54 protein-coding genes and 1 pseudogene are annotated in these 51927 nt (G+C 45.9%); 24 read left to right on the top strand and 31 right to left on the bottom strand.

Features of this window, described 5'->3' with window-relative positions; all coding sequences use genetic code 11:
• A pseudogene (locus A596_RS20060) lies at nucleotides 1–675 on the top strand (pectate lyase); the annotation flags it as partial.
• Between the two features lie 95 nt (nucleotides 676–770).
• Here the strand turns inward: A596_RS20060 and A596_RS20055 are convergent.
• A complete protein-coding gene (locus A596_RS20055) occupies nucleotides 771–2873 on the bottom strand; it encodes a TonB-dependent receptor (protein WP_039918165.1) in 2103 nt (700 codons plus the stop codon).
• 266 nt (nucleotides 2874–3139) lie between these two features.
• Between A596_RS20055 and A596_RS20050 the strand changes: the two genes are divergently transcribed.
• Entirely contained in the window at nucleotides 3140–3643 is a 504-nt protein-coding gene (locus tag A596_RS20050) for a methylated-DNA--[protein]-cysteine S-methyltransferase (RefSeq protein WP_039918163.1), read from the top strand.
• A 54-nt stretch (nucleotides 3644–3697) separates the two neighbouring features.
• On the opposite strand, the gene A596_RS20045 is transcribed toward A596_RS20050, so the two are convergent.
• Nucleotides 3698–4549: a Cof-type HAD-IIB family hydrolase gene (locus tag A596_RS20045; RefSeq protein WP_039918160.1), complete on the bottom strand. Its 852-nt coding sequence runs from the start codon at nucleotides 4547–4549 to the stop codon at nucleotides 3698–3700.
• A 162-nt stretch (nucleotides 4550–4711) separates the two neighbouring features.
• On the opposite strand from A596_RS20045, the gene A596_RS20040 reads away from it, so the two are divergent.
• From A596_RS20040 to A596_RS20030, 3 genes are all read left to right on the top strand, one after another.
• Nucleotides 4712–5587 carry a LysR family transcriptional regulator gene (locus A596_RS20040; protein ID WP_052417733.1) on the top strand — a complete coding sequence of 292 codons (876 nt, stop codon included), beginning with the start codon at nucleotides 4712–4714 and terminating at the stop codon, nucleotides 5585–5587.
• 254 nt (nucleotides 5588–5841) lie between these two features.
• On the top strand, nucleotides 5842–8490 hold the full coding sequence (locus A596_RS20035) for a TonB-dependent receptor (protein WP_160280187.1): 2649 nt from the start codon (nucleotides 5842–5844) through the stop codon (nucleotides 8488–8490).
• Between the two features lie 250 nt (nucleotides 8491–8740).
• Nucleotides 8741–10057 (top strand): ATP-binding protein, encoded by a 1317-nt coding sequence (locus A596_RS20030; RefSeq protein WP_039918158.1) that lies wholly within the window; start codon nucleotides 8741–8743, stop codon nucleotides 10055–10057.
• A gap of 60 nt (nucleotides 10058–10117) precedes the next feature.
• Here A596_RS20030 and A596_RS20025 read toward each other — a convergent pair whose 3' ends face one another.
• A complete protein-coding gene (locus A596_RS20025) occupies nucleotides 10118–10333 on the bottom strand; it encodes a helix-turn-helix domain-containing protein (protein ID WP_039918156.1) in 216 nt (71 codons plus the stop codon).
• A gap of 137 nt (nucleotides 10334–10470) precedes the next feature.
• Here A596_RS20025 and A596_RS20020 point away from each other — a divergent pair, with 137 nt between their 5' ends.
• A complete protein-coding gene (locus tag A596_RS20020; RefSeq protein ID WP_039918155.1) occupies nucleotides 10471–10701 on the top strand; it encodes a hypothetical protein in 231 nt (76 codons plus the stop codon).
• A 125-nt stretch (nucleotides 10702–10826) separates the two neighbouring features.
• On the opposite strand, the gene A596_RS20015 is transcribed toward A596_RS20020, so the two are convergent.
• Nucleotides 10827–11087 (bottom strand): hypothetical protein, encoded by a 261-nt coding sequence (locus A596_RS20015; RefSeq protein ID WP_039918153.1) that lies wholly within the window; start codon nucleotides 11085–11087, stop codon nucleotides 10827–10829.
• Nucleotides 11088–11271: 184 nt separating this feature from the next.
• Between A596_RS20015 and A596_RS22370 the strand changes: the two genes are divergently transcribed.
• The 3 genes from A596_RS22370 (at nucleotide 11272) to A596_RS20000 (ending at nucleotide 12672) form a co-directional block, all read left to right on the top strand.
• Nucleotides 11272–11670, top strand: coding sequence for a helix-turn-helix domain-containing protein (locus A596_RS22370; RefSeq protein ID WP_052417731.1), 399 nt, complete (start codon nucleotides 11272–11274; stop codon nucleotides 11668–11670).
• A gap of 154 nt (nucleotides 11671–11824) precedes the next feature.
• A complete protein-coding gene (locus A596_RS20005; RefSeq protein ID WP_039918152.1) occupies nucleotides 11825–12328 on the top strand; it encodes a hypothetical protein in 504 nt (167 codons plus the stop codon).
• Between the two features lie 29 nt (nucleotides 12329–12357).
• Nucleotides 12358–12672, top strand: coding sequence for a nucleotidyl transferase AbiEii/AbiGii toxin family protein (locus A596_RS20000; RefSeq protein WP_152600245.1), 315 nt, complete (start codon nucleotides 12358–12360; stop codon nucleotides 12670–12672).
• A gap of 62 nt (nucleotides 12673–12734) precedes the next feature.
• Here the strand turns inward: A596_RS20000 and A596_RS19995 are convergent, their stop codons facing one another.
• From A596_RS19995 to A596_RS23635, 8 genes are all read right to left on the bottom strand, one after another.
• The gene (locus A596_RS19995) at nucleotides 12735–12983 is read right to left on the bottom strand and encodes a hypothetical protein (protein WP_039918151.1); all 249 of its coding nucleotides are present in this window, start codon (nucleotides 12981–12983) and stop codon (nucleotides 12735–12737) included.
• Between the two features lie 290 nt (nucleotides 12984–13273).
• Nucleotides 13274–14218 (bottom strand): hypothetical protein, encoded by a 945-nt coding sequence (locus tag A596_RS19985; RefSeq protein WP_052417729.1) that lies wholly within the window; start codon nucleotides 14216–14218, stop codon nucleotides 13274–13276.
• A gap of 588 nt (nucleotides 14219–14806) precedes the next feature.
• Complete coding sequence (locus tag A596_RS19980; RefSeq protein WP_039918146.1) at nucleotides 14807–15184, bottom strand: hypothetical protein; 378 nt, start codon at nucleotides 15182–15184, stop codon at nucleotides 14807–14809.
• Nucleotides 15185–15427, bottom strand: coding sequence for a hypothetical protein (locus tag A596_RS19975; RefSeq protein ID WP_039918144.1), 243 nt, complete (start codon nucleotides 15425–15427; stop codon nucleotides 15185–15187).
• A gap of 15 nt (nucleotides 15428–15442) precedes the next feature.
• Complete coding sequence (locus A596_RS19970; protein WP_039918142.1) at nucleotides 15443–16327, bottom strand: LAPAL motif-containing putative phage structural protein; 885 nt, start codon at nucleotides 16325–16327, stop codon at nucleotides 15443–15445.
• Nucleotides 16328–16569: 242 nt separating this feature from the next.
• Nucleotides 16570–19185: a UvrD-helicase domain-containing protein gene (locus tag A596_RS19965; RefSeq protein ID WP_039918140.1), complete on the bottom strand. Its 2616-nt coding sequence runs from the start codon at nucleotides 19183–19185 to the stop codon at nucleotides 16570–16572.
• Nucleotides 19186–19487: 302 nt separating this feature from the next.
• The gene (locus A596_RS19960) at nucleotides 19488–20258 is read right to left on the bottom strand and encodes an HNH endonuclease (protein ID WP_039918137.1); all 771 of its coding nucleotides are present in this window, start codon (nucleotides 20256–20258) and stop codon (nucleotides 19488–19490) included.
• Nucleotides 20259–20568: 310 nt separating this feature from the next.
• A complete protein-coding gene (locus A596_RS23635; RefSeq protein ID WP_152600244.1) occupies nucleotides 20569–20835 on the bottom strand; it encodes a hypothetical protein in 267 nt (88 codons plus the stop codon).
• Between the two features lie 155 nt (nucleotides 20836–20990).
• Here A596_RS23635 and A596_RS19955 point away from each other — a divergent pair, with 155 nt between their 5' ends.
• From A596_RS19955 to A596_RS19935, 5 genes are all read left to right on the top strand, one after another.
• Nucleotides 20991–22091, top strand: a complete 1101-nt coding sequence (locus A596_RS19955; RefSeq protein ID WP_052417728.1) for a Fic family protein — start codon at nucleotides 20991–20993, stop codon at nucleotides 22089–22091.
• Between the two features lie 527 nt (nucleotides 22092–22618).
• Nucleotides 22619–23311: a BRO family protein gene (locus A596_RS19950; RefSeq protein WP_052417727.1), complete on the top strand. Its 693-nt coding sequence runs from the start codon at nucleotides 22619–22621 to the stop codon at nucleotides 23309–23311.
• A 245-nt stretch (nucleotides 23312–23556) separates the two neighbouring features.
• The gene (locus A596_RS19945; RefSeq protein ID WP_039918136.1) at nucleotides 23557–24102 is read left to right on the top strand and encodes a DUF2975 domain-containing protein; all 546 of its coding nucleotides are present in this window, start codon (nucleotides 23557–23559) and stop codon (nucleotides 24100–24102) included.
• Nucleotides 24103–24133: 31 nt separating this feature from the next.
• Complete coding sequence (locus tag A596_RS19940; RefSeq protein ID WP_039918134.1) at nucleotides 24134–24373, top strand: helix-turn-helix domain-containing protein; 240 nt, start codon at nucleotides 24134–24136, stop codon at nucleotides 24371–24373.
• Between the two features lie 14 nt (nucleotides 24374–24387).
• Nucleotides 24388–24678, top strand: coding sequence for a hypothetical protein (locus A596_RS19935; RefSeq protein ID WP_039918132.1), 291 nt, complete (start codon nucleotides 24388–24390; stop codon nucleotides 24676–24678).
• Between the two features lie 69 nt (nucleotides 24679–24747).
• Here A596_RS19935 and A596_RS19930 read toward each other — a convergent pair whose 3' ends face one another.
• From A596_RS19930 to A596_RS19890, 9 genes are all read right to left on the bottom strand, one after another.
• Nucleotides 24748–25284 (bottom strand): DUF924 family protein, encoded by a 537-nt coding sequence (locus A596_RS19930; protein WP_039918131.1) that lies wholly within the window; start codon nucleotides 25282–25284, stop codon nucleotides 24748–24750.
• Nucleotides 25285–25358: 74 nt separating this feature from the next.
• Nucleotides 25359–26642: a type II toxin-antitoxin system HipA family toxin gene (locus A596_RS19925; RefSeq protein WP_039918129.1), complete on the bottom strand. Its 1284-nt coding sequence runs from the start codon at nucleotides 26640–26642 to the stop codon at nucleotides 25359–25361.
• The gene (locus A596_RS19920) at nucleotides 26632–26970 is read right to left on the bottom strand and encodes a helix-turn-helix transcriptional regulator (RefSeq protein WP_039918126.1); all 339 of its coding nucleotides are present in this window, start codon (nucleotides 26968–26970) and stop codon (nucleotides 26632–26634) included. The genes A596_RS19925 and A596_RS19920 overlap by 11 nt, the downstream gene beginning before the upstream one ends.
• Nucleotides 26971–27122: 152 nt before the next feature.
• Complete coding sequence (locus A596_RS19915) at nucleotides 27123–28019, bottom strand: NAD(P)/FAD-dependent oxidoreductase (protein ID WP_039918124.1); 897 nt, start codon at nucleotides 28017–28019, stop codon at nucleotides 27123–27125.
• 53 nt (nucleotides 28020–28072) lie between these two features.
• Nucleotides 28073–28564 (bottom strand): Rrf2 family transcriptional regulator, encoded by a 492-nt coding sequence (locus A596_RS19910; protein WP_039918122.1) that lies wholly within the window; start codon nucleotides 28562–28564, stop codon nucleotides 28073–28075.
• A 63-nt stretch (nucleotides 28565–28627) separates the two neighbouring features.
• On the bottom strand, nucleotides 28628–29143 hold the full coding sequence (locus tag A596_RS19905; protein ID WP_039918120.1) for a PEP-CTERM sorting domain-containing protein: 516 nt from the start codon (nucleotides 29141–29143) through the stop codon (nucleotides 28628–28630).
• Nucleotides 29144–29191: 48 nt separating this feature from the next.
• The gene (locus A596_RS19900; RefSeq protein ID WP_039918118.1) at nucleotides 29192–29536 is read right to left on the bottom strand and encodes a hypothetical protein; all 345 of its coding nucleotides are present in this window, start codon (nucleotides 29534–29536) and stop codon (nucleotides 29192–29194) included.
• A gap of 261 nt (nucleotides 29537–29797) precedes the next feature.
• Nucleotides 29798–30334: an SRPBCC family protein gene (locus A596_RS19895; protein WP_039918117.1), complete on the bottom strand. Its 537-nt coding sequence runs from the start codon at nucleotides 30332–30334 to the stop codon at nucleotides 29798–29800.
• 70 nt (nucleotides 30335–30404) lie between these two features.
• On the bottom strand, nucleotides 30405–30908 hold the full coding sequence (locus tag A596_RS19890; RefSeq protein ID WP_235425792.1) for an ArsR/SmtB family transcription factor: 504 nt from the start codon (nucleotides 30906–30908) through the stop codon (nucleotides 30405–30407).
• A 59-nt stretch (nucleotides 30909–30967) separates the two neighbouring features.
• On the opposite strand from A596_RS19890, the gene A596_RS19885 reads away from it, so the two are divergent.
• The 4 genes from A596_RS19885 (at nucleotide 30968) to A596_RS19870 (ending at nucleotide 36227) form a co-directional block, all read left to right on the top strand.
• Nucleotides 30968–31390: a hypothetical protein gene (locus A596_RS19885; RefSeq protein WP_039918115.1), complete on the top strand. Its 423-nt coding sequence runs from the start codon at nucleotides 30968–30970 to the stop codon at nucleotides 31388–31390.
• A 131-nt stretch (nucleotides 31391–31521) separates the two neighbouring features.
• The gene (locus A596_RS19880) at nucleotides 31522–32535 is read left to right on the top strand and encodes an alpha/beta hydrolase (protein WP_039918114.1); all 1014 of its coding nucleotides are present in this window, start codon (nucleotides 31522–31524) and stop codon (nucleotides 32533–32535) included.
• A gap of 201 nt (nucleotides 32536–32736) precedes the next feature.
• Nucleotides 32737–34542 (top strand): DNA helicase RecQ, encoded by a 1806-nt coding sequence (gene recQ / locus A596_RS19875; protein WP_039918112.1) that lies wholly within the window; start codon nucleotides 32737–32739, stop codon nucleotides 34540–34542.
• Nucleotides 34543–34715: 173 nt separating this feature from the next.
• On the top strand, nucleotides 34716–36227 hold the full coding sequence (locus A596_RS19870; RefSeq protein WP_039918110.1) for a tryptophan halogenase family protein: 1512 nt from the start codon (nucleotides 34716–34718) through the stop codon (nucleotides 36225–36227).
• 44 nt (nucleotides 36228–36271) lie between these two features.
• Here the strand turns inward: A596_RS19870 and A596_RS19865 are convergent, their stop codons facing one another.
• Both A596_RS19865 and A596_RS19860 read right to left on the bottom strand, forming a co-directional pair.
• Entirely contained in the window at nucleotides 36272–36994 is a 723-nt protein-coding gene (locus A596_RS19865) for a hypothetical protein (RefSeq protein ID WP_235425791.1), read from the bottom strand.
• A 72-nt stretch (nucleotides 36995–37066) separates the two neighbouring features.
• Complete coding sequence (locus tag A596_RS19860) at nucleotides 37067–37966, bottom strand: LysR family transcriptional regulator (RefSeq protein WP_039918106.1); 900 nt, start codon at nucleotides 37964–37966, stop codon at nucleotides 37067–37069.
• Nucleotides 37967–38124: 158 nt separating this feature from the next.
• Between A596_RS19860 and A596_RS19855 the strand changes: the two genes are divergently transcribed.
• Nucleotides 38125–38880 carry an SDR family NAD(P)-dependent oxidoreductase gene (locus A596_RS19855; protein WP_039918103.1) on the top strand — a complete coding sequence of 252 codons (756 nt, stop codon included), beginning with the start codon at nucleotides 38125–38127 and terminating at the stop codon, nucleotides 38878–38880.
• A gap of 28 nt (nucleotides 38881–38908) precedes the next feature.
• Here A596_RS19855 and A596_RS19850 read toward each other — a convergent pair whose 3' ends face one another.
• The 3 genes from A596_RS19850 to A596_RS19840 form a co-directional block, all read right to left on the bottom strand.
• Nucleotides 38909–39898: a glycosyltransferase family 2 protein gene (locus A596_RS19850; RefSeq protein WP_039918100.1), complete on the bottom strand. Its 990-nt coding sequence runs from the start codon at nucleotides 39896–39898 to the stop codon at nucleotides 38909–38911.
• A gap of 10 nt (nucleotides 39899–39908) precedes the next feature.
• A complete protein-coding gene (locus A596_RS19845) occupies nucleotides 39909–40934 on the bottom strand; it encodes a glycosyltransferase (protein ID WP_039918099.1) in 1026 nt (341 codons plus the stop codon).
• A 202-nt stretch (nucleotides 40935–41136) separates the two neighbouring features.
• Nucleotides 41137–43125 (bottom strand): alpha/beta hydrolase family protein, encoded by a 1989-nt coding sequence (locus A596_RS19840; RefSeq protein ID WP_235425790.1) that lies wholly within the window; start codon nucleotides 43123–43125, stop codon nucleotides 41137–41139.
• Nucleotides 43126–43399: 274 nt separating this feature from the next.
• On the opposite strand from A596_RS19840, the gene A596_RS19835 reads away from it, so the two are divergent.
• Genes A596_RS19835 through A596_RS19820 form a run of 4 tightly spaced genes read left to right on the top strand, consistent with a single transcriptional unit; the run spans nucleotide 43400 to nucleotide 46050 of the window.
• Nucleotides 43400–43708, top strand: a complete 309-nt coding sequence (locus tag A596_RS19835; RefSeq protein WP_039918097.1) for a PepSY domain-containing protein — start codon at nucleotides 43400–43402, stop codon at nucleotides 43706–43708.
• Nucleotides 43709–43737: 29 nt separating this feature from the next.
• Nucleotides 43738–44037, top strand: coding sequence for a PepSY domain-containing protein (locus A596_RS19830; RefSeq protein WP_039918095.1), 300 nt, complete (start codon nucleotides 43738–43740; stop codon nucleotides 44035–44037).
• Nucleotides 44037–44705 (top strand): response regulator transcription factor, encoded by a 669-nt coding sequence (locus A596_RS19825; RefSeq protein ID WP_039918093.1) that lies wholly within the window; start codon nucleotides 44037–44039, stop codon nucleotides 44703–44705. The genes A596_RS19830 and A596_RS19825 overlap by 1 nt, the downstream gene beginning before the upstream one ends.
• Nucleotides 44706–44715: 10 nt before the next feature.
• Nucleotides 44716–46050: an ATP-binding protein gene (locus A596_RS19820; protein WP_326979756.1), complete on the top strand. Its 1335-nt coding sequence runs from the start codon at nucleotides 44716–44718 to the stop codon at nucleotides 46048–46050.
• On the opposite strand, the gene A596_RS19815 is transcribed toward A596_RS19820, so the two are convergent.
• Nucleotides 46047–46907, bottom strand: a complete 861-nt coding sequence (locus tag A596_RS19815) for a PA4780 family RIO1-like protein kinase (protein ID WP_039918090.1) — start codon at nucleotides 46905–46907, stop codon at nucleotides 46047–46049. The genes A596_RS19820 and A596_RS19815 overlap by 4 nt on opposite strands.
• Nucleotides 46908–47024: 117 nt before the next feature.
• Between A596_RS19815 and A596_RS19810 the strand changes: the two genes are divergently transcribed.
• Nucleotides 47025–48854 (top strand): ABCB family ABC transporter ATP-binding protein/permease, encoded by a 1830-nt coding sequence (locus A596_RS19810; RefSeq protein ID WP_039918088.1) that lies wholly within the window; start codon nucleotides 47025–47027, stop codon nucleotides 48852–48854.
• Between the two features lie 91 nt (nucleotides 48855–48945).
• On the opposite strand, the gene A596_RS19805 is transcribed toward A596_RS19810, so the two are convergent.
• From A596_RS19805 to A596_RS19790, 4 genes are all read right to left on the bottom strand, one after another.
• Entirely contained in the window at nucleotides 48946–49278 is a 333-nt protein-coding gene (locus tag A596_RS19805; RefSeq protein WP_052417726.1) for a hypothetical protein, read from the bottom strand.
• A 507-nt stretch (nucleotides 49279–49785) separates the two neighbouring features.
• Complete coding sequence (locus A596_RS19800) at nucleotides 49786–50976, bottom strand: Bcr/CflA family efflux MFS transporter (protein ID WP_039918085.1); 1191 nt, start codon at nucleotides 50974–50976, stop codon at nucleotides 49786–49788.
• 98 nt (nucleotides 50977–51074) lie between these two features.
• Nucleotides 51075–51407, bottom strand: a complete 333-nt coding sequence (locus A596_RS19795; RefSeq protein WP_039918084.1) for a YnfA family protein — start codon at nucleotides 51405–51407, stop codon at nucleotides 51075–51077.
• A 14-nt stretch (nucleotides 51408–51421) separates the two neighbouring features.
• On the bottom strand, nucleotides 51422–51853 hold the full coding sequence (locus tag A596_RS19790) for a hypothetical protein (RefSeq protein ID WP_039918083.1): 432 nt from the start codon (nucleotides 51851–51853) through the stop codon (nucleotides 51422–51424).
• Nucleotides 51854–51927: the final 74 nt, after the last annotated feature.

The following is a 51927-nucleotide window of genomic DNA, read 5'->3' as shown; positions in this document are numbered from 1 at the left end:
AACCCGGTGACTTGCCGTTATGACAGCAGCAACTGCGGCTTCTGGGATTTGCGCAACAACAATGTGAAATCGCCAGCGGATTTTGCAACCTACAACATCACCTGGAGCAGCGGCGGCACCATCGATGCGACTAACTGGACAACCACCGCACCATTTCCAATTAGCATTCCTTACAGCTATTCACCGGTGTCGCCACAATGTGTGAAAGACAAGCTCGCACAATATGCGGGCGTTGGTAAGAACGGTGCGCAACTGACGGCATCGGCGTGTGGTGGTACACCAACTTCATCATCTGCACCAAGTTCTGTTGCTGTAGTTTCATCCAGCAAATCATCAAGCTCTACAGCAGTGGTTTCTTCGAGCAAATCGTCCAGTTCGATTGCTGCAACATCTTCCAGCAAAAGTTCAGCGGCGATTTCTTCCAGCAAGTCATCCAGCTCGGTGGCTTCCGGCCCGGTATTGAGTGGCACTGGCGATTACCCGAGCGGCTTCTCCAAGTGCGCGGATCTCGGCGAAACCTGTTCAGTAACCTCTGGCGATGGTTGGGTGGCATTTGGCCGTAAAGGCAAGTGGGTTACCAAAAAAGTAACTGTCGGCGGTTCAATTGCCTGTACTGTTGCAGCATTCGGTTCTGATCCGGGTGGCAATCCGAACAAGTGCTCTTACAAAAAATAAGTGTTTGTGAAACAACGTTGTGACATAAAAAAAACCCGGCGTCATGCCGGGTTTTTTAGCCTGAGTGATGTGGAACGCAACATGGGATTTTTTGATTAAAATGTGCGTTGGTAACCTACATTAAAGCTGCGGCCGACACCGGTGAAATTGCGGATATCGTTCGGGCTGCTTTGCGAATAGTAAGTGAAATAATATTCGTCAGTCAGGTTCTGGATTGCCAAACTGATTTTGCCATCAAAGGCGTTGATATTCGCACTCAAATCAAAAGTGGTATAACCATTGAAACTGTTTGTCACTACGCCGCTGCTATTTTTCACATCGCGATCAAACAAATAGTTGGCTTGCAAGCGGGTGTCGATGCTGTTGGTCCAGCTGCGATCCCAACTCACATTCACGCGATCCGGTGAAATATTAGTGCCACCCAGATCGGCATCCACACGGCCATCTTTATTGGAGTCGTAGCGGCCCGTTGCTTCCGCGTAACGCAGGCCCAATAAATCCACATCGGTTGCGGCCCATGAAGTACTGAATTCAATTCCATCGATTTCGGTTTTTTCGCGCTGCACGGTGTAAATACCATCGGCGTCGCGCTCCAGGCGCTCGCCGAAATTAGAGCTGGAATCGTAGTAACTCAATTGTGCCGTAATATCGCCGGTTTTAAATTCCACACCGAATTCATTGCTTTCAGTCAGCACCGGTTTTAAATCCAGGAACGTTTCTACACGTTGGTTGGGTTGGTTAATACCGCGCAATACGCGGCCCACATCGGGCATGGAAAACGCTTCCGCATAATTGGCAAACACACGCCAGGCTTGTGTAATTTGATAAGTACCGCCGTAGTTATACAGCGTTTCAGAAAAATCCGGTGAACCGCCTTTTACAAAACGGCTGCCGTAAGAGTGCAGGGTGGTGAAATCATTGATTTTCAATTTGGATTTTTCGTAACGCACGCCGCTGGTGAGCGTAAGTTTATCGATACCAGTAAATTCCGCTTGCAAATACGGCGCGGTATTTTCGTACTCGCTGGGTGGCACCCAGGCGCGACCCGTCTGGATTAATTCCTGCCAGGTTTTATCTTTAAGCACATCCACACCGTACACAACATTTACCGGCAAGCCGGCAACCTGATCTTTCACCAGCGTAATTTTTGCACCGGCTTTTTCCGAATTATTTTGCGATTGGTCAATCAGGTTCGGGCCATACGCCGGGTCCTGGAATGTTGCCAGCGGAACGGCTTCTGCGCCGTAAGTTGCGGCAAAATCCTGGTTGAAACCTTGTATGCGCAATTTCTGGCCGAAGAAATCTTCGTTGGTGTAATTGACACTCACTGCAGTCACTTCGTTGCGCGCGCCTTCACCGATGATCTTGCCTTTCGCTGCGCTGCTGGGGGTTCCGGTGGATACTTTGCCGGGAACAGAAACCCAGTTATTTTTATTTTTGATTTCGTAATGGTTCACCATCAATTCGATGCGTTGGTCATCCCAATCAAAACCACCTTTCACAAAACCATTGACGGATTTGGAATCCATGGTATCGCCCTGGGTATTGTCGGCACCGATAATCTGGCCTTTACCATCGTAGGCAACGCCCATATCGCGCAGGCTGATGCTGGCGATAATATCGGCGCTGTCCGCAAAACGATTGGAAATGCTGTAGCTCATGCCGTAGTCCGCGCTCTCGCCCGCATCCTCGCTTTGGAGGCCGGTACTGAAACGAATGCCTTGTTCCAATTGATCGGACGGTTTGCGGGTGATCAGGTTAATCACACCGCCCGATGCGCCCAAACCGTGGATCGCATTCGCGCCGTGTAATACTTCCACGCGCTCAATCACTACCGGATCAATGGTATTGCCTTCACGGCCGCCATCGCGCAACGGATTGGATTGGGGTACACCGTCGATCATATAGAGCGGTTTGCGCCCGCGCAGGGTTTCACCGGCATTGGTCATCTTCTGGCGGCTGGGTGAGAAGCCGGGAATCAAATTGCCCAAAACGGTGGAAAGGTCATCCTGAATCGATAATTGTTGTTCCAATTCGGCCGGGTTAATTACCGTTACCGTATTGGGAATAGTGCTTAGCGGCTTTTCGGTGCGGCTCGCACTCACAATTACTTCCTGGATATCCGCCGCCGCTGCAACAGCGGGCAGTAAGGCGGCGGAAACCAACAGCAAACGGGCAGGACGGCTAAAACGATACATCAGGGAGTTTCCTATAACGAGGTGCGCAGGTGCGCTAATGGAGAATTGGCGCGGATTTTAACGTTAATGAGAATTGTTATCAACCGAGGATAATTCTACATCGGGTTAAATTGTGTAAGGTGATTGCGTCGTTGGGTCATGGATTATGTTAGGTTGGGCGCAAATCCAATTCAGTGCAGAGTCTTTATGTCATGCCCACGAATATTGATGAGCATTTAATGAGTGGCAAATTAACGGGATCCATGAAGCGGGTATAACCAACGGCTATGTCTAATTATTACAACATCATCCCCTCCCCTGTTGGCCAACTAACCTTGATCGCCAGTGATCATGGCCTTATGGCGGTGCTCTGGGAAAATGAAGATCCAAAACGGGTTGGAATTGATAAAGGCGAACGCAGCGATAATTTTCCGTATCTGCAACAAACAGAAAATCAATTGAAAGATTATTTCGCCGGGCGGCGAAAAAAATTCGAGCTGCCATTGCATTTCATCGGCACGGATTTCCAGCAGCAAGTCTGGCAAGCACTGTTAACAATCCCTTTCGGTGAAACGCGCAGTTATTTACAAATCGCACAACAAATTGGCAACGAAAAATCCGTGCGTGCCGTCGGTGCCGCCAATGGCAAAAATCCGATTTCGATTATTGCACCTTGCCATCGCGTTATCGGCTCCTCCGGAAAACTGACGGGGTTTGCCGGCGGGCTGGAAGCCAAGGCATTTTTATTGCAGCTTGAATCGCCACCACAACAAGCGGATTTGTGGGGCTAAGTTGCTCGACTGTCTGTGAACTAATAGTTGATGCAACCTGGCAAGTGGAACGGATTACAAAATATAATCAAACAAAAACGTCGCCACGCCATCCGGATGATTTTTTGGTGCGCGCTGGGCATCGGGAAATAATTGCTTGAGCGTGGTGCCGGCATTTTCCATCACTACCGGATGCGCAACGGTGCGGAATAACTCCACATCATTCAGCCCATCGCCGAACGCCATGGCTTTATCGACGGAAAGCGACAGTTTTTCCAGCAATATTTTCAACGCATAACCTTTGGAAATATTTTGTTGCATGACTTCCAGGTAACAATCATCGGAAAAGGTCAGGTTTATATCCAATGGATGATCTTTGAGGATTTGCGCCTTTAATTTTTGCAACTCGGCATTTTCACCATAAAACAGAATTTTCAATGCCGGTGTTGCTATCATTTCCTGCAAATCAACCTGGCGATAGAAAAATTGCGTTTGGTCATGGGCCTCCAGCATCGCCGCACAAGGCGCAATAGTTAGCCATTCGCTATCCGTAAACATATTCAGGTTGACATTGAATTGCGCCGCCAATGGCAGCAAGGTTTGGTTGACCAACAACGGCAAACCTTCACGGTAAATTAATTTGCCGTTGCGATCATGGATATTGGCACCGTTGCATGTAATGGTTGCGATATCGCCACCCAATTGTTGCAGGTGGTATTGCATATCCCTGACGTGGCGGCCGGTGGCAATCACCAGATTAAAACCGCGTTCCCGCAAGCCATGTAGCGCACGGAGGTTCTGCGGGGAAATTACGTGCTCATCATTGAGCAGCGTGCCATCCATATCAAATACAAATGTATTCACCTCATCCAACGCTGCAACTTTTTGTAGCGCACCGGTGGGTTCTATTTCGGTTAACAACGTCATGCGGTTATCTCCACTGTATTGCCGTCGGGATCTTTTATTGCGCTTGCAAAATACCCAATCATTTGGTCGATTTATTATTGGACGAGTGCTAGCATAAATAAAACTAATTTTTTCTATTTTAAAGATCAAATTAACTTATAGCGCTTTTTATTGGGGACCCTCATGAAATTAACCCCGCACATCATCGCCCACCTCCCGTATCTGGCCGCGCTTGCTGAAACTGGCAGCTTTACTGTGGCGGCGCAACAAATGAATATCACCCAGGCAGCGATGAGCTACCAGATAAAAGCATTGGAAGAAAAATTAAACTGCACACTGGTAATGCGGCAATCGGGCGCGCCGCTCAAACTTACCAGTGCCGGTGAGTTACTGATAACTGAATATCTGTACTGCGCCAAACGCCTGAATATTGTATTGCAGCAATTAAATCACGGCGAAGGCAAAGGCATTTTAAAAATAAGCACTCCGGTGGATTTCGGCAGCATGCTAATGCCCAAAGCCATGGCCGCACTGAAAATACTTGCGCCGGATTTGCATATTGATTTGCACACCAGCGACGACATGGTCGATCTCGCAACGTCCAAATGGGATATGGCAATTCGTTCGTACCTGAATACGGACCAGCCACCGATATACACATCAAAAATATGTTTGGTGGTGAGTGAGATTTACAAAAAGCGTTGCGGCATACCCAAAACAATCCGCGAGATAAACAAACACACTATTTTAATGCGCGAAAACGCCAACCACCGCACCTGGAAAATGTTATTGGCACAACATGAGTTAACCATCGACCACATTCAGGACCGCATGATCATGGGTAATACGCTAGCCCTGAAAGAGGCGGCAAAGCAAGGTTTAGGCATTGCACTACTGCCTGAGTTTGTGGTGCGCGAAGATATCAGTGAAAAAAAATTAACTGTACTGCTGCCAAAAATTACCACGACGCTTACATCCAATTTTTATTTATCAAAAATCAACGCATCACAACTGCAATCCTATGAGCATTTATTGCGGCGAGTATTTAAGGAGATTTAATCCTGTATTGATAACGGTTAGAAAATTATTTATACAATTGTTTAAACCGGGCGGTTTGCTATAGCCAACACAACTTCAAATTTTCCTGCCCCCAATTAATTCGTTCTTTTATTAAGTCAAAACAGCATTTTGCGCACTGGCACAGTCCTTGCCGATACCGCAGCTCACTGTTTATAAAACGACTTTATAAAGGATTGGATATGCCGCTGCGAAATGTTTCTAATTATTCACTTGTTTCATTGTTAGCATTAATAATGACATCGCCGTGTTTGGTTTACGCACAAAGTGTCGCGATTGAAACTGAAGCACAAACAGAGAATGAAAATCCACAACAATCGCTGCCTCTCAATCAGCAAACAAATTCAGCAATTGATGAACAGGTTGATGCAGCCGTTGATACATTAAATGATGAGCCGCCAGCAGCAGGCCGCACGCAGGAATTACTCGTGCGTGGCCTACAGGAAACACAACCTGCAATAAAATTAAAAGATGTTCCACTTTCCGTATCGGTAGTAACCGGTGTTGAACTGGAAAAATTCAACACGCTTGATTTTCGCAATATCATCACCCGTATTGGCAATGTGCGTGCAACTTACACCAACCCGCAAGCGGGAAGTCTGATCTTACGCGGCGTCGGTTGGGCCAGTGGTGCGGGCCCGCTCGATCCGAGTGTGGGTGTGCGTGTGGACGGTGTCAGTTACGGCATCAGTGCGTTGGCATCGTCATTAAATTATGTGGATATTGAATCAGTGGATGTAACGCGCGGCCCGCAAGGCACACTGGGTGGAAAAAATACCAGCCTCGGTGAAATTTCCATTAAAACGCGCGCGCCGTCATTCACGCCGGATGCGCACGCATCCATTACCTACGGCGAATTAAATACCATTAACACCACAGTGGCTGCCGGTGGCCCGGTAATTGATGATTTGCTTGCCTGGCGCGGCACATTTTTGCGGTCACAGGCCGATGGCCCCTGGAAAAATCAGGATGACAAAAACTGGAGTTATAAAAATGAAGATCGCACGTTTGGTCGTGTGCAATTTTTATTAACACCGGCTGAGGATTTTTTGGCGTTACTGAGTTTGGAACACGCGCCGACGAGTAAAGAATTTTCTGATAACTATGTGAATTTTTCACGCCCTACGCCCGCCTATTACGATTACAACGGCGCCGATGGAAAACCCATGCCGGTAAATATCGGCAACCAACCGGAGGGCCGGTTAGCGCGGCGCTGGTTTGCGCAAGAACAAAATTATGGGCCGGATGATTATCTCGACGATAAAATCAATCGCTTGAGCCAGAACCCCAATAACTACGCATCCAAAGGCGCAGCACTAACACTGGATTGGAGTTTCACCAATTATGCACTGACATCAATTACCGCCTTTCGCGATTTTTATTTTGACTCCGGCGGCGGCCCGATTTCCGTATTTGATATTGAGCGCTCACCATCAACCGGTCACGTTGAATATGAACAACTTAGCCAGGAATTCCGTATCAGTTCCAATAGTGATGGTTTTGTAAATTACCAGGCCGGATTATTTTATTTCCAAAATGAAATTCCCGAGCGTTGGACTACGGCGCGGTTCGGTTCCGATGCCGGGGCCTATCACGCAACAACAGTGCAATATAATCGCCTGGATACCGATGGCAATGGCCGCATACTGTTGCAAAATTCACTGAGCCGTTTATTTACCAAAACCAAAGATGAAATCGACAACACCAGCACCGCAATATACGCCAACGCCGATTGGAATTTTACCGATGCAATTACACTCACAACAGGATTGCGTATTACCCACGAAGAACGCGCAACCCGCTCATCCCGTTTTATTGTGGATTTCGGTTATGCACCGGAATTAAATCCTGCAGCCATTAATAATGTGCAATTGCGCGATCCTGCGGATCAACTCGCTAACGACAATTTCATCGCACAAAAATATTTTGGCGTGGCGACCTATGCCGCGCTCACCACAGCACAAAAACAACAGGTGACCGATGCCCGGCAAATTCGCCTCGCCCGTATTGGCGGACTTTATAGCGCGGTTGATGCCGAACCTTTTGATGAGTGGTTACCTACTGCAGTAATTAGCCCGAGCTATAAACTTAACGATAACCAAACGGTATATTTTTCCTGGCAGCACGGCGAGAAAGCGGGCATTTCGCAAATTGTTGGTGCAACGACAGACGGTGGAAAATCGGCGCCGGTAAAATCTGAACGCAGCGATACGCTGGAGTTGGGATTGAAATCAGTAGTGCTTGATAATGATCTGGTAATTAATAGCGGCCTCTACGTACATCGCGTAAAAAATTATATCCAGCCCATGTTTTTTTACGATGAAGCACAAACCATTTTTAATAAAGATGGCTTGCTCGCGTATACATCCGGTTTGGGAAATGTGCCGGAAGTGGAATCCAAAGGCGTGGAACTGGATGTGGTTTACACCGGTTTGCCTAACACCAGTTTGCGTTTTGCCGGTGCTTATACCGATGCGGTTTATAAAGAATTTGAATTCCTCGCCAAACCGTTGGAATTGGGCGGCTCCGGTTATCCTTATTACGACGCAACCGGAAAAACCTTGCCCGGTTCCGCAAAATTTACCTTCAACATCGCCGCCGAATATTTATTGCCGTTAACCAACGGCAAGGAATTTCACAGCAATATCAATTACCGCTATTCCACTAAATACAACAACGATGTTTCCCTGTCCCGTTATTCCGTGGTCGATGCCGCCGGCATTCTCGATCTCGCCATCGGCATTGGTCGCAGCGACGGATTATTCGACGTAAACCTGATCGTCAAAAATGTTCTGGATACCGATTACGGCTTTTATGGAAACTGGAACACCTACTTCCCCAGCGCCCCGCGCTGGGTTGGTGTGGCGTTGAGTACGAATTTCTAACTGATTGCCGCATTGGGAATCACGTTATAACCCGTATAACGCTTCCAGCGAAGTACGGGAAATTCCTTAATAATCAGTGAGATAAATCCGCTGATCGTTTCCTCAACCGCAATAAACCGCCTCTAAACGTGATGCATCAACACTTTTATGCGCATAAAAGTGTTGATACATTCATTTTTATGCGCATAATTGTGTAATTTAGTGCATTTTTATCTACCTGAATGAATCCATCTGCGGACCCGGGAAACTTATGAGACGTTCATTGCTGGAAAAACTGATTGGTTGGAAACAACAGGCGGAGCGAAAGCCGTTATTGATCGACGGAGCGAGGCAGACCGGCAAAACCTATTTGTTGCGAGAACTATTCGGGCGGGAATTCAACAAGGTGCTGCACATCGATTTCCTGGCAAACCCGCAGTTTGCCGATGCGTTTGCCGGCTCCCTTGCTCCGGGCGATGTGCTATCCGGTTTGGAATTGTTGACCGGTCAAATTTTTGATCCCACAACAGATTTGCTGATCCTGGATGAGATTGGCGAGTGCTCACGGGCAGTCACGGCATTAAAATATTTTGCAGAAAATGCACCAACCTGGTTTATCGCGGCGAGTGGTTCCAATATCGGCTTGCTTAATTCATTTCCTGTTGGAAAAGTAGAGCAGTACAACTTACGGCCACTGACATTCAGGGAATTTTTATGGGCTGCCAATGAACCTGCCCTTGTAAAAGCCTACGAATCACAAACCAATTCTGCTGCGGCCCATAGCAAACTCTTTGATAAATTAACAGATTACTATTTCACCGGCGGTATGCCGGAAGCGGTGGCAACATGGTTTAACAATGCTGAAAAAAGTATTCTCGAACGCATCAGTTCCGTACAAAAAGTTCACGCGGATTTAGTGCTCGGCTACAAACGCGATTTTGGTAAATACGCCGGCAAAGTGGATGCACAATTAATTGAAGCAGTATTTAGCAATATCCCGTCGCAGTTAGCAGCAGTTATGGATGAATCGGTAAAACGGTTTAAATTTAAAGATATATCTGCGCGCAAATCGCGCTACGCGGAATTTGAAAGCCCAATTATGTGGCTGCACCAGTGCCGGCTGGCGTTAAGAAATTATCCAATAGAAGGTCACCCCAAATCACCCCTGGCGGCATACCAAAAAGATAACATGGTGAAATTATTTTTATTGGATGTCGGTTTGCTCAATCACATGCTCAATACCGGTTACAGGGAAATCAAGCAACAGGGATATGAATACAAAGGTTATATAGCAGAAAATTTTGTGCAACAGGAATTTGCCGCACTCGGTATCGAACCAGGTTATTCCTGGGCGGACGCCCGGGCGGAAATTGAATTTATCATTGTGAATAAAGAGGGGTTGGTAGTTCCAATAGAGGTAAAAAGTGGAAAACGCACGCGCGCAAAATCCTTACAGTCTTACATTGCGAAATGTGCGCCTCAAAAAACAATAAAACTCACTGGCACACAAGGCTCTTCTCCTCAGGAACAAACGCATATTGTTATGCCGCTATATTATGCGGAATATGTTTTGTCCCGCATTAATTAAATAATAAAATTGCTCGTGTTAACCCAAGCTCTATGCGAGCTTGATTGCTTAATAAATTATTTATTCCTCATCAAAATCAAACAACATTTTTGCGGGTACGTTTAACGCAAGAATAATTTTTTCCAGGTTATCAAAGCTTGGACCGTGAATACCTCGTTCAATATTACTGATGGATTCAATACTCACTCCCACGTGTTCTGCTAACTCTTCCTGGGTTATTTTTTTAGCGAGGCGCAATTGTTGTACTCGCCTACCAAACTGTTTTTTGAGTTGCACGGGCTTATAACCTTTATTGGAATCAAGGTACCCATGTTATTGAAGTTGAACTTCGGCTTTAACGAAGCTAGACTTCGGGTGTGGTCAATAGGTGATCGACAGTGGTTAATTAAAAACAGGATCGGAATGGAGGTATTATGAAAAAGGCGGACGATGCAGAACTGAATCTGGATTTCCTAAATAACTACGCATTGGAAGATGAAATTTATATGCAACTGGATAAGCTGCAAGCGTTAACTGCGTTGCAGACATTAATGAATTCGGCGGAAGATCCGGCGATTCCACGCAAACATTACCAGCACTATTCAATAGTGATGGAAGAAAATTTATTCAAGCTACGCAGTTTGTTGAACCAATTGTTTGACTAAATCAAACCAACAAATAAAAAAGGTTGCCCCTACACAGCGGCAACCAAGGTGTCACTTATGACAGTGACTTTGATGACATGACAGTCAAATGAATGTGGATAGAAACAGGTTGGCCCCGGTTCGGGTTAACCATCGCGTAATTTATAAAGCTGTTGTTTAAATGTGGCCATACGGGCTTTAAGTTGGCTGCCAAACCTGTCCAAACCATGTTTACTGACGGCGTCTAAAGGAAGATCGCGCTGGTTCAGGCTGATTAACAACTCATACAACAAGGCGCATTCGCCCTCCAGATCCACAAAGTCATCGCACAACTTGACCCACTGTTCATTGCATTTACACGCCATGGGCAAGGTTTCAACCGGGTTGGGTGGATCATCGGGCATCATGCCTGCTACATCTCCTTGCAAACTACACGTTTAACGATTGTGCCCTGGGCCCAAATAGTTTCCATAAGCGTGTTTATTTGTACATTTTAATATAGTTATGTTGATGAACAGATACTAGGCCATAACTACCATATCCGTCAACCGTGTGAATCAAAAGGATTCACCTGTATTCGGATGACTCGCTATGGCAAAACCTGCCGTCACAGACCTGGACCGACAAATCGGCAAGCGCCTCAAAAAACTTCGCAAGCAACTCGATGCGACTACGCTGGAATTGGCTGAGGCTATAGATTCCACTCAACAGCAAATTTCTCGCTATGAAAATGGCGAAAATAAAATCAGTGCTTCCCAGCTCTATCTGTTAGCCAAATCTATGGACGTGCCTATCTCCTGGTTTTTTCTGGAGTGCACAACGGAACACCCCATACCCCTCGTGGTAAAAGAACCCACCCCTCACTATTTGCGCCATGTGCTCGAAGAAGAAATCCAAACGGTGCAACATTTTTGGCCACAGTTAAGCGAGCAACAACGCAATACTCTGCTGAGGGTGCTGAACTCATATCTTGTGGACCAACAATCATAAAAGCCGGTAGCTATAAGGGCTTAGCCTCAATATTGGACAGGTTGGTTGCGCTGGTTAAACAGTGAATTATTTTATTTTCCGATGGTCTTCTTGTTGTATAAAAAAATCGAGACCAGAAATAGCAAAATAAAAAAGTGCTATGAAGGAAATCATTATGAATTTACTAAAACCCTTGTCAGTTTTTATCCTGCTAATTTCCATTATTAGCTGCGGTGACAAAACCTCAGAACAAGAAATAACACTGGCCCCGCCCGATGTATCCACAAACAATGAAGTAACGAAGCTGGAACAATTAATTAACCTGCCCGTAAAACCGGTGTGGATAAAATGGGAAGTCACCAAAGTGACTAAACCGGTAGGCAAACTGGGCACGGATGATTGGAGTATTGTCGCGCGCATGGCATTGGACAGTGGTGATATAAAAATTCTAACGGTGACACCACTGCCCAATAAAATAGTTAAGCTACCCGCCTATGCAGTAAAGCCCTGGATGGAAGATATTATTGCAGCCAATTTCAAGCCCGATGAAACCGGTGATTTTTATATTCCCCAAGGCACCATGCTAAGCGCGGAACAATTTTATCGCGACCCACTATTAACCGGCGCAATTTACATGATCAGTGAAACGGAAATCCTGTTATTCCTGCAAACTGAATAAAACGCATAGCTCGTATGGCGCTACGATATTTGGATAATGAAAATTTTTATCTGGAAATTAAAAAAGATTATTGGGATTTAACGATTCTATTTGAACGTGAATTGCTGGATGACCACATACTCGCAAAAGCCATCGTTGCAACGTTTCAGCGTCGCAACATGCAGATTCCAAAAATATTCCCCGTTGGTTTAAGCAAAGAATTTGCCCAAGGTACAACTCGCCAAGCGCTCTGGCGGGCGCTTCTGAATAAAAATAATTTAGCGGTTTCCACATTAATGGATGTAATTTCCTTCTTTCAGAAAAAACTAAAGAACGCATTAGCCATTGTTGCCATGTTTGAATAAATTCTTTGAAACCATTTCGAGGGAATCCTCGAAATGGTTTGGTTGCGGGGCAGCTTTACCTATCACATCGGCGTTGGTCTCACTTCCCCTCTTAACACGTGCAGCTTCTCCCCAAACACCTGCGCCCGCTGCTTAACCTGCACGGCATTCATATGCAGCCCATTCACACTCCACTTATCCATCACCAATTCCGACATCGCCAATGCCACCACGGCATCGCACAGGAATGTGCATTGGCTTTGAAATTCGGTGAAGTCGTCGTAGAGGAGTAATAACTCATTCGTGGGGTTTTGGTTTGGCGGTGATGGCATAAAAGATCCCTCTATGGTTAAAGGCGGCGGGCCGGTTTTTGTTGGTTGGTACTTCGGTGGTTGCATTCGGAGCATGGTAGTGCAATGTTTTGTTGCTAACAAATTAGTGGACCAAAATAGCTGGGATGTTGGCTATTTGGGTTCACTTGAAATTTATGGAATGGATTTTAGGGGGAAAGGATTTTATGTCTAGAGCATATAATCCTCATTTTTATTTTTTAATTGATTTATAGCGAGAATATATTACTAAATATGGTTGTAATGTCTTGCTTCAGCTAAGAACAGAAAAATCACATATCCACTTCATCAATCAAGAGAATGGAATCTAGAATCTTCGTTACCAAATAAACGATTGTCATTGAGTAAAGTACTAACTGTGGAATATCCTCATCATGTTTCCACTCCCTATAGGGTTCTAAAGATTCTAAATCACAAACATGGAGAATAGCCTCTAAACCTGACAAGACTATTTCATATTTTTTATGTAGAGCGGAATTTGAATGAATAGGCAATACGCTATGTGCCACTTTATTTTTTTCCACCTGCAGCGAGTCAACTACCTCTTCTAAAATTGATTTTACTTTAGAGAACTCGGTTTGATATCTGGTGAGCCAACCTTCAGCTAGCCAGGCATTGCGCCAGATTCTGCTCCAATCATCGCGATTAATTCTTTTCATCAGCTGATAGCAAACCCACCTAAAAGCATCCGCTTCTCCGATATTTTTATTTAACGGCGGAGAACCAAGAGCGCACTCAAAATTACCATACGTTCTGTCTGCTTTTTTGAGCAGACTATTGTACTCATGCTCATTCAGCTCATTTACACCATCTCTAATAATAGAAAACATCGAGCGCTTTACATTTCTATATTGCTTACCATCTCGCGTTGCGTGATTTATAAGCATTTCACTTCCATTTGATAGAACATGCCTTAAAGGCCTGGGGTCCAGTCCTCCGTTGCAACGTACGTCTTTTGATTCAATTTCTCTAGGCCAATCTACCCAAAATTCGTACGAAAATTCCGAAAGGTTTTTTGTTTCTTTTATAAGTTTATCAATTGAGTTTGAAAGAACAGAGGCAGCATTATGATGGTGAACTGCCAATATACTTTTCTCAGATATAGAATTGGCTTTTTTACTAATACTCAACGCAACAAAAGCAGCATAGGAGGCTGCGACGGCAGCTATCGCAGACATCACCGACGGAACAACATTAAACCATTCAATAGGAGTCATTTATCACCATAAAAAATTGCATTATTTAGCAGCTCATGCGTTGAAATGGTTGAGGTACTGCCCAAAATTTTAATGTTAAGCTGGGTTATATGGCTGATTTTTTCAAAGGTCTTAATTCGGCCAGCAGCAAACATTGCCCCTTATGTAGATTGGTTAACCATGCCCAATTTTTGTGATTAAATAGAATTGTTGGGCATAGCTGTCCAATCTACTCACTCGCTAAGGGCAAATCCCCAAATCAACGGAAACTCCATCTGCCAAATCGTCGCTTTTTAGTGCGCGGCATGCCCCAACTGGAAGACTACTTCCTTAACCTCAATCTGGATGTCAGCACCGTAATTGAATTCACTCGCCGCTAAATACCTGATGTAATCGCCAGTGTGAAAAAATCCGGCCCACATTTAGCGTTTGATAACATCAAAGATTCCATCGCCGAACCGCAACACAACCTCGCTACGTTTTTTTAAGGTGAATTGAGTGTTAGTGTTAGAAAAAATAAGGCGCCGATTGGCGTCTTATTTTCTGCATCGCTCAAACCGATCAATGGAAGTGCAGGCAACTTAGAATGGTTATTACTCCAGAATAGGCTTAATTTTTATCTGGAGCAATGTATTGATGCGAATTAATTAATTCGGCAGATAATTTTTCAAGCTGAATCTTTCTTTGTAATTTGTATTCATCACTAAAATTTGGAGATTTTAAATCTGCTTTTATTGCTACTATCTGCTTCTTTAAGCACCGCCGCAACTTAATAACTTCTGCATTCTCCAAGCTAACGACATCCCACAGCCACTTTAGTCCGTTTGATATGAGAGCGCTGACAACAGGAACGCTTAAAACAAGCGGTTCTTGGTACCATTCACCCTCACATGTTTTATTTATCACAGCTAACATTATGGCGCCTACTGTACCAATAGTGCCTACATCAACACCTACATTCTTTAGTTTTTTAGATGAAGAGGCCAACTATACACCCGCCTTTTCATTTTTACGGTTTTCTTTCAGCTCATCTAAAATTCTAATAAGTTCGTCATCATTATTACAACGCACACGGCGCTGATGAATAGCCCCATTAGCGTCTATGTATCTGAAGTTGATGTATTGACCAAAATAGGCGCTCACAACAAAGCGAGTTAAACGATAAAAAAAAGCGCTTGCAGCGATAAACACAACAATCGCGCCAATCACTAACACCACTGAGCTTATCATTTATTGGATACCTGCTTAATTGGTTTCGTGTTGAACCCTTGCGATTGTAAAACTACTTTTAGTCTTATTTAAGCGGGATGTTTCTTTGATCTTCATTTTAACAATAAAGAATTTGCCAAAGATATGAGGCTCTTCCATATTTAACAATCTTTCCCTAAATAGCTCATCTTCCATGTGAACCATTCTAACTTTACCGTCAAATTCAACCTTCCAGCCCGTTGTTTTCTTTATATCGGCGGCGATGAACTTAATTTTCATCTCACGACTTTTTGATCGTTCTTTGACATCAATGATCAGTCCAGAAAAAGCATTCTCTTCAGCTTTCTTAATTTCCACTAATGGCTGCTCATCTATTGTGCGCTTAATTGCAAAGCTAGTAGTGCCAGCATTTTTTAGTGGTGCAGAAATTAAGCCCTCCATTGCAGCCCTAAACGTCTTATTAGTAACGAGTTTGGATACATCTTTATCTGCAGTTATTTCTGTTCCTTCGGCAATTATTGTCACATCACCATCTTCCTCATCTGGGTCTTGAATAGCAGTGATCTCTTTGCCTTTTAGTTCTTTTAGCGCACCCACCACCGTGCCAACACCTGCACCAATACTGCCAGAAAATCCAAGTATCTGTAGGATATCTGTTGAGTTTGCCAATAACTGAGTCAGTATTACTTCAACACCAAACGAGCCCTCTTTGAAATCTGCATTCACCTCAATCTTTATGCTATTACGGTCGCCATTAATCAAGTGGTTGGCTTCGTATAAAACTGTTCCAAGCGATGTCAACGCCCTCCCTAGTGTCATGATGTTCATTTCATGCTTTTTATGATCAGGGCCATCATAAACCACACAAAATGATGTTTTCTTCTCAGTTACTTTTGCTTTTTTTTCTGGCTTTAACGACATGATTCATTCCATTTATTAATAGATGTATTTATTTTTTAGCTTAAAATTTCCACTAACCAATATCTTAGATGGAGTAACAGTAATCCGCTATTTGTGGTATAACAACATTATAATCTTCCTCAGTTATGCCTGATTCTGGCACGAAGCTGTCATAAACTGTTGAGCATATAGATAACCAAGCCAATACATCCCATAACGGTCAAAAGCGGATGTTCTTTAATTTTACTTGGATAAAATAATTATCAATTCACAATCTCGCCCATGTAAATATCTCTCAAGTTAAATTTTTTCATTTCAATCTCAATATCCAAATCTTGACAGAGCTGGCTAAAAAGTTTAAATCCTTCAGGCCCAAAAGCCTGTCTAGATCTAGGGCTATTTTTTATCGATTCATATGCGCTGCCAATGTTTTTCCACTTAACTAAGTGCCCATCTCTATTTACCGTTATTCCATCAATATTTTCTCTTAATTTTTCAATTAACAACGCAGGAAGCCCTATTGCTCTTTTGGTGTATAAAAACTCCTTGCCAGTCATAAAAACAACATTTTTTGCAGAAGAATCATCTGCCAACTTAAGTTCTTCTATTTGTTTAGGGCAACCTAAAACTGGCAGCTCACTCTCAGCATCCAAATAGTTAATCCAATCTTCCTCAAGAAATTCGTCTACTTTTTCGAAAAAAGGTGATAGCGATCCATGATAGCTAACTATAAGTTCTCGTTTTGCACGTGTTAGCGAAACATATAGCTGTGTTAGATCTTTTGTTCTTTCTAATTCAGGAGAGGAAAAGTTAGGCATAACGCCATCTATAACGTTGACTACAATAACCAAATCAAATTCAAAACCTTTTGTTTGCTCTAGGTCAGAAAAAAACAAGGCAGATGCCCCAATGCTTGTGCTGCTATCTAAAACTTTGATCTCCAAGAGCTCTCCAAATCGTTGTATTTCTAAATGTGTATATCCGCATATTGCTACGCAAACTTTCATATTACTATTATCAATAATTTGCTGCTTCGAATACGCAACTGCACACGATATCTCATCAGCGAGCGTATCAGCTTTTAGCAACAAGGGGCATGAGCTTGAAAAATTAGAATATTCCGGACTCAAAACTTCAAAATCTTCAGATAAAACAGCGCTGGAAGAAAAATTAACTGAAAGCACCTCTTGCGCAGCTTTGAGAATTTCCTTGCTGTTTCTATAATTTTTTAGAATTTTTTTCGATCTACTTGGGAATACCTCTATCCCAGATTTTCTGAAAGATTGGAATTTTGTTGAAACTCTTTGGGATGCATCACCACACACAAAAATATCGTTTTCTGCCTTTTGGGTGATCTTTCTTATTAAAGCCAACTCAATTGTCCCAAAATCTTGGGACTCATCTACTAACACACAACGGTAATCCTCATATAGGTCATCTTTGTATTTCATCAATGCGGTGGCAAGACCGATATAATCTGTCACCCCGATGGCCTTCATTTTTCCTTCCCAAGCAGAAAGTCCTTCCAAAATAATCTCTCTGAAATTTTTGTTTAAAGGAACTGATCTGCCCTCTCGATCAATAGTTAGATACTGGTTTCGTTCGTAAAAAGATACTGCACTCCTGATCCAGTCAAATTCATGGCGAATATATTCTGATGCATTTATACCTTGAGCAATAAGGTAATCGTGTACCGGAATAAGGATTGACGCACTATGATTATTCAATTCACAACGATAAAACTCGTGCCATATCTCATCAATGTGCTCTAAGCTTTTCCACGTAACGTCATCATATAATTTATGGTTTTCAGGCTCATATTTGAGTAAGTATTCTTGGCAGATGGTAAAAAATGGTTTTACCTCAATATTGTTATTGACTACTGGTGATGCAACATCGACCAATTCCTTAATTAGCTTTGCTAAAGATCTATTTAAGGTTACTACTAGGATTTTTTTATCTTTATATCGTGCAGCCAATCTTATTGCACGCTTAACTACTACACAGGTTTTCCCTGAGCCTGACACACCAACCAGTTTTGCGGCACCATCAAAATCTAGGTCTACAACTTTTCTTTGTTCCGGGTGCATAAATAACATCCAGGATTTGTAGTCCGCAGTTTTAACAAAGTGCGCAAAGAGTTCAGCGTATGTCGGATCATCCGTAGGTATTTCGGAAATCAATTCACCTGAATATGCAACTTCCTCGGTTAGATCTTTTAATTCCCCTCGTTCTAATAAAATTCGCTTTCTGGCGCCATCCGAATCTCCCTCCTTCAAAAGTAGAAGGACATCTAAAACGAAAGATTTAACCAGTTCATCCTGTACAGATTCGACTATACCAAGGAAGCTCTCATCTGCTGAAAATGAATTCAGCTCCTCGATGTGCCGACACTGCTGTCTCGATAAGCCAGAAACTAAATATTCATAATCACTTTCACTTAAATGCTGGTAGAGTTGACCACTAGAATACTCATAATTCAATGGTACGGGATACTGATGGTTTCCCAGGGTTTTTGAAACTACTTTAACCAATTCGATTTTATTATCAGTTGTTAATTTATAGGTATTCCCTCTATTGGCATTCAGCCACTTTTCCTCATCTTCATGATCACCAACGAAAAGCAAAAAGATTTTTTTCTCATTCTGCACTGTAACCAATCGGCACGCACTGGGCAGGTCATACTTAACGCAATGTTCTAATCTTTTCTCTCCATGATTAGTCGTTTTAAAATCTGAAAGGGGATTTCGTTCGCCACTTGTCACCAATTGAATAATCGTCATAACTTTTTCGGCAGTCTTTTTAAAGGAACCACCGCGCTTATAGAGGGCATGAGCCTGCTCGCGCAAATCATTATGAGTAAAATACTGAATAGACATCTCATATCTCCTTCTTTCTAATTTATTTTGTGAATCCCATTAAACAACAATCCATCATCAAAACTTAGATCAAGTCTTTCCCTTAAATGAAGGGATAATTGCACTGAGCTTGGTGGTAGTGACCATGTATTGGTATGGTGCGAGGTCCTTTAAAAATTTACTTTCATGCTCTCAACTAGCAGGCGCAATCAAAATTGTTATGGGAAGGTTTATTTCCTCATGTTAGTTATTAGCGTCCGCTTTTGGTACACGAAGTTCAATTGCCCAAGGTCTGCTTTGGGAACATAACGGAATACATAAAGCTAAGTTGTACTCTGATTTTGCATTGCAACCCGATGTTCTTTCAGCGAACTTAAATCAGGAAAAAACCTATACGGCATCTCCAAAACTCTCCCCTCAATCTTCAAAAAATACTCCTTCACCATCTCATCTTTAGTCTGCGCTTTAATTCGCTCCGACAGAACCAACCTAAAATCCTCATCAAACGAAATTAAATGCCGATCAAACGCTTTATCATAAAGCGCATTCAACGCAATTCCATTTGTAGGATCAGCCCGACGCGATACATCTTCAGACCAAGGAATAATGTGGCTAGCCACTAATAATTGCGGAATCGCTAAACCCGAAATCGCGCAACGATTGTTGTAGCTTTGCAACACAGTTCGGCGGAAAAAATTTTGAACGCGGCGTGCTTTTATTTCGCGGATGGTTTCTGTTTCTCCGGTAGGAAATGTTGGTTCTTTTATTTCATAGGTGGATGTAACAGGTTCTGGGTTGGTAATGCGGGATTCATAAAGCGCTTCGGCTTTTTCGGCGATGTCGGTGGAGTTTTGCATAAATGCATCCCACATTGCGCGATCTGCTTTGCTGGTGTTGCTCATACCTTTTTGATGAATGGATGGATCTAAGCTGGCAAAGTTAACGGCTTTTAAGGCAACAGCCGAGGGCGACCGGCCAATGATATTGGCCAGTTGAATAATGTCGGGGTTGGTTTTGTGCAATTTGCCGAACGGGGTGCGGCAGTATAAATGCAAGGTGAGCAGCAGCTCGTCCTCTTGCCAATCATTAGCCATGCATCGCCCCCCAAGGGGTAATGGCTAACGTCCAATCGTTATTCATGTGTATTTCCTATCCCAGTCCTATGGTGCAAGTCTCTACTATAGCCAAGGATTTTGAGAAATACATCCCATTACATGGGGGGATTTTGTAAGCCTTTGGCCACTATCCATTGGGCAAATGGAGTGATAGCTGGCTTTGGGCGGTGGCCATTGTTATAAGTGAAATCGGGGTTGGCGTTATAGAATCATTTTCGTGGCGTTACGAAAATGATTCTCTGGGGATCGTGATAAGGGTTGGAATTTGGGGATGTGATATTGCTGCGGCTTACTTCGGGGCTGATTTTTGTGGAGCGCTACTGCACGGCTCATCGTCGGAACCGGGTTTGATAAGGTTTTCCGGCGACCCCAGTGTTTTTATCCGTTCAAGGGCTTCGTTTTCTTCTTGCGTTCTATTACCAAAAGCCGCTTGGCTGCTTCTTTCGCGTACTGTTTTGCCTCCGTGTCTTTCTTGTCGTAACTCATAATATTCGCTCCAGATAATGTGGATTGCCCTTTGATCTTCTGACCCTTTGCAATGAGTAAATGGTTTCATCAAAACTTTTACTGATAGATAGTGCAAGCCTTGCTATAGCCAAGTATTTTGAGAAATACATCCCATTGTATGAGGTTTTTTTATAAGCCAAAGGCCACTGTTTTATTATCCTTTGGAGCACTCTGACGCTGTCTACCCAGGAAGTTAGCCAGGAATTGGAAAAACTCATAATCTCGTTGAGCGGTGAATTGAGCCGCTCCGAGTTGCAAACGTCTTTGCAGCTAAAAGATCCAGAGCATTTTCGCAGTAAATATATTAATGAGGCGTTGAATGCAGGCCTTATTGAGCTGACGCAACCCGATAAGCCCAAAAGCAGCAAACAGAAATATCGATTAACCTCCTTTGGCCTTCGCACAAAAAGAGTTAGAAGAATGTCGCTCGAACAAGCCTTTTCCCTTGAGATGAAGATTGATGTAACGGCCACCAAAGCAGATGAATTATATGGTCGCGGGCAGATTCAATCCAAATTTGCATTCAAGTGTCCAGAGCCCAACTGTAATGCTCAAGTGACTTGTGCAAATTTAGACAAGCCAAAATCAAAACGGAAAAGAGACCCTTATTTTGTGTTTGTCTCAGAACATAATATTGACTGTCCTTTAAAGGGAGTTAATTCCTATGGGAGATCTCCGAAATATGGTGATAAAACGAGTGATGAAGTTTATGTGGCAAATAGCATCAAACTGAATTTAGTGGCGCCAGCCAGTAAAGGCATTGGCATTAATTCAAATTCTGATGAAGAAAGTGACACAAACAATTTAAAAGAAAAACCCAATAACTCTGGAACTGGAAAAAGAAAACAACAAAAGTCAAAAACATTAAGTTCCATGGTGGATGCATTCCTGGCTAGTGACAATTTTGCTGTTGAGACCCCTGATGGACTTATAGAGTTAAAGGATCTTTTCATCGAAATTGATAATCAGTCAATTGACGATTTTTCAGATGAGTTTCGAATTTATTATGGAAAGGCCTGGATCAATAAAAATGACAAGGGTTATTCAGTGCGTTTCTGTAACCATTTGCGATACAAAAACCTTGATACTTCACCTTCATTTTTTATTTCTAATGATCTTATTGATCAAGATATATATAAAAAATTCAGTCATGAAAAATTAGAAAAGATCGCTAACAGTAAGCCAAAGCAAATTTTTTTGGCATCCCAACTTGGGCCATATAAAAGCTATAAAGGAGAATTTATTAATTTTAAGCTGGAAGGACTTGAGTACCTGGATTACAGGGTTCTCCCAGCAAAAAATTAGGACTTTTTGATAGCCCTGAATCTACTGAGGGCTATCGAACGTAGACAAAAGACGTTTTACTGGAATGACGTTTTCTGCCTCTAGTAAGGAGTAAAGACGGAGTGGATTCAAGTTGGTTACAACTTCAATATGTTGATTGCTTGTACATGTCAGGTTTTTATGTCGAAAAAGTAAATGTTTTTCGACATGATGCCGGGTAAGCGTCGATTTTCTCAATCCAGGCTGTCTGCTTTAAGAACGTGCGTAAAAATCAAAGACAGTATTGTGTCCAAAATAGATGAAAATAACCTGTTATGGATATTATGTTATCTATATTGGTGAGCCAATCATCTTCATTTCTGATTCATCTCTCATCGTAGTTTTTTTGAGTTAAATTGCGTTTGCCTAGCTAAAAGACTGTGACATAAATCCCATCTCACCAACATAATTTGTAAGCCAATCCCCACTATTTCCCAAGCCCAAAATGATGGTTAACTGACAACTCATCACGGTATTAAATTTCCAACACGGACAGGAGTAAAAACCACATGGACTACACGCAAGTAAAAGATATGCAATCGCGCTTTGATAATTTAGTGCGGCGCGTGCCGGGGGAGGATATTGAATTCTGGTTTGCGCGGGATTTGCAGGAGTTGTTGGGGTATGACAATTGGGTGAATTTTTCTATCGTACTGCGGCGCGCGATTGGTGCGTGTGGTGCGACGGAATTTGAACCGGCGGATCATTTTCGCGGTGTTACGCGCGGGGCGATTTTGGGTAGAGATGTAGAGTGTGGTGATGTGACGTATGGTGATGTGGAATGTGATGTTGAGGATTTTATGTTGACGCGCTACGGGTGTTATCTCATCGCTCAGCATGCAAATCCCGGCCGCGCGACGATTGTGTTTGCACAAAGTTATTTTGCAATCCAGACACGCAAACAAAAGCTGGTTAATGATCGTATGCGTTTGCAAGCGTTGATAGATGGGCGCGCGGGGTTGCGGGAGCCTCGCGCGTTTGCGTCAGGTAATCATTCGTCAAATAACTATTCATCAAATGGCTATGAGCACGGTACGGACGATGAAGGTTTTATGCGGATCCGTATACGTGATGAAGTATTTAATGCAGAGCAAAACCAGCGCAAGCCGCCGCCGCAACAAATGGTTGCTGATGATGTGAAAACGCTGGCGCGGCGGTTGAAGGGTGAATTGCACGGGTTGGTCAGGGATTTTCTTACGTAGGTTTTCCAAATAAACCGATAGTGATGATCGAAGGTTTTTGTTGGGCAGCGTGGCGTGATTGCGCCTCCTGTTACTTCCCTTATACAGCGATCCATTAACCCCGCTGTTTCCAAAAACGGGGTTTTGGGTTCGGATTACAATTACAAAACAATATTTATTTATCGATTATCGATAAATAAATATTGAAAAATGGCTTTTTGCGGTTATTATATAGGCTCCACCTATGAATACCCGAGGAGTCATCCATGAACGTTCAGCAACATGAGCGTATTGCCCGAATCAAGCAGTTCAGCCGTTCTATCTATGTGTGCCTCACCTGGATACGTTACTTCCTATGGGTGACCTGGCCTTTAATGGCGGCGGCGATTATTTTTTCATTTGATAGCAAAGCGAATATCACTCTGGGAAATATGCGGATTGATGATGTTGAGCTGACGATTGTGCAACGTGTTTTAATTGTGGCTTTTATATCGGCATTATTTTTTCTTGCGTTGAAACTGGCCAATCACTGTCGTGATTTGATTCGTTATTTTTCCGAGGGCGATATTTTTAATAAACAGGCCATAGACCATGCACGTAAAGCGTTATTCAGTGGATTGATAATGTATGGATTGTATTTGTGTGCTTCGCTGGGTGGTTGGATTTATACCGTGATGCAAAGCTCACCGACATCAGTTTCAATAAATGGCGATTTTATTTTTGGAATGATGTTTTTTGGTTTGATGTATGTGTTGCTGTGGGCGCTGGAAATCGGGTGCGACCTTAATGAAGAATCCGAGTTGACTATCTAGGATTCACCACCTGATAACGTGAGGAATTTTTATGCCCATTATTGTTAACCTGGATGTGGTTCTCGCCCAACGCAAAATGCGGTTGAATACATTGGCGGAATTGGTGGATATCACTCCACAAAATTTATCCGTACTAAAAACCGGTAAGGCCAAAGCAATACGTTTTGATACGCTGGAAAAAATTTGCGCAGTGCTGGAATGCCAGCCGGGAGATATTTTAGCGTTTTCCAAAGAGCCTACGTTTACAAATAATATTGAAACAGCAGAATGAGGGCTTTCCGGGCTATGTCATTAAAAATAAAGTTTCAATTATTAATATTATTAAGTACGGGATTGGTGGCGGTGAATTTTTTTGCGCTTGCCACTGAAAAAAATCAATATGGAAAAAATGGTTTATTTTCTTTCCCAATCGCTTTTTATGAATTAACCATGGCTGGAATTGAAAATGGAAATTTAAAATTGCAGCCTGACAATTTTTTTCTGACATTTTATAAGTGGTCAGCTTTTTTGAATGACATGATTAGCACAACTCACAATGCCAATCATGTCATCAAGGGGCATGACGGTGGAGAATAACAATCATATGTCGGCCACAGAACCTGATTGTGAAAGTATGGCCAGGTTTACGGCAATCTAACGGAGTTTTTAAAAGCTCGAACCGGGCTGCTGCAAAAATTCAATTTCTTCCGGTGTCGATGTCCGGCCGAGAATTTTGTTGCGATGCGGGTAACGGCCGAAGCGGTCAATGATTTTTTGGTGCTGGAGTTCAAAGTCCAGGTTATCGGGTAAGCCGAGGTCAGTGTATAAAATCACCGCGACTTTATGGATTTCGGCAGATTCGCTGTGCATAAAGGGTAAATATAAAAAGCTGCGTTCGACTGGCGATAATGCTTTGTCCGCCTCCACTGCCAAGGCTTCCTGTGCGAGGGCTAGTGCAAGCGGATCGGTGGCGAAGGCTTGCGCGGTGTCGCGGTAAATATTGCGTGAGAATTGGTCGAGGATAATTATTTCTGCGAGGCGGCCTTTGGCGGCCATGCGCCAGTCGAATAATTCACAGCGTGCAGCTTGCGCATGGAGGGCGGAAAATCGGCGCGCAATTTCCTGGTCCAGTTTTTCATCTTTTACCCACCATTGTTGTGGCGATAAATCGTTAAACCAGAAGTCGAGAATATCTTCGTACATAGTTATTTTCCCCGGGTAAAGATGGCGACCATGATAAGCATGGAAATATAACGGTTTTGTGATGCTGGTTATGACTATTGCGGCAAGTCAAAATTCAATTCTTCCGGTAGCCCGTAAAACGCAAAGGGATTGAGGAATTGCCGGCGCCACATCAAGCGCCTATCGACCTCTGGAAGTTCTACTTCATCGCATACTGCTTCAAAGCGTTGTTGGATAACGCGAATTTGATGCGCGATGATGGCATGGGCTTTTTCGGAATTGAGCAAAAAATTCGGTGCGGCGTTGAGGCAGGTGCTGAGTTGGCTCATGCGATTGTTAGCGTGGATAAGCATGGCTTGCGAGGCTTCATTGCCGCTGCGCGCTTGCGGGCAAATATCGTAAGCGGGTGTGAGTGTTAAGGTTTCTCCATTCCAAAAGGCGGCATGGTTGCGCGCGTGGTCATCCGTGTTGCCGCACAGGATATTGAACACAATCCGGCTGAATAATTCTTGCAATGTTTTTACGGGATCGGTAAACCGGTGGCGAATAATTTCTGCGAGGATTTCGTAGCTCGCGTAGGCGGCCATCATCTCATCCAGTTCAAAAATAGTGAGTGCGGACACGATGGCTTTGCGGTGCCAGCCGCTTGCGGTTTTGGTACGGTCAAACCGCTCAACCAGCAAAACATCTTTTCCTAATGCGCGGGCGATTTTTACCGGTGCCACCTGCAAGCCGACTTCAGCGGCCAGGCGCATCGCAATAAATTCTGCTTTTACGACATTGTATAAATCGTTGGTGGCGGAGAATTTGGCGATGAATTTGCGTTCACCGTCATCGATTAATACTTTCGGGCGTGCACCACCTAACGAGGTGCCATGTTGCAGTGCCTGATCCAGCTCCGGATTTAGCGGCACACCTTTTTCGACGTTTTCTGCTGCTTGTGCCAGTTCGTCCAATGAGGCGTTGCGGCGTTGGCGCGGTGCATAGTGTGTGGGCGATAGTTGGAAATCCAGCGCGCCGATCCGATCAGAACCGGATTCGAGCAAATAGGTTAGTTCATCCAATTCAGTGTTCGTGGCGATATCGCCCGTTACGCCCAGCTTGCGGTTAATGAGTACGCGCCGGCCCCAGGCATCGGGCGATGCATCACGGATGCAACCGGGCATGGGTAAACCCGGCAGTAGCGGCAAGGCGCCTTGTTGCAGAGGTAATTCCGGCGCGTAGACCGGGATGGCATCGGGCCGTTGTAAATAACTGCGACCGTAATTGAACACGAGCTGGTTACCGGATTTGCTGAGTAAGCCAGCCACTACCGGTTCGGTTTTTTGTGGTAGCCAGATCCAGACGTAGGCTTCGGTATAGGGGCCGTTAGAAATCATCCTTCACCGCCTTCCCGGAGGGCCGGACCGCTCTGGGTAGCAAGGCTTGTTTTTCATTGCTGTAAGCCAGGCGTGTAGAAAGGATTTTGGAATCCGCCTCAAATAATGGAATACCCAGGATCGCTGCCACTTCAAATACTGCCCCGATAGCACAGCCCGGATCACCTTTTTCAATGCGCTGGAGCAGGGATCGGGAAATACCGGCGCGTTGAGCCAGGGCTTCGGCGGTGAAATTTGCCGCGATGCGTCCTTCGCGAATCTGGTTTGCCAGCAACGCCAGCGCGTTCTGTGTGTAACGGGAGTAAGTACGAGTTTGAGGCTTGGCCATAGTTTATTGATTCATTAATGAGCCAAATGGCGTCATATGGGTTGTTTATGAGCCAATAATAGCATTTGCATGGTCAAATAATCAACAAAAATGACTCATTAACATGCCATGAGCATCCATATGACGTGTTAATGAGTCATGGGCTCCGGTTATTAGATTCCAACTATTAATGATCGATGCGTTGCAAACCCAGCCTGCGCACCATCGCCAATCGCAAAGGTTACGCTACCCATCGGCCTGCCAAGGTCGCCGCAGGCGAATACGCCCGGAATGGATGTTTGTTTGAATTCATCGGTTTTTACATAAAAACCCACCGGGCTTTCAGCAATTTCACAACCTAAATCCTGTGCGATGCGATTGGACGGTTGGGTGAGTGATGCAACAAATAATCCCGCCAATTCAACCAGACGGCCATTATCGAGTTTTACGATTGCGCATTGCTCGCCCGCTATTTCGCGCACGATTTCCGTTTCGATTTTTACATTGCGCGCGGCAAGTTGTTGTAATTGCGTGTCATCCGGTGTGAAACAATTGTTGGTGAATAAAGTGGTTGGGCCCCAATCGGGAATTAATAACGCCTGATGCAGGGACGCTTCGCTGGTAGCGAGTACGCCGAGCGGGCCCTGGTTTAATTCGTAGCCGTGGCAGTAAGGGCAATGGAAAACAGTTTTACCCCAGCGCTCTTGCAAACCGGTAATGGCCGGCAGGTGATCGGTGACACCGCTGGCGAGTATCAGACGTTTGGTGGTTAGCGCTTGAGTGCCGCTGGTTACGGTAAATAAATCGCCGGTTTTTTCTGCTGAATCTGCCCATCCTTGCAGCCAGGTGAGATTGGGATATGCCAGTAATTGCGCTTTGGCTTCTTCGGCGATGGCGGTGGGTGATTTGCCATCTTGCCCCAACAGACCGTGGGAAAATTCGGCGAAGCGATTGCGGCGCACACCCGCATCAATCACCAATACTTGTCGGCGGCCGCGTGCAATTTGCAAGGCAGCAGCCATTCCGGCGTAGCTGCCGCCGATGACGATGACGTCGTAGGTTGTTTGCATAAACTCACCTTTTATTTGAAATCAGTTGTTAAAAAATGAATAACCCGAAGCAATTATTCTTCAGAAGAATTTGTATCGTTGTCGGAAAAAATCGAATGCTCATGGATGCCGCTAAAACCACGCGCTTGCATGCGCTGATGGAAATCGCTGCTCAACTGCGCCAGTGTTACGGTACGGAAGCGAGCGAGTAACAGGGCTTCGGCATCCTGGAATGCCTGGTTTAGCGCGCTGTTTACCGCTTCCTCAACCAGACAACCCGGCGCTTCGGTGCGGTTGCCCATAGCCAGTAACGTCGGTTCATTGAGGGCGAGGTAAATATCGTGGAGGGTGATGGTCTGCAGTTCACGACACAATGTCCAGCCGCCGCCGTGGCCTTTTTCGGAACAGACCAGCTCATGCTCGCGCAGGCCTGCGAGCACACGGCGAATTACCACTGGATTGGTTTTCATCATTTTGGCCAGCGCATCCGAGGTCATCGGAGTACCGGCTTCGGCCATGTGCAGGAGGACGTGGAGTACGCCTGATAATCGGGAATCTCGTTTCATGCCATTTCTCGTAACAATTAATGTTTCGTGAAATGGTATTTCAATAAAATCGATTATGCAACTTTATTTGTTACGTAACATATTGCGTCTGATCCCAATGCTTATTAAGCCGATACCCAAAAGAACAAAGGGCGCGGGTTCCGGAATGGAGGAAGGGCCAGGCAGGAATTCGCCAGTAACAGTGATATTGCCGAACCAAACAGCGGGCGGCTCCACAACATTAATTGAAACTCGCATGATGCCGTCTTCATTAAAAAATCCATGTTCAACCCAATCCTCGATTCCGACGCGAGTGTGATAACGGGCAAAATCAATAAAGATCATCAGGAATGGCTGTTCCCAATAATCTTTGTCGGGGCGATATTCGGTATCGCGCATTTCAATAGTGAGTGTGGGTGAGCCGATAATGCTATCTCTGCCCTCCACAAAACCATAATCAGCAAGATTAAATTCCAACAGGATATTTTCACCGCTACCGTAAATGGCATTAATTGCTCTCACGTCATTGATGATGACTGCATTTGCGCAAGTAGAAATAACGAATAAAAAAACGCTGGCAACAACCTGGAAACATTTCATGGGGCGACACCTTTAGTGTTCAATAATTTATTAAATATTTTTTACGCATTAACTGTTTCGGTAGCGCGCAAATGCCAATGCTAAACATCCGATAGTAATCAGTGAAAAAGGTGCGGATTCTGTGGCTGCCTTGGGGCTGGATGTGGTTTCGAGCGCAAGCGTTACTGGGCCGAGCCAAATTCCGGTCAAATCGTAGATAGTAATTGCAATGGGTAAAATGTCGTCTCCATGAAAGTCACCAATATTTTTTACCCAGTCGATGTCAGTGGCGTATCCATGGGAGTGTGCTTCGTTGACATGAGCGAACTCGCGTATATCAGTAACAACATGGGCGCTGGTGTAGCTGGATATGAAAATACTAAAAACGCTGGCGAAATAGCGAAAGAATTTCATGCCATATTCCCTTTGCTTCGGAGTGGGGGAAGAGAAATAAGCAGGATTTACACCAGTACAAAAAAGGAAATGAGTTTTCAACGAGTTAAATGCGATTAAAAAAATGTGTCCTATAGATCCGCGTGCTTAAGGTGCCAGATGAAAAGAAAATCGACGATATAATTTAATGCGATTTTCCAAATTACAAATTCACAACAATAAAAAAATCCCGATTCGATTTACCTCAAATCAGGATTTTTAATTTTTTATTAATAGAAATAGTTAACTCGCCAAGCGCTCCGCATATTCCCGCTCAAGGCGAGTGTGGACTTTCCAGAATCCTTCGGGTGTTTTTCCTTCCAGGCGGTCGCGCAAAATATTGAGATGGGTATGCCAGCCACCAGCGACACTGAGGCGTTCCTCCGCGTTAGTAAGCCGGCGATGGGTGACGGTGAGTTTTACCTGGCCCTGCTGTGCGACCAATTCAAAACTCACTTCCGATTCTACCTCGGACCCTTTATTCCAGATATAACTGAGTAAACGCAGCGGCTCGCACGCGGTTACTTCGCCAAGCATGGGCACATCACCCGCGCAATTGGAATATTTGGGCGGTGGGATATCCTGTTCCGGGCTGAGTTCCGAATTGCGGAAGGTATGGTCGACTTTACCGCCTACCCGCTGCTCGACATTGCCGGCGGCGAGCCAGGTTGCGCGTTTATCGGAATCGGTCAGGTATTGCCAGACGCGCTCAATCGGGCCGGGCAGCAAGCGCTCGATGCGCAGGGTATCGGGCGCGGTTAATACACCGTAGTCATTCATCGTCAAACTCCTTTGGCGCGGGGCCAATTGTGGTGATGGGCTGACTTAGTGAATGGGTAAGTCGCCCGTGTTAATTGCTGTTTGCCTTGTCATCTTCCAGCAGCGCTGCAGCCAGTGCATCCAGCCGTTGATTCCAGAATTGTTCGTAATGGCGCAGCCATTCAATGCCGCCCAGCATGGGGCGTGTATCCAACTGGCAAGTGTGGTTGCGGCCCTGGATGTTGCGTACCACCAGCCCCGCACCTTCCAGCACTTTGATGTGTTTGGATATTGCGGCGAGCGTCATTTCAAACGGTGCAGCCAGCTCGGTAATCCCGCACGGCGCTTGCGCCAGGCGCGCGATCATTGCCCTTCGAGTTGGGTCCGCCAGGGCATGGAAGACGGCATCGAGCTGTTCGTTTTGATTGTTTACCATGTGGTTAAGTATTCTCCTGAATAAAATAATTGTCAACCATTTGGTTAAATATAATCGTTCGGCGTGTTTTATGCCATCGCCACTGGAAATCGGCCGATAGCGCAAACGGCGATTGTCGAGTATTTCACACTCTGGAAATTGCAGTGCACGCGCTGGCATTTTTCAGTTTTCGTTCAGCCCCATCGCCCTAGCCTGCCAAAAAACATCGGAGAATAATCATGAAAAAATCGTTGTCGTTGATGGGTAGTTTATGGGTGCTGGTATTTATGCACGCGGGTACTGTTGATGCGCGCGAGCGCCACTGGCACAACGATGAGCGTGCGGAAATCCAGTACGAACGCGAAGAACTGAATCGTGAGCGCCAGGAAATGCATCGTGAGTTTGATGAAATGATGCGCGATCTGGACGAGGAAAATCGTGAAATTGATCAATGGCAAAATCGCCAGCACCAACGCCGCAATGATCATCAGGAAATTTCACGCATCGCCAATCAAAAACGCGATGCGTTGAATCGGGAGCGCGACAGGGTTAATCGCGAACGCGACCGGATGAATCGTGCTTTTGATGAGCAGAATCGCGCGCTGGATCGACGCAACCAGCAAGTGGATCAACGTCAACAGCACAATCGCCGCTGGCAATAGCAATAAATCCTTCGCAACAACATGCATATTTATTGCTGACCCTTGTCACTTTTCGTGGCGCTTATTCACGTCTATGCTTGCTTAAGCTCTTAATCGCACATTAACAATAATTGCACTGCAGAGAGGCAAGCATGAGTCGTTCCATCCGCGGGTTTATTATATTTTTCCTGGGGTTCTTTCCCCTGTTTGTGAGTGCGGGTGAAGTCACCGTCCACAAATCAATCCAGTTTGCAGCACCGGATAATTTTCCACTTACCCTGGATATTTATGTTCCCAAAACCGGCAAGAAATCCTATCCGGTATTAGTGATTTACCACGGTGGTGGCTGGCTGGTGAATAACAATTCAATCATGAATGACCTGGCGACGACTATCGCGCACGATGGCGAATTTGTAGTGGCTAATATGAATTATCGCTTGCTGGTGGATCAGGATAATTCAGTAAAAATGAATCAAATTGTCGAAGATGTTTTTGGCGGTTTGTTATGGGTAAAGGAAAATATTGCGCAATACCAGGGTGATCCCGGGCATGTGGCGGTTACGGGGGATAGTGCCGGTGGCCATCTCGCGGCGATGATTCTCACCCGTGGTCGCCAATTGGAGAGCGATGGTTTTGCAGGCCCGAGCCTCGGTTTTAATCCCAGTTATTTACCGGCGGGAAAAACCGCTGAGCAAATTGCGAAGGCCGATGGTTTGAAAGTCCAGGCAGCGGTTATCAGCTACGGTGCGTTTGATATCCATGGCGCGGCACTGGATGGATTTGAAACTGTTTCCAATGGTTTCTGGTTGTTCGCCAAATCCCTGCCGCGCGGATTGTTTGGTGACAAGATCAATGTTAAAGATAACCCGGATTACTACAAAGCCGTATCGCCAATTTATTTCGTCCCCAAGGCCAGTGAATATAAATTGCCACCGCAATTTGTGCATGTTGGCAGCAAGGATAAAACCACTCCGCCAGCCTCGGCGCAGCGTTATGTGGACTTGCTGAAAGCGGGTAAGCAGCCGGTGGAATATAAGGTTTATCCCGGCAAAGACCATGCATATCTGGACAATGGTTGTAATTGGTCGGGCAGTTGTTTTAAGAATGACGCCCGCTGGCCCGTTGAAGACATCATCGCTTTCCTAAACAAAACCCTGAGGCCTTGACTACCTGCTGCACATTAGCCCCTTAAAGCCAATAAAATGATGGATATATTCATCATTTTGCTGAAAAATTGCCGCTTCGATGAATATATTCATCCGCTCGATAAAGGTTGGCGATGCAGATTCAGTTGGTAGCAGGATTAATTAGTCTCGGGAGCTTCCCGAGACGATATTTACGCGGTGTCTACAAGGATGATTGAGACCATGAATTCCCCTTTGGCAATTTTGAATTCCGTTTTCGGCTATCACGAATTCCGCGGCCCGCAGGCAGCGGTGATCGATGCATTGGTCGCGGGTGATGACGTTTTGGTATTAATGCCAACCGGTGGTGGAAAATCATTGTGTTATCAAATTCCCGCATTGGTGCGCGAGGGTGTTGCCATTGTCATTTCGCCGTTGATTGCATTGATGCAAGACCAGGTCAGTGCGTTACGGGAATTGGGGGTGAGGGCCGGATTTTTAAATTCTACATTGTCATCGCAAGAGTGGTGGCAAACAGAATCGGCGTTACAGCGCGGTGAACTGGATTTACTTTACATCGCACCTGAACGTTTGATCCAGCCGCGCACCATCGAACTATTGCATTCATTAAAAATTTCCTTGTTTGCTATTGATGAGGCCCATTGTGTATCGCAATGGGGTCACGATTTTCGCGCAGATTATTTAAAACTGGATTTACTGCATCGCGAATTTCCGCAAGTGCCGCGTATTGCATTAACCGCAACCGCCGATTTGCGCACGCGCGATGAAATTGTCGTGCGTTTGCAATTGCAGAATGCGCAGCAATTTATCAGCGGTTTTGATCGCCCCAATATCCAATACCGCATTGCACAAAAAAATAATCCTAAAATTCAATTGATGCGTTTTTTGCGCGAAGAGCAAGCGGGTAATTCCGGAATCGTTTATTGCTTGTCGCGCAATAAAGTAGAACAAATTGCCGATTGGCTGCGCAGCGAAGGTTTTAATGCATTGCCTTATCACGCCGGTTTGGCTGCGAACATCCGCCAGCAGCATCAGGAGCGTTTCCTGCGCGAAGACAATATTATTATGGTGGCCACCATCGCGTTTGGAATGGGGATCGATAAACCTGATGTACGTTTTGTTGCGCATCTGGATTTGCCGAAAAGTATTGAAGCCTATTATCAGGAAACCGGTCGCGCCGGCCGCGATGGCGAAGCGGCAACTACGTTATTGCTTTATGGGTTGGAAGATGTCGTAAAACTGCGGCAGATGATGGCGCAGAGTGAAGGTAGCGAAGAATTCAAACGCAATGAACAGCAGCGATTAAATGCGATGTTGGGATTGTGTGAAATTACCTCGTGTCGCCGCATCAGTTTGTTGCGTTATTTTGGCGATAATCCCACGCAAGCCTGTGGTAATTGCGATTGCTGTTTAACGCCGCCGCAAACCTGGGATGCCACTGAGGCCGTGCAAATGGCGTTGTCCTGTGTGTATCGCACCGGCCAGCGTTTTGGTGCCGGGCATGTGATTGATGTATTGCGCGGCAGCAACAACGACAAAATCCTTTCTTTCGATCACCACAAATTAACCACGTATGGAATTGGAAAACATTTAGCCGTTGATGAATGGAAATCTATTTTCCGCCAGTTGGTTGCGCGTGGATTACTGGATGTGAATAGCGATGGTTTTGGTGGCTTGTTGTTGAATGAAGCTTGTCGGCCTTATTTGCGCGGCGATGAAAAAATAAATCTGCGCCGCGATATTAAATTAGCGGTTAGTTCGCCGCGTCGCGCGAATTTGTCGCAAGCGATCGAAGCGGAAGACCAATCACTCTGGAATGCCTTGCGCGCTTGCCGTAAACGGCTGGCAGAAGAGCAAGGTGTTCCGCCTTACGTCATATTCCATGATGCAACGCTGCGCGAAATGCTGGAATTCCGCCCGCTCACACCCGAACAATTACGTACTATCACTGGTGTTGGTGAAAGCAAATTAAAACGTTTTGGTGAAGAGTTTCTGGCGGTACTGCGCGAAGCGGAATACAGTGCGTAATCCGGTTATTGCGGTGATCCTTAAGATCCATAGTTTAAATTGATCATAGGTTTGTTGAAGCGCTTTTTTCTTTGCTCCTAGAATTCGCGCCTTTAGTTTTCCAGCCTGCCAATAGGTGGCTGGCATAACAAAGGCGTGCGTGGCCCCACGCAAACAATAAAAAAGGAGCAGCGATGAATAAAAATAAGATCAAACGGGTGGTCATTGCCGGTGGCGGTACTTCGGGTTGGGTAACGGCGGCGCTGATGTCCCGTCAGTTGGGCAAGGTGCTCGATATCACCCTGGTTGAGTCGGAAGAGATAGGCACCGTAGGCGTAGGTGAATCCACCGTGCCACCCATGCGCGCCTTTAATAAAATCATGGGTATTGATGAGCAGGAATTCATGCGCGAAACGGCGGCTACCTTCAAGCTGGGCATCTGGTTTGAAAATTGGGGCCTTAAAGGTGACAAGTACATCCATCCTTTCGGCGTTACCGGCCAGCCGTCCTGGACCTGTGAATTTCATCATTTCTGGCTGCGCAGTCAGCAAATAGGCCTTAAAGATGAGTTGGGTGAATACTGTGTAGAGTGGTTGGCCGCACATCAGAACAAATTTTTCACCCGCCCCGATTCCAAACTCAACTTTGCCTACCACATAGATGCAGCCCTCTATGCAAAATTTCTGCGCAAGATAGCCGAGAGCTACGGCGTCAAGCGCGTTGAGGGCAAGATAGAACACATTAACCAGCACCCTGATTCGGGTTATATCCAATCCCTGGGCCTGGCCTCCGGTGAAGTGATTGAAGGCGATCTGTTTATTGACTGCACAGGCTTTCGTGGGCTGCTCATTGAGCAAACCCTGCATACCGGTTTTGAAGACTGGTCCCATTGGTTAGCGTGCGATACGGCGGTGGCGGTGCAATCGGAAAACGTCGGCCCGGTACAGCCCTACACCAGCGCCATCGCCCATGATGCCGGCTGGCGTTGGAACATTCCTTTGCAGCATCGCTCTGGTAACGGCTATGTTTTTTGCAGCCGTTATATGTCGGTGGATGAAGCCACCAGCCAGTTGCTGGCTGCGGTACCCGGTAAGAAAACACGCGATCCCTGGACGGTTAAGGTTCGCACCGGGCGCCGCCGCAAAGCCTGGAACAAGAACTGCGTGGCCATTGGCCTGGCTGCCGGTTTTGTGGAGCCGCTTGAGGCCACCAGCATCCACGTCATCATGACGACCGCTGCGCGCCTGCTGCAACTCTTTCCGTTTAACGGCATAGAGCAATCCCTGGTTGACCAGTTCAACAAGGAAACCCGGGAGGAAATTGAGGAAATCCGCGATTTTATCGTACTGCACTACAACACCACGGAGCGGCAAGACACGCCCTTCTGGCGCTACTGCAAAAATATGGAGCTACCGGAATCCCTGCGACATCGCATCCAGCTATTCAAGGACGTGGGCCATGTAATTTCCAACACCGGCGGGTTGTTCCGGTTGGATTCCTGGGTGCATGTGTTACTGGGGCAGCGCGTGATGCCACGCCATTACCATGGTGCCGCTGATGCTATGGATGATGAGCGCCTGCAAGCATTCCTCAACAACTTCAAAACCGGCGTTAAAAACGCCGTGGCAACCATGCCTGGCCATCAGGAGTTCCTTGAGCAATATTGTCCGGCGCGGGTAGATGTCTGGGGTAGACCCGTGGGCTAATCAATACGTAAATCCGCGCACAACGGCGAGGAATTCCTCGCCAATTATGTTTGATCGTACATTGAAACCAAATTTTTTTTCTGCAATTTGAGAATCCATCCGCCCCATAAAATCGCCACCATAATAATCAATGTTCCTACAACAAAACTCGCGTTGGCGATTGCGCGGGTATACTCCAGTGCATTCATCATCGTTAATAAATTTCCCCAATCATGGGACTCTTCACCACTACCGCCTACTAATGGTAATGCGCGATATTCGGCATCAGCAATATACGGTGAAACATCGATAAAACTTTGGCCGCACCACCAAAGGGTAATACTACCGGCGAAGGTGTCCTTTTGTTTGAAAACAAAAACTAGCGTTAATACAAACGGTAATAAAACCTGAAATAAACTGCCGCCGAGGATCATCATAAATTCGCCGAATGGCATAAATAAAATATGGCCGAATTCATGAAAAGGCAGATTGATATTGTGCATGAAAGAGCTGCCGATGATTTCCCAATTGACGCCGCTGCTAATGAAATAAAACCCCCACACTGAGAAAGCGCAGAGCAATAATGCGTGCGCATAAAAACTTTCTTTACTGGTTTTTTCAGGCACCGCAAACAATGCAGCAAGCAATTGCTGGCGAAGTGACGGCGATACTTCGATTTCAATATCCGGTTCTGCAGTAAAGTTTCCTTCCGCTGGATGTTGTGCTTCCCGGCGCGCAAGAAATTTGCTGTAGGCAATTCCACAGCGCGGGCAAATATCAGGATGCACCTGTTCATCCTGCATTTGCCGGTGATATTTGCATTTGGGACAGGACGTAATTGCCATATATAAACCCGGATATCAATCGGTGTAATCGTTAAGTTGTTCGCTCACCCAATCCATAAACACTTGCACGCGCCGCGATAAATTGCGGCGGTTGGGATAAAGCAATGAAACCGGCATAGGTTCAGCGCGAAACTCTGGCAGGATTTCAATTAAGTTTCCTTGCGCAATATATTCCTGTGCGCCGATGCGCGGAATTTGCGCGATCCCAAAACCGGCGAGGCAGGCAGCGCTGTAAGCATCGGAATTATTAACCGTGATGTTGCCATTCATGGGAATCAATATAGGTTCATTATCGCGGAGATACTCAAATCCTGCCGACTTTGCACCCAATGTAGTGACGTAATGCACCAGATGGTGATGTGATAACTCTTCCAGAGTGTGCGGTTTACCATGAAGGGCGATGTAAGCCGGGCTCACGCAATTTAACAATTCCAGTTTGCCCAGTGGCCGCGCTATTAGCGATGAATCACTGAGCTTGCCGACGCGAATCACACAATCAAATCCTTCCCGAATCACATCGACGCGGCGATCGGTGCTGCTGATTTCCAATTGTAATTGGGGGTGCCTCGCCAACAATTCCGGCAGGCGCGGCAGGATGCGATTTTTGGCCATACCGCTGGGCATATCGATGCGCAAACGGCCCGTGAGATTACTGGCACCCTGTTGGAACAAGCCTTCCAGCTCCTCAACGTCAGCCAGCAAATCCTTGCTGCGCTCGTAAAAAATCTGGCCATCCAGTGTGAGTTGTACGCGCCGTGTTGTGCGATGCAACAGGCGTGTGCCCAGCAGGCTTTCCAACTGCTGCACGCTAGTGGAAATGCTGGCTTTGGGCAGCCCAAGGCTATCAGCGGCTTTTGTAAAGCTGGCGAGTTCGGCTACTCGCACAAAGATCTGCATGGCATCCAATCGGTTCATCATCACCGCCTATTGTTCGGATTATGTGAACAGTCTAATCATTGTTTGTGGATTTATCGAAAAATAAGCGAGTAATAGACTGGCTCCATTAACAAGTTTGGTAGTTTTTCCAGCAGTTCTTTTTTCGATAGCCCTTTTAACCAATCAGTGAGGTAGTTATGAGCAAAATTGCATTAGTGACCGGTGGTAGCCGCGGTTTGGGTAAAAACACTGTGTTGGCATTGGCGAAGCAAGGTGTGGATGTTGTCCTCACCTACAACAGCAAACGGGCGGAGGCTGAGGCCGTAGTTGCTGAAGTGCAGGCATTGGGTACAAAAGCCGTGGCTTTGCAGTTGGATGTCGGCCACAGTAAAGGTTTTGCGACGTTTGCCGGAGAATTGGCAGCCATATTGGAGAGCCAATGGCGGCGCGCGGATTTTGATTTTCTCATTAACAATGCCGGCATCGGCGTCCATGCGAGTTTTGCAGAAACCACCGAAGAACAATTTGATTTGTTAATGAATATCCACCTTAAGGGAACATTTTTCTTTACACAAACGTTATTGCCGTTGATAAAAAATGGTGGTCGTATTGTGAATATTTCTACTGGCCTCGCGCGCTTTTGTTATCCGGGTTATGCCGCTTACGCAACGATGAAAGGTGGCATTGAAGTGTTAAGCCGTTACATGGCTAAAGAATTGGGTGCGCGCGGTATTGCGGTGAATGTGGTAGCGCCCGGTGCGATTGAAACTGATTTTGGCGGTGGCGCCGTGCGCGATAATGAGCAACTCAATCAGCAAATTGCTTCCTATACGGCGTTGGGGCGTGTGGGCGTGCCTGATGATATTGGCCCTGCCATTGCCGCGCTATTGTCGGAGAGTAATCGCTGGATTAATGCCCAGCGCATTGAAATTTCCGGTGGCATGATGCTGTAGTGAAATACTTGCGACAAGGAGGTCGCAATCAATACTCGAGCAAAAAGCGCCGCAACTTCAGTACCCAACCGCGTTTGATATATTCCCAACACATGCGCGGTTTATCCCATTGGATATGGCTGAGAAAATGCTGGCGATAAGTGCTCATATCCGGCCTTTTGTTATTGGATATTGTGCGTAATTCCTTACTGACAAAAATATGCGTGCGTACACAAAAGTGTGCAAACGAGAAGCGTGCATCCGCGGAAAGATGCGGGTATTTCTCTAACCACAACGCTAATACACCAGTAGATGCAATCGACATATCATCAATTTTTTTCTGGTTAGGCCTGGAGAGGATGCTGCCTTCGCGCTGGCGATAAATAACCCAAGGCTGTTGTGCATAAATATAATTTTTTACACGCAAACATAAGCGCGGTGTTACTACAACATCTTCCATTATGCGCCCTTCGGGAAAACGTAAATCATCTCCCCAGAGTTCACGGCGCGAAATTTTCGACCAGATATGTAATTTTCGTTTTTGATAGATGCCTTCAAATAATTTAATCGGGTCGGTCATCAACACTCCGCTGGTCCCTGGAAAAGTGGTGATATGGCGCTCATCGCGGGAATAGTGTTTTAACCGGTGTTGGCTGCGCAATACGCGGTAATCACAGAGCACCAGATCGGGATGGTGCTGGCGAACCAAGGCGTGTAGGGATTGGATGGCATCGTCATTTAATTTGTCATCGGAATCGATGAACCACACATAATCCCCTTGCGCGGCATCAAGCAAGGTATTGCGCGCTGCGCTCAAGCCGCGATTATGGGCATGTTGCAAAATGCGGATAGGAACCAGGGAGTTTTTTGCGAAATCTTGCAGTATGGTGAGTGAATTATCCGTGGAGCAATCATCCAGCGTGATGATTTCTATTCCGGGAATTGTTTGTAACACTATGGATTCAAGGCATTCCACTAAATAGGCAGAGACATTGTAAACCGGGATTAGAATACTCAGCCAGGGCCTATAGGTACGCATATAAAAGTCATTATGTTCCGGTAACAGTAAGATACATTTCCGTATAGGCTTTGTGCATGTGAGGCAAAGAAAAATTTTCTTGTGCTCGCAGGCGCGCCTGACGCGCTAGTTGTTGCGCATAGCCGGTATTTTTTAACAAATTTTCCAGTTTCTCTGCAAGCAATTCCGGTGAGTCACTTGCAAATAAAATTCCGTCATTGTCATGCTGGATTAACGATGGTGTGTTATCGGGGGTGATTCCCAGCGTGGCGCAACCCGCCGCCATTGACTGGGCCACCAGGAGGGGGTTTTTATCCGGATTGCCAATAACAGAAAGTTGGTGATGCATTAATAGAAATGGCAAGTTGCCGCAATGTGTGGCAATACGCAATTGATTATCCAGGCCAAGGGCTTTACCCAATTGTTGAGCAGATTCTTGTGCCTGGTGTGTGCCGGGGCCGGTTAGGAATACCCGCGGGTATAAACGTTTTTCACGCAAACACGCGAGTGCACGAATTAATTGCAAATGAAATTGATCGTTAAAGCCACTCGGCATGATGATGCCGGGAATGCGTAACCCCAGTGGAACTTCATCTGCCTTGCTGAAATGATCCATATCAATACCGTAGGGTATTTGCTGGCGTAATTGCTCATTGATATGGATGACTTGCGCACCGGCGTGCAAGCTGGCGTAGCGGCACCAACTGATGTTTTGTTCGCTGTGGATGAATACCGCATCCGGCTGGTAATCGCGGCAAAGGCGATAAAATTCATAGGTGCGGCCAATGGTCGACCAACTGTCCAGTTGCTTGAAGGAAATCTCGTCAGTATCCCCCATCACATGGGGTTTGTTATTGAATGCTTTATCCAATACCAGCATCGCCGTGAACCCCGGTGCATTGTCGGCCGAACGAACCAGTTCCAGTACTGAGGGCTGTAATACTTGCGAATCATCAGCAATAAAATGGATCAGCCGCAACGGACGTGAAACAGAAACGCGCGTTAAGTCCTGCGCGGGAAAATGGCTGGTGACGGGCAAACGGAGTTCAGGGTTCATAAGCAGATACCACCTTGCTTGGAGTGCGAGCGAGTCCTTAGAGACACAGGAGACAAGTATAAAAATGTGCAGTTCATAAAGTTGTGAAACTTTGTTCAGTTTTGTGAAAAAATGAGTAAATACTTGCTTGAGATGACGCATAAAAATGCAGTGCCCCTCGTGGAGCACTGAAATTGAAAAATTTACAAAATAATTTGCCCTTCTATAGTGGCAAGTATTTAGTAAGGAATTTATCTATCGCTTCAAATGTTTGTTTGCGATGGGGCAAATAATCCAGGTGATGAGTTCCATCTTCCAGCTCGATGTACTCATAGGCTTTACCTTCACTTTTAAGTGCGCTGGCCATAATCCGGCTTTGTTCAACAGGAACAGATACATCATCTTTGCCGTGAATTAAAAGTACTGGTGCTTTAATTCGTTCAACCAGGCGCACCGGTGATGTTTCCTTGAGTTGGCCTTTATCTTCACCAAATTGTTTGCGCGCGGTATTTTTGTTGGTGAAATAGCGGAAGTTGTTGCTCATTTTTACCAGGTCTGACATACCGGCAAAACTAACTGCACATTGGAATAAATCCGGCGTTTTGGCAACGCCCATTAATGCAGCATAACCACCATAACTTGCACCGACAATGCACACGCGTTTTGGATCAGCAATTTTCTGGTCGATTAAATATTTTACCGAATCTTCAAGGTCATCCTGCATTTCCAAACCGTAACCACCGACAGCTTGCATCATAAAGTCGTGGCCGTACCCGGAAGAGCCGCGAAAATTTGGCTGGAAAACGACGTAACCGCGGTTGGCCATAAACGTGGAAAACATATCAAAATCCTTTCCATCCTCACTCATCGGGCCGCCGTGTGGAAGAATAATTGCTGCTGTAGGTTTATTAGAAAAATTTTTAGGCAAGGATAAAAATCCTTCCAGGTCCAAACCGTCGCGCGCTTTAAAATGGCGCGACTCTTTTTCGATTAATACATTCTCTTTTAAATCGGGATAAGCACTGGCGAGATAGCTTAAGGTTTTCGCGTCGCGATCGCCGTAATAATAAGTACCGGGATTGGTGCTGTTGGTAGTGTACAAAATATATTTGCGTGCATCGGCGCTCATGCTGGCAATGTAATTAGTCGTATCGGGCATGACTTTATCCAAACCGCCCTGGAATGCTCTGAATTCCTTGTTCCAGAAAATGCTTTTGGCGCTGCCGTCGGTGTAGTAAATACCGACAACTTCTTTGTGTGCATCGGAATAAATCAGGCGACCATTTACATCATAATCCGGATCGCTCAACACCAATTCCTTCGGGTAACCGGCTTTTGCAAGGTCTGCTTTAAACAACGCCTGGCGGCCTTCATGGTCCGCAAAAATAAATAATTCATTCGGGTTATGGCCAAAACCGGCGATGTGAATTTCCGGTTCATCAAACACTATGTATTCCCAGGCAACATTCCATTCATTGGTATTGGGGTCGAGTACCTTGTAAGTGACTTTGCGTTTTTTATCGTCGTAATGTTCACCAACGCGCACATTGCCCGCGTGATCTGCATACCATGAGCGCACACTGGCGGCGTGTTTTTTTACGCGGGTTAATTTACCGGTGTAGACATTGGCTTTATAAACGGTTTGGTGAAAAGGGACTTCGCGATCAACACTGATAAGCACATGGTCGGGATCATCCGGTGTCATGCTGATAATGTTGTCCTGGAATTGGCTGATCCAGCCATCGGCATTGTCATCCGCTTTTACCAGCGTAATCATTTTGGATTGTTGTTTTGCATCGGTAGCCAGCAAACGTGTTTGCATATATTTCACGCCGTTAAAGGTACGGCTATCAAAACGCAAACTCATCACCAGGCGATCATTATTAGCCCAGCGCACCCAATTAAACTTGAATTGTTTGTTATCCGTTTTAACGGGATAAAACGCTTTATTGGTAGCCAATTCAATCACCATGATAACGGTGTTTTCACCAATATTTTTTAACGCTAATAAATGCGTACCGTCGGGCGAGAGTTCGATATCCTCGATCAATGCATCGTTATAAAAAACATCGAGCGGTAAGGGGGTGTGTGTTGCAGGGGCATCGCTAGCCAGGGCGGATGTGGCCACGCCAAGTATTGCGAGGCAGCCCAGCATTTGACGCAATGAACGTTGAAGATAATGGCGAATAGAACATCGAGTAGGCAGGTGCATAATGAGATCCTTGAGATAATGATTGCCTTGCAGTGTCGCTCCTTGAATTTCCGGTTCCTTGGGGCAATCCGCCCAATTGGTTTCCTCTCTCAAGCAATGCAAACCTGCAGACCGCGCAGTATCTACAGGCGGCTTTTAGACGTCAACCAACCTGATCAAATTTGGTCGAAATTAAGTTTCATTTAATCCGGCGCCCTTATTCTGGACCTGTCGACGTTAATCAATGACTGACGATTAACGCCCTGAATATTTATCCTGAATGAGGACTTTTACTATGAAAATGACCACGTTGATTATTTCCAGCTTAGCCCTGACCAGCCTTGCTTTGGTTGCCAATGCCCGCGATCTTGGGCCGGATGAGGCGCTGAAACTTCGCGATTCTGGTAGCATCCAATCCTTTGAAAAACTCAATGAAGCCGCTTTGGCTAAATATCCGGGCGGCGTCATTCGTGAAACTGAACTGGAAAACGAATTGGGCCGCTATATTTATCAACTGGAAGTTGTGGATGCCCAAGGCATCGAGTGGGATGTGAAGCTGGATGCGGCTACTGGTGAAGTGTTGGAAAATCGCCGGGATGATTAACCGGCGCTGGTGAACAGCAAGGCATAGCGATGAAATCAGTAACGCGCGTTCTTTTATTTCTGGTGTTCACCGGCAGTGTGAATGCGCGTGATTTATCGCAAGATGAAGCCCTGCGCCTGCGTGAGCAGGGCCGCATCATTCCCCTGGAGCAGTTATTATCGTTGGTGAATGCGCGTCATCCCCACGCCAGTTTGCTCGAAGTGGAATTGGAGGAGGACGACGATATTTATATCTATGACGTAGAGTTGGCCACGCGCGAGGGGGTAGTGCGCGAGCTGGAAATAGATGCCACCACTGGAAAAATTTTGAAAGACGAAGAGGATGATTAATGCGTATCCTGATCGTCGAAGATAATGTTGCGCTGGCCGATGAATTAACGGCCGATTTAAAACGCGCCGGTTACGCAGTGGATTGGTTAGCGGATGGCCGCGATGCATTAATCCAGGGCGCGATTGAGCCTTATGATTTAATCTTGCTGGACCTGGGTTTGCCTGGAAAATCCGGCCTGGATATTTTGCGTGAATGGCGCGCAACCCAAATGCTGCGGCCGGTGTTAATCCTCACGGCGCGCGATCATTGGGCGGAACGGATCGAAGGTTTGAAAGCGGGTGCTGATGATTACCTCACCAAACCCTTTCACCCGGAAGAATTGCAACTGCGTATCCAGGCATTATTGCGGCGCGCCCATGGGCAAGTGAATCAACCGCAATTACATGCGGCTGGCGTACAATTGGATGAGGGGCGCCAGTGCGCCGTAAAAAATGATGAAATAATTGAACTGACTGCGGCTGAATTCAGCTTATTACGTTATTTAATGTTGCATGAAGGCCAAATCGTTTCCAAAAGCAAATTGCATGATCATCTCTACGATGGTGAAACGGAACGGGATTCCAATGTAATTGAAGTGCACGTGAATCATTTGCGGCGCAAACTGGGTAAGGACATTATCGAAACAAAACGCGGACAAGGATATCGCCTGCAAAAAAATTCCGGATAAGGAAAATTTCTTGTTAACACGCACGATGAATTCTATCCAACAGCGTTTAAGCCTGGGATTAATCAGTGTTTTGATTATTACCGGCCTGGTGCTTGCACAGTTAAGCCTCTGGCTATTTGATCAGGGGTTGCGGCGTTATCTGCAAACGCATTTGCACCATGAAGCGCAAACGTTACTCGCTGCGATTATTCGCGGCGCTAACGGAATTGAGTTGGACCAGCAACGCGTTTCTGCGAGCTACCAGCGGCCGTTTTCCGGCGAATATTTTGTAGTGGTCCTACCGGATCAACAATGGCGTTCCCGTTCGTCCTGGGATTATCAAGTCACGCTGCCCGCAACAACCGGTTTGCAAAAAGAACTTGCCGATGGCCCGCAAGCGCAGGAGTTATTAATTTATCGCGCGGATTTCCGGCGTTACGGAAAAGCTATCCAGATTATCGCCGCACAAGATTACACACCCATGCTAAAAAGTTTTCGCACCATGCAGTGGAGCGCGGCGGGAATTGGTTTAGGCGCGCTCATTTTATTGGTGTTAATTCAGCGCATTTTAGTGCGTCGCGCATTGCGGCCACTGGAACAAATGCGCGAACAAATTGTGCAATTGCAACAGGGCCAGCGCACGGAACTGGATCAACAGGTGCCCGATGAATTGGTGCCGCTGGTGCAACAATTAAATCATTTATTGCAACACACCGAAGACACACTGGGACGCTCGCGTAATGCGTTGGGTAATTTGGGGCACGCCTTAAAAACACCGTTAGCGATTCTGTTCAGCCTCGCCAATCGCCATGAATTAAATGCGCATCCGGAATTGCGCGATAGTTTTCGCCAGCAATTACAAAGTATGCAGGAGCGTATCAGTCGCGAATTGGGACGCGCGCGCCTCGCCGGTGAAGCATTGCCCGGCGCGTATTTTGAATGTGCAAGAGAATTGCCGGATTTATGTAGCACTTTGCAACAAATCCATCGGCGCGATTTGCAATTGGGGTGGCAAGCGGAATCCGGTTTGCGTTTGCCCTGGGATCGTGAAGATATTCTGGAATTACTTGGCAACCTGCTTGATAACGCCTGCAAATGGGCGCACCAAAAAATACAGATTGGTGTCACCTATGAGCAAACCCATTATTGCATCACGATTGATGATGATGGCCCGGGCATCGCAGCGGAATTGCGCGAACAGGTAATGACTCGCGGTGCACGTATTGATGAACAGGTGCAAGGGCACGGTTTGGGGTTGGGCATAGTGCGCGATATTGTCGAACACTGCCGTGGCGAATTAGTGTTGGATAGCAGCCCCTTGGGTGGTTTGCGGGTAATCATCCGGTTGCCGGTTAACCGCGTTTAAAACTCGCCGTTGCGCGCCATGCGCTCGCGCTCTTTGCGATCTTCTTCTTCCTGTTTGGCGTGTTCGATAATGCGCATCATGGTGGCGATATCCGCGTCCACATTGCTGTGGGCAAATTGCCCCGTGAGTTTTACATCGGGATGTAAATTGCCGTGCTCAAATAAATCCCAGATTTCTTCGCCGTAGTGCGTGACTAATAAATCCGGCGCGTATTGGCCAAAATATTGGGTCATATTATTTACGTCGCGCAGCAACATCATTTTTGCGTTGTTGTTGCCAGCGGCATTGACGGCCTGTGGTAAATCGATAACCACCGGACCGGAGTGATCGACCAGTACATTGAATTCAGACAGATCACCGTGAACCAGGCCAGCACAGAGCATGCGCACAATTTCCTGCATCATCCGTGCGTGATAATCGCGTGCGGTTTCCGCATCAAAGGCGACATCATCCAAACGCGGAGCGGGGTCGCCGTCTTCATCCACCACCAGTTCCATCACTAATACACCTTCTAAAAACCAGTAAGGTGTAGGGACGCGTACTCCGGCTTGCGCGAGGCGATATAGCGCTTCAACTTCGGCATTTAACCAGGCCTCTTCCGCTTCCCGCTGGCCAAACTTTGTGCCTTTGGCCATAGCGCGGGCGCGGCGTGTGTTACGCACGCTACGGCCTTCCTGGTATTGCGCTGCCTGTTTGAAACTGCGTTTATTCGCTTCTTTATAGACTTTGGCGCAACGTACTTCGTTATTGGCGCTGACCACAAAGACCTGGGCTTCTTTGCCGCTCATTAATTGATAGTAAACCTCATCAATCAAGCCATCATCGACCAGTGGTTGTAAACGTTTGGGTATTTTCATGAAAAAAACAGAAAGAGTTGAAAGTGCATATGGTAGCACTTGAAACGGGCTTGTGTCGGTCCCATAAGGGGGAATCTGTTAGCATGAAATTTCCCCATTGATTTATAGGCTGTCGTTATGCGCGGTATGCACACTTCCGGTTTATCCGTTCATCCCAATAACGAACCTCGCGCACCTGGTGCTAACGAAACAAGTCCAAAGGTTAATTTGCGCCAGAGCATGCAATACCTGCTGCCTTACCTATGGGATTTTAAAGGGCGCGTTTTGCTCGCGATACTCGCTCTGCTTGCAGCCAAAGGTGCTACGCTGGTGATGCCCTGGGCGCTGAAACATATCATTGATGGTGTTGATCGCAGTATTTCGCCCGAATTACTGTTGCCAGTATTTTTTATTTTATTTTACGGGGCGATGCGTTTTGGCAGTGTCTTTTTTGGCGAAGTGCGCGACGCGCTTTTCAGTCGTGTTACCGAGCATGCCATGCGTAAAATTGGTTTGCGTGTATTTAAACATTTGCATTCGCTGGAGCTGGCGTTTCACCTGGATCGCGCAACAGGTGGCATTAGCCGGGATATTGAGCGTGGTACTAACGGCATCAGTTTTTTGATGCGTTTTTTGATGTTCAATATTGTCCCTACCCTGTTTGAAATCCTAATGGTCGCGATTATTTTTGCGGCGGCATTTTCGATCTGGTATGCCGTTATTACCCTGGTCGCTGTCGTTATCTATGTAATCTTTACCATTTATACCACCGAGTGGCGCAACAAATTTGTGCGCGAAGCTAACCAGGCCGATTCATCTACCAGCACGCGCGCCATTGATTCCCTGCTCAATTATGAAACAGTTAAATATTTCAATAACGAGAATTACGAAGCGGAAACCTATGATAAATTCCTGGAGAAATGGGAAACCGCAAAATTAAAAAATCGCATGTCGCTGTTAGCACTTAACTCCGGGCAAGCATTGATCATTGCATTGGCAATGACGGCGATGATGTGGATGGCGGCGCAAAGTGTTTTGGATAAAACCATGACGCTGGGTGATTTGGCGATGATCAATGCCTATATGATCCAGCTATTTATCCCGCTTAATTTTCTTGGGTTTGTGTACCGTGAAATTCGCCGCTCGTTAACCGATCTGGAAAATATGCTGGCTTTACTAAAGCGTGATTCCGCAATTATTGATGCTGATGATGCAGCGCCGTTGCAGGTAACTCGCGGCGAAATACACTGGCACCAGGTGGATTTTTCGTATCATCAGGATCGGCCGATTTTACAGCAACTGGATTTAGAAATTCCGGCGGGTAGCAAGGTAGCTATTGTTGGTTCCTCCGGTGCCGGTAAAAGTACTCTGTCGCGTTTGCTGTACCGTTTCTACGATATCAGTGGCGGAAAAATTTTAATCGATGGGCAGGATATTCGCGGTGTCACGCTGGATTCACTGCGCCGTGCCATTGCGATAGTGCCGCAGGATACCGTGTTGTTTAACACCAGCATCCGTGAAAATATTGCTTATGGAAATCCGGCGGCGAGTGAAGAGCAAATTGATCGCGCAATAAAAATGGCTCACCTGGAATCATTTATTAATAGTTTGCCTGACGGTGATAAAACCCTGGTTGGCGAACGCGGCTTGAAAGTATCCGGCGGTGAAAAGCAACGTATTGCCATTGCGCGGGTATTATTAAAAGGTGCGTCTATTTTAATCTTTGATGAAGCTACCAGTGCGCTGGATTCCAATTCGGAAGCGGCGATCCTTGAAGCCATGCGCGAAGCTGCCAGTGGCCATACAACATTGGTTATCGCCCATCGGTTATCCACCGTTGTCGACGCTGATAAAATTGTAGTGCTGGAAGCAGGCAGGGTTGTTGAGCAAGGCACGCATGCAGAATTATTAGCCAAACAGGGAAAATATGCGCAGATGTGGGCAATGCAATTGCAGGATGCTGATTAGGTTTTAATGACAAAACCGGTGTGTGATTAGAGATTTGATAATCGGGCATTGTACATGCCCGATTATGTTGTGCTGATGAGGCGGTATTACATTATTGCGCTGCTTCTTTTACTTTTTGTTCTGCTTTATCGGCTGCATTTTCGACTGTTTCAGCTGCTTCTGCCGCACCTTCACTAATTGCTTCACCGGTAGCTTCTACAGTTTCGGAAGCATCGGCTTTCAGTTCCGCAGCAGTATCGCTCACATTATCAGCTGCTTGTTGCAAGGTTTCACCCGCTTGTTCCAGTTTCTCTGCCGCTGCTTCTTTGGCTTCGGTAGTCGCTTCTTTTACTGCGTCGGTTGTGGTTTGTGGTTCTTCTTTTGCACAGGCAGTTAACAAGCCGGCAGCAACCAGCAGGGTAGCGAACGTATGGATAATTTTCATGGTGTGATCCTTATGCTTTAGGTATGAATGGATATTTGCGCAACCGGAGAATTGGATGTTGCGCAAATGACAACCAGCAATGCCAGCGCCGCAGGAAGTCTATACCGATCAGCACCATGATTAAAAGATAAAGTGCCCCACCAGGAAGCAAAAAGGGGCAGCGCTTGGATCTTGTGCCTGCGTTTGTCCGATTTGTCCGTTTAAAAAAGTGACTATTTGTTCTAATTTTACCGCTCTTGGCGCATTAGTTTGCGTCAACGCTATCATTTTGCATGATCCTCTACTTGGCAATTTACGGAGTCGTTGGGGGCAAAAACGGATCGCCCGGCCGCAGCACAAGCGGTATTAGTTACTCATGACCACGGGCGAACACATGTCAGGATTATTTAATTTCGATGTCGGTAAATACAAAATCTTCCACCGGTTTTTTTCAATGAGTGATGCACCCTTACCGACGCCAAATAAAACTTTACTTATCGCATCATAAAATCGAAATCGCGACAAATTTTATTCTACATTGCTATTAGCTTTCCAATACCAGATTTGGCAAATCAATACACCGGTGACACCGGACAACATCATCAACGAAAATGGCATAGCAGTACCAGTGTAGAAAAAAGCGAGTAAAGGTCCGGCAAAGGCGCCGCTACCAAAACGCAGGGTGCCGGAGACGGCGGTGGTTGTGCCGCTGTTGTGGGGGAATTTCATCAATAATATTGCATCGGAATTTGTACCCATTAACGTCAAGGAGCCCATTAACGCGGCTACTGCAACCACCGTATAAGCAATGCCCAATTCCAGATAGTTCACTGCGCACAAGACAGACGCACTTATTAGTCCTATCACTAACCCCGAACGTAGCATGCGCAATGGCCCATAACGTGTTACCAGGCGGCTGTTAATAAAATTGGCGATCATCAAACAAAATACGTTTAAGCCGAACAACACACTGAAAACCTGCTCGCTAACACCAAAATAATTAATGTAGAGAAATGATACGGCGGTGATAAAACAGAAAAAAGCGAAAGAGCCAAACATCATGCTGGCGATCATTGGTCGCGCTTGCGGATTGGAAAAAACAATTTTGTAACCGCTGAAAAAGTTCGCCGGTTTTTTTTCCGTATCTGTATTAATCGGTTGGCTGATTTCCGGTAACCATTTCCATACCAATGCAAAAATCAATACACCATAAATAGCGAGCACCGCAAAAATACTGTGCCATTCGCTGAATAATAAAATTCCACTACCGATACCTGGCGCAAGCAAAGGGGCAAGCATCATTATCATTGAGAGATAAGACATGCCTTTTGCAGTGTGCTCTTGATATAGATGGCGAACCAGTCCCGGTATTACCACGGTTGCAGCCGCGCCACAGAAAGCCTGGGTGGTACGCAAGGTTAAAAATAATTCGATATTGTTGGCAAACACCAATCCGATGCTGCTGAGCGTAAATCCGCTCAAACCAAAAATCGCCAACGGCCGCCGGCCCCATTGATCTGCCAATGGCCCGAACAGCAGCATGCCGCTGGCATAAGCTGCGAGGAAAATACTTAATGATTGCTGCACATTGCCAATATGGGTATTGAGACTGAGGGCGATGTCGGGCATTGCTGGCAAATACATATCAACTGCCAGTGGTGTAATCGCGATAACAGCGGCAAGCAGGATAATTAAATAAGGGTGGGATTCGCGGGTCATAGCAAGCTCATTGTTTAACTAGCCTATAGCCTAGACCCCGGCAACCTGATTAACGAGTGGTGAAAATGAAACAGAAACAACAAATTTTTCGATAATGCTTATGGTGATTTCCAACCCCAGATAATGATAGCCATGCCGGCAAAAGTAACGGCGGCGCCGATATAATCGGTAGCGGAAAGTTTTACGCCATCGACAACGCGGAGCCACAAGAGCGCGACAATCACATAAGCGCCACCGTAAGCGGCATAAACGCGGCCACTGGCAGCGGGATGTAGTGTCAGCAGCCATACAAAAATCATCAAGCTAATTGCAGCAGGTATCAATAACCAGGCACTGCCTTCTTTGCGCAAATACAAATAAGGTAAATAGCAGCCGATAATTTCCGCAATCGCAGTCGCGAAAAATAATCCGCCTATAACAAGATAATTCATGGTGTTATCCGTATTTATTCAGCGCAATTATTTTGCAGCCTGGCAATCGCAGTTGCGTAAGGTGTTTTTAATAGTTCTATTTGTTTATCGCCCAAATACTTTTGCGCGAACTCCCACGGAGGGACGCCGTTATTCCAATCACAATGGATAACCGCAAGGGTTGCCAGGTTTTGTGCGACCGACGTTTTTAAATAAGGCCGATAATTATTTTCCGCCGCGAAAGTGGAAAATTTATCCAGTTCGGCGATATAAAATTCGGCCGGCAATTTGAAACTCACTTTGTGTACGCCTGCCTGTTCCATGATTGCTTTTACGTACATTGGTTTCAGGTCGGGCCGGGTTTTTGGCCAATCCTCCAGATTAAACGCATTACCCTGAGCAAATGCATTTAAAGGGAATAATAAGCAACACAACGATAAAAACTTTATTGCGGCAGGACGGGACATAAACAACAAACTCTGGATTTTGGGGAATTGTGAATAGATCGATGGAAGATTGTCGCCATTATAACCATTTGGCT

Origin of the sequence: Cellvibrio mixtus subsp. mixtus J3-8 (assembly GCF_000766945.1) — a bacterium.
Lineage (GTDB): Bacteria > Pseudomonadota > Gammaproteobacteria > Pseudomonadales > Cellvibrionaceae > Cellvibrio > Cellvibrio mixtus_A.
This window is presented reverse-complemented; position numbering and strand designations above follow the sequence as displayed.

Coding starts and splice junctions, on each gene's coding strand:
- A596_RS19845 (WP_039918099.1), bottom strand. CDS start 40,934: ATGAACCCTGAACTCCGTTTGCCCGTCACCAGCCATTTTCCCGCGCAG.
- A596_RS20035 (WP_160280187.1), top strand. CDS start 5,842: ATGACATCGCCGTGTTTGGTTTACGCACAAAGTGTCGCGATTGAAACT.
- A596_RS19840 (WP_235425790.1), bottom strand. CDS start 43,125: ATGCACCTGCCTACTCGATGTTCTATTCGCCATTATCTTCAACGTTCA.
- A596_RS19925 (WP_039918129.1), bottom strand. CDS start 26,642: ATGATTTCTAACGGCCCCTATACCGAAGCCTACGTCTGGATCTGGCTA.
- A596_RS19810 (WP_039918088.1), top strand. CDS start 47,025: ATGCGCGGTATGCACACTTCCGGTTTATCCGTTCATCCCAATAACGAA.
- A596_RS19860 (WP_039918106.1), bottom strand. CDS start 37,966: ATGAACCGATTGGATGCCATGCAGATCTTTGTGCGAGTAGCCGAACTC.
- A596_RS19800 (WP_039918085.1), bottom strand. CDS start 50,976: ATGACCCGCGAATCCCACCCTTATTTAATTATCCTGCTTGCCGCTGTT.
- A596_RS19935 (WP_039918132.1), top strand. CDS start 24,388: ATGTCATTAAAAATAAAGTTTCAATTATTAATATTATTAAGTACGGGA.
- A596_RS19995 (WP_039918151.1), bottom strand. CDS start 12,983: ATGCCATCACCGCCAAACCAAAACCCCACGAATGAGTTATTACTCCTC.
- A596_RS19900 (WP_039918118.1), bottom strand. CDS start 29,536: ATGAAATTCTTTCGCTATTTCGCCAGCGTTTTTAGTATTTTCATATCC.
- A596_RS19835 (WP_039918097.1), top strand. CDS start 43,400: ATGAAAATGACCACGTTGATTATTTCCAGCTTAGCCCTGACCAGCCTT.
- A596_RS19880 (WP_039918114.1), top strand. CDS start 31,522: ATGAGTCGTTCCATCCGCGGGTTTATTATATTTTTCCTGGGGTTCTTT.
- A596_RS20020 (WP_039918155.1), top strand. CDS start 10,471: ATGAAAAAGGCGGACGATGCAGAACTGAATCTGGATTTCCTAAATAAC.
- A596_RS19815 (WP_039918090.1), bottom strand. CDS start 46,907: ATGAAAATACCCAAACGTTTACAACCACTGGTCGATGATGGCTTGATT.
- A596_RS19975 (WP_039918144.1), bottom strand. CDS start 15,427: ATGATAAGCTCAGTGGTGTTAGTGATTGGCGCGATTGTTGTGTTTATC.
- A596_RS20015 (WP_039918153.1), bottom strand. CDS start 11,087: ATGATGCCCGATGATCCACCCAACCCGGTTGAAACCTTGCCCATGGCG.
- A596_RS19855 (WP_039918103.1), top strand. CDS start 38,125: ATGAGCAAAATTGCATTAGTGACCGGTGGTAGCCGCGGTTTGGGTAAA.
- A596_RS19950 (WP_052417727.1), top strand. CDS start 22,619: ATGGACTACACGCAAGTAAAAGATATGCAATCGCGCTTTGATAATTTA.
- A596_RS19790 (WP_039918083.1), bottom strand. CDS start 51,853: ATGTCCCGTCCTGCCGCAATAAAGTTTTTATCGTTGTGTTGCTTATTA.
- A596_RS20040 (WP_052417733.1), top strand. CDS start 4,712: ATGAAATTAACCCCGCACATCATCGCCCACCTCCCGTATCTGGCCGCG.
- A596_RS19890 (WP_235425792.1), bottom strand. CDS start 30,908: ATGCCAGCGCGTGCACTGCAATTTCCAGAGTGTGAAATACTCGACAAT.
- A596_RS19870 (WP_039918110.1), top strand. CDS start 34,716: ATGAATAAAAATAAGATCAAACGGGTGGTCATTGCCGGTGGCGGTACT.
- A596_RS19905 (WP_039918120.1), bottom strand. CDS start 29,143: ATGAAATGTTTCCAGGTTGTTGCCAGCGTTTTTTTATTCGTTATTTCT.
- A596_RS19830 (WP_039918095.1), top strand. CDS start 43,738: ATGAAATCAGTAACGCGCGTTCTTTTATTTCTGGTGTTCACCGGCAGT.
- A596_RS19960 (WP_039918137.1), bottom strand. CDS start 20,258: ATGGCTAATGATTGGCAAGAGGACGAGCTGCTGCTCACCTTGCATTTA.
- A596_RS19795 (WP_039918084.1), bottom strand. CDS start 51,407: ATGAATTATCTTGTTATAGGCGGATTATTTTTCGCGACTGCGATTGCG.
- A596_RS22370 (WP_052417731.1), top strand. CDS start 11,272: ATGGCAAAACCTGCCGTCACAGACCTGGACCGACAAATCGGCAAGCGC.
- A596_RS19945 (WP_039918136.1), top strand. CDS start 23,557: ATGAACGTTCAGCAACATGAGCGTATTGCCCGAATCAAGCAGTTCAGC.
- recQ (WP_039918112.1), top strand. CDS start 32,737: ATGAATTCCCCTTTGGCAATTTTGAATTCCGTTTTCGGCTATCACGAA.
- A596_RS19965 (WP_039918140.1), bottom strand. CDS start 19,185: ATGTCTATTCAGTATTTTACTCATAATGATTTGCGCGAGCAGGCTCAT.
- A596_RS20045 (WP_039918160.1), bottom strand. CDS start 4,549: ATGACGTTGTTAACCGAAATAGAACCCACCGGTGCGCTACAAAAAGTT.
- A596_RS19910 (WP_039918122.1), bottom strand. CDS start 28,564: ATGAAACGAGATTCCCGATTATCAGGCGTACTCCACGTCCTCCTGCAC.
- A596_RS19850 (WP_039918100.1), bottom strand. CDS start 39,898: ATGCGTACCTATAGGCCCTGGCTGAGTATTCTAATCCCGGTTTACAAT.
- A596_RS19895 (WP_039918117.1), bottom strand. CDS start 30,334: ATGAATGACTACGGTGTATTAACCGCGCCCGATACCCTGCGCATCGAG.
- A596_RS20050 (WP_039918163.1), top strand. CDS start 3,140: ATGTCTAATTATTACAACATCATCCCCTCCCCTGTTGGCCAACTAACC.
- A596_RS19930 (WP_039918131.1), bottom strand. CDS start 25,284: ATGTACGAAGATATTCTCGACTTCTGGTTTAACGATTTATCGCCACAA.
- A596_RS19885 (WP_039918115.1), top strand. CDS start 30,968: ATGAAAAAATCGTTGTCGTTGATGGGTAGTTTATGGGTGCTGGTATTT.
- A596_RS19940 (WP_039918134.1), top strand. CDS start 24,134: ATGCCCATTATTGTTAACCTGGATGTGGTTCTCGCCCAACGCAAAATG.
- A596_RS19915 (WP_039918124.1), bottom strand. CDS start 28,019: ATGCAAACAACCTACGACGTCATCGTCATCGGCGGCAGCTACGCCGGA.
- A596_RS19985 (WP_052417729.1), bottom strand. CDS start 14,218: ATGACTCCTATTGAATGGTTTAATGTTGTTCCGTCGGTGATGTCTGCG.
- A596_RS19825 (WP_039918093.1), top strand. CDS start 44,037: ATGCGTATCCTGATCGTCGAAGATAATGTTGCGCTGGCCGATGAATTA.
- A596_RS19805 (WP_052417726.1), bottom strand. CDS start 49,278: ATGAAAATTATCCATACGTTCGCTACCCTGCTGGTTGCTGCCGGCTTG.
- A596_RS20005 (WP_039918152.1), top strand. CDS start 11,825: ATGAATTTACTAAAACCCTTGTCAGTTTTTATCCTGCTAATTTCCATT.
- A596_RS19970 (WP_039918142.1), bottom strand. CDS start 16,327: ATGTCGTTAAAGCCAGAAAAAAAAGCAAAAGTAACTGAGAAGAAAACA.
- A596_RS20055 (WP_039918165.1), bottom strand. CDS start 2,873: ATGTATCGTTTTAGCCGTCCTGCCCGTTTGCTGTTGGTTTCCGCCGCC.
- A596_RS20030 (WP_039918158.1), top strand. CDS start 8,741: ATGAGACGTTCATTGCTGGAAAAACTGATTGGTTGGAAACAACAGGCG.
- A596_RS19920 (WP_039918126.1), bottom strand. CDS start 26,970: ATGGCCAAGCCTCAAACTCGTACTTACTCCCGTTACACACAGAACGCG.
- A596_RS23635 (WP_152600244.1), bottom strand. CDS start 20,835: ATGAAACCATTTACTCATTGCAAAGGGTCAGAAGATCAAAGGGCAATC.